Source organism: Shimazuella kribbensis DSM 45090, assembly GCF_000428065.1.
GTDB lineage: Bacteria > Bacillota > Bacilli > Thermoactinomycetales > Thermoactinomycetaceae > Shimazuella > Shimazuella kribbensis.
In genome coordinates, this window is sequence record NZ_ATZF01000013.1 from 115,344 (window position 1) to 166,479 (window position 51,136).

Here is a 51,136-nt window from a genome sequence, read left to right on the forward strand (position 1 = left end):
TTGTGGTGGGGAATGTAAAAAAACGTAAAGGTGAATTAGCGGTATAAAACAGATCCGTTTCGGATAATAAGTAATATAGATAATGTGTGGCGTCTTTGCCATTCTCCAATAAAACTCCCACTAGCTAAAACTAGTGGGAGTTTTTGTTTTTCCTTATGTTTATTGACAGTCAATGAATAATTCATTTGGAGAATTTGCTAGAGAAAATATTACATGTAAAGAATTAGGCAGGAGATTAAAGGACAGCGGGGTGCCCGCACAACTAGCTAACCGGTTGTGTGGGCGTACTAGGCACAGGCCCGGTACTAGTCTTCGATTGCCTGGTAGACAGTGGTCCAGAAGTCGTGGATAAGCCGCGCTGAATCCGGGGTGGACATCCCGACCTGAGTGAGTAGGACTCCGGTGAGCTGTTTGTCCGGGTCCGCGTACGCCGATGTGCCAGTTCCACCGTCCCAGCCGAACTGGCCGATGGACGCGTAGTCACCGAGGTAGGTGCGCACCGCCATCCCGAAACCCCAGCCGCCGTGCTGTCCTTGACCGTGCGATATATGGACGTTGTTTTTGGCCAGTGCGACTCGAGCGGCTGTTTGTTCGAGCGTGAGGCAGTTGGTGGTCATCAGCTGGACGGCAGACCGGGAAAGGATCCTTTTGGTCCCGTGCATCCCTTGGTTCAGCAGCATTCGGAAGTACACGTGATAGTCGTCGACGGTTGAGACCAGATCGGCTCCCCGGAACGCCACAGGTTGGCTGTACTGTCCGCCTGCGGCCTTGTCCCACACGATGAACTCTCCAGTCTGCGGATCAGGAGCGTAGCTGGGCGGCAGCCGGTCGATTTTGTCGGCGGGTACGTGAAGGCCGGTATCCTTCATTCCCAGCGGATCGAGGATGCGTTCGCGCAGGAACGTCTCGAACGGCTGACCCGTGACCCTGGCAACTAGCACAGTGAGCAAGTCATGGCTGATGTGGTACTGCCACCGCTCTCCGGGCTGGTACATCAGCGGGAGTTGGCCCAGGCGGCGCATCCACTCGTCTGTTCCAGGCACCTCCACCAGGCCTGGGAAGATCCCCTGCTCGAAGATCGCGTTTTGGATCGGAGATCCCAGCGCCGTCTGATCGATGCCGAGTCCGAACGTGGAGGTCAACAGGTCCCGTACGGTGATCGGCCGCCGCGCTGGCACGGTGTCGTCCAGCGGACCATCGATCCGTTTCAGCACCTGCCGGTTGGCGAGTTCAGGCAGCCACGTCTCTACCAAGTCGTCCAGCCGCAGCCTGCACTCGTCGAGCAGGATCATCACCGGCGCGATCGCGACCGGCTTGGAAGTGGACGCCATTCGGAAGATCGTGTCCCGACGCATCAGAGAGCCGCCATTATGGCGCATCGTACCGATCGCTTCGACGTGCGTCTCACCGTTCCGGCTGACTAGGGCGACAAACCCAGGAATCTTCCCGGAATCGACATGCCGTGCCAGCACATTGCGCATTTTGCGCAGCCCTGTTTCGGAGAAGCCGTTGTTGTTTTGTCCCATTATGAATCTCTCCTTTCTTTCCTATTTTCTGACAAACTATAATATTCTGTTGTAATCTTTTTCATTTGGTTCCCCTCTCTTTAGCAGTCCTAATGAAGTGTGGATGATCGTCACGCAATGGACATATATTCATCCTTATTTAGTATAAAGGATGAATATTTCAATAGATAGATATAATTTTATTTATATAAATAATATTTTTATACATATTAGTGATGCTTTTTATTAATTTCCTTTGAACGCTATCCATTATCAGAAGTCTATGTTTTGTTAAGATTTTGCTTCTTATTTCATCCCACATCCTCAGTACATCTATTTAGTAATACTAGGTAGTTGAGTAGTGTCAATAGTCTGATTTATTTTTTCTCGAAGGGCTGTGTATGCTTTGGTGTGCCATTGTTATTTTCCTTTACCGAGCTTTTTACGAATGTTTTCGCTCAATTGTTCTTTTCTTTTTCCGATCCAGGTTTGCCCTTGAAGCTCATGTAATAGGTCATCGCAAAAACCACCGACATCCTGACCCACTACATCCAGCACATCCATTCCCTCTTGTGCGTTGGATTCAAAAAATTCCAGCACATCTTGCAGCATTTTAAACATGATCATGGCAGAGTCATGGTTGGATGCGGAATTCCATAAGAAATTCTCAATCTCATTCATTACGATCTGATAATCCTTTGGTAGAGCATCAATCCGTTTTTTGTACGCTTTATATTCCGCTTTTTCTTGTTTCCATCTTTTTAAAATCGAAAAAATATTATATTCCATTCTAATTCTCCTTTAATTCACTTATTTTTGATGCAATAAAATCCCATTTACGCCAAAAGGTTTGGAGTTGATTTCGACCGTCAGTGTTTAGTGTGTAGAACTTTCTGGGCGGTCCGATTTCCGAAGGCTTCTTCTGGATGTCGACTAATTTCTTCTTTTCTAGCCTTAGTAAAATCGTGTATACCGTTCCTTCAACAACATCTTCAAAGCCAAGGGAATTGAGTCTTCTAACGATCTCATAGCCATACGTTTCTTTGCGGCTGATGATTCAAGGACACAACCCTCCAGAACCCCCTTTAGCATCTCAGTCAAATTTTCCAAAACTAGCACCCTTTCTACTCCGTATGACTTAGTACTCCTACATAATAATACTAAGTAGATGGGAGTGTCAATAGTCTAATTTATTTCTTTTCTTGAAATGGGTTGAGTAGAAGACAATTCTTGAAGAAATATAGGAATTACGCCATTTGTGGACAATGTTGTGTAATAGACAGAAACCGGAACATCAATGATAGGTAGCTAGCTTATGAGGCAGGGAACACTTATATTCATTTTGCATTCAACCAAACATTGGCGTTAAGTCGACAGAAAAGAGATTAAGACTTCGCTTTCCTTGTCCAAGATGCAAATACACAAAAAAATCGGCAGAAAGTTTGCAAATGGAGTTTTAGGAGAAGAAGAGGTTCAGTTAAGCAATCAATGTTTTGTATTGGTAATAAAGCATACCAAGAATTTAATAAATGAGGATTAATTAATATTACTATTTAGAAGATGACTATGGTTGGGAAGCATATCACAAACTGTGGTTTGAAATAAGTCATGGGGGAAAGATACTCGAAGATTTTTTCCAGACTACTCTGCGGAGTGGATCTAATATTGTTGAAATAATCAGAAATATATCTGTAAAAGAGATGAGGTTTAAACAAAAAGACTCCAAGGTAACTTGGTTTTTATCCTATTTTTCAAGTCAAAGTGGTGTTCAAGTGATGGTTTTAAATTCTAAAAAGGGCTTACGAGTCAGCCCTTAGTTTTGACTATTGCCTAGTTAAGTGTACCTGGGTTCCCTTTGCCACTACAAATAGTCGTTTATATGATGTTCCCTTAATTGCAGTTGTTGGGCGGCGATAATTCATACCGCCCAACATCCGGCCCTGAGGGCATCAGCCGTCAGTCACGATCGATCCATACCCACAGGCCCGGCAGGGATCGGGTGATGACTCGGAAGACCGTGACGTTGACGGCCCCATGGTTCGCCTTGGTGGCGTACGCCATCTGGGTGAGGAACGCCTCGCCGTGGTCGTAGTTGGCCACGAACATCAGGTCGTCCATGAGACCGGAGAACCAGTCGATGTCCCCGGCCGTGACGCAGGCGGCGTCGCTGACACCGAGATCGACCTGCTCGCAGCGCGTCAGCAGGCTGCTGTACAGGACACGGAAGTCGTTGGTCCAGAGTCCAGCCTTCGGGGCCAGCTCGACCAGGAGTTGTGCGACCAGTTCTGCCGCTCGGACATCGACGTTGTCATTGTCGTTGCCCCGCTGCATCGCCGAGTTCAGCTTCTCGATTTCCTCGATGGTGACGACGGTCATGACTTTCTCCTCAGGTCCGGTGTGGAGAGACACGTATGTGTCTCATTACCTATAATTTATCATGGATTGCTAGATATGGAAAGCAATAAAAAATGGCCATATAGCGAATCTATGGCCATTTTTTATTTATTGGTCACAGTACTCGGATAGAAAATGATACGAAAGGACTTAATGGGGATTTTTTTATGCCTTGAGAACCTAGAAAAAGCCTCCAAACATCTCGCCATGTTTGGAGGCTTTTTGTATATGAATCAATAAGAGAGTTTCTTCTCTAGTTTTCTACTTACGATCGATAGAGAATAGTTCACAATGAAGTACATAACAGCAATCGTCAAAAGCAAAGGAATGGTAGCATTGAAGTTTTTGTTGTAGATGATCTGTGCATTGTGAGTCAGTTCAGGAAGACTGATCGCCACAGCAAGGGAAGTATCTTTGATCAACGATACAAATTGGCTGACCATCGGTGGGATGGTTCGTTTAAATCCTTGTGGCATGATGACATGCCATAACGTTTGGATATAACTGAGTCCTTGTGCACGTGCTGCTTCGGTCTGACCGCGATCAACAGAGTTTAGACCACTTCTCACGATTTCTGCTATCAAGGAAGAAGTAAAGATGGTCATACTGACGATGACTGATGTGGTGATGGGTAGATCAATATCTAATTGTTTTAATCCAAAATACCCAAAGAAGATGACAAGTAAGAATGGGATATTACGAATGGTTTCGATATAAAGAATAGCGAGATGAGATAGTACAGGTATTTTGGTATAACGCAAGATACCAAGAATCGTTCCAAATACAAAACTAAAAACAATAGCAAGAAATGCAACTTCTAATGTAACGAGCAAACCATCCAATAAAAAGAGTAAATGTGGTTTGGTAAAGACAGCTTGGAAATCCATACTACTCACCTCCTATCGGGAACCTTGTTTGGCCCAGCGTCTCTCTATAAAGTTCACTGCTAAGCTAAGCGGAATGGTAAGCAAGAGATAAAGACCAGCAACGAAAATATAGATTGGGATAACATCATAATCAACTGCTGCTTCATCTGCTGCATACATAATATCTCCACCAGCAATCAGTGCAAGAATCGAAGAGTTCTTCACTAGATTGATAAATTGATTTCCTAGTGGCGGGACAATGATTTTGAACGCTTGAGGGAGAATAACATGCCACATGGTCTGGATATAATTAAGTCCAGATGAACGAGCTGCCTCCATTTGACCTTTGTTAACAGATTGAATTCCAGCACGTACTGCTTCTGCTATAAAGGAGCTAGTGTAGATCGCTAGACCCAAGGAAGCGACCATAAACTTGGATAAATCTATTCCCAAACTAGGTAAACCAAAGTAAAAGAAGAAGATTTGGATGACTAAAGGAGTATTACGGAAAAATTCGACATATGCAGTCCCAAACCACTCCAATGGTTTCACTCTGGAGATACGGAAAATAGCGATGATAACGCCTAGTATCAAGCTTAATATCAAGGCTACGACACTAACTTCAATCGTGGTCACAAATCCATGAATGAAACTATCTTTGTATACATCCAAGAAGCTAAAATCCATCAGACCACTCCTTTCTTTTCGAAAAGTAAAAGGAAAATTGCTTGTTATTCGCTGATTTAGCGTTTATCTCATGTCGATGAAAAAAGATGGGCTTCGAACACCCATCTTTATGCGACATCCAGATTAGTTGGTTTGCAAGACGGAATCAGTAGGTAACTCTTTTGCTGGCTCTTTTTTAAACCATTTTTTATAAAGGGTTGCATATTGTCCGTTGTCCCAAATTTCTTTAATGAATGCATTGAGTTCTTTTTGTAATTCGGAGTTTCCTTTTTTCACTGCGATACCATATGGTTCTTTCGTGAATTGTCCGCCAACAAGTTTTAAGTCTGGATTTTGTTGTTGCATACCCATCAAGATACTATCATCTGTGGTAACAGCTTCTACTTTTCCAGATTTGAGGGCAGTCAAGGAATCTGCATAGTTTTCATATTCTTCCAAGATAGCTTCTGGAGCCATTTTTTTCATGTTTTTCGCACTGGTAGAACCTTTGGAAGTAGATACTTTTCTTCCTTTTAGATCTTTGATTGATTGGATTGTGCTATCATTTTTTACAAGCAGAGATTGTCCAGCTAAGAAGTAGATGTTGGAGAAATCTACTTGCTTTTTACGTTCTTCTGATACGGTCATAGTAGCTGCGATTAAGTCAATGTCACCAGCATCCAAAAGTTTGATTCTTGTTTTGGAAGTTACTTCCTTGAATTCCACTTTATTTTCATCACCAAGTAGTTTCTTGGCAAATGCTTTCATCAAATCTACTTCGAACCCTTTAATTTGTTGATCTGCTGGGTCTTTGTATCCAAATAAATAAGTATCGAATTTTACACCAGCAACTAATTTGCCGCGTTTTTTTATATTTTCGATGGAGCTACCATCAGTTGAATTTTCGCTATTGGACGTACAAGCAGTGATAACCATCACCATCATAATTAAGAGAAGACTTACAACCCATTTATTAAAACGCATGTGTATCCTCCTTAGATGTGAAAAACAGAATGAATGCAATAGAGTAAGCGCTTACTATATGGATGAACAATATAGATACTAGTGCTTTAAGATACGACTTAAGAATTGTTTGGTACGTTCGTTTTTTGGATTTTCAAAGAAGTCACTTGGTTTTGTCATTTCCAATATTTTGCCTTCGTCCATGAAAATAACTCGGTCTGCTACTTCTCGTGCGAAGCCCATTTCATGCGTCACAACAACCATCGTCATTCCCTCTTTGGCTAAATCACGCATGACATCAAGTACTTCACCAATCATTTCTGGATCTAATGCTGATGTTGGTTCGTCAAACAACATGATTTTGGGCTTCATCGCAAGTCCTCTTGCAATAGCTACACGTTGTTGTTGCCCGCCAGATAATTGTGAAGGATAGGATGTTGCCTTTTCGGGAATCCCTACTTTGGTTAAGTACTGCATCGCAGTTTTTTCGGCTTCCTTTTTCCCTATTTGACGTACACGGGTAGGAGCTAGTGTAATATTATCTAGCACAGTTTTGTGAGGATAGAGATTGAAATGTTGGAATACCATCCCAATTTCTTGTCGTAGTTTATTAAGGTCGGTTTTTTTATCGTTCACTTTGAATCCGTTGACAGATAATTCACCATCTGAAATCGCTTCCAAATGATTAATACAACGGAGCAAAGTACTTTTACCAGATCCACTAGGCCCGAGAATGACCACTACTTCGCCAGTGTTAATTTCCAGATTAATGTCTTTTAATACTTGGAAATCTCCATACCATTTGTTTACTTCAGAGAATTGTATGATTTTGCCTTCACCTCCAAAAACAGCTTAAAAACACCGACAAAAAATATAATATTATTTATCGGATACATAAAATATACATTTTATGAGAATGTCAGTCAAGTGAAACGAGATACAAAAGACGATGAATATAATAAAATTATACATATATATTTATATTTTATAGTTTTTATGTATAGAAAAAATCCAAAAGAATCCCGGAAATAATGGTGAAATGGAGGGATGGAAAGTGAACTTGGTAAGGAAATAAATACTAGGAACATTTTTAAAAACGATGAGCGGGAGAATGATTGTAAATGGAAGTGGAAAGAAGCGAAGCGATAGATTTACCAAACAAAGAGTGTTATGAAGAAGCACAGGCTATTTGATTCGACTGACCCGAAATAAGTGTCGACCTATAAAAGAATACTCCCTGTAAATTATTCACTATTCAGATAAATTACGCAAAAGTTGATATTGATTTCTTGCTTAAAATGTATAAAAGGGGGGCAATGATGGCCCCTTATTTAGATATCGTATTGGCCGAAACGATCGCTAAACCTTGAGCAATTGTTCGATGCGAATTGGCACCAGTAAGGTATCGTTGTTTTAGTTCATAAGAAGAAGCATTTTGAATGTTTTCAAATCCTCGATCTTTTAGAAATAACTCGATCTTCCCTTCTTCCACTCCAAAAAGATAATTTTCTCCTGTAATTTTTGCCGTTCGGTGCATGTTTCTAACGTCTGTTCTATTTGTATCTTCTAGTGTTTCTTTGTAGTAGTAATCGAAAATAACAGCACTTCCTGGTGGAGCATGTTTGGTCATGAAAGATAATGTATTTTCGATACCTTCAGGTTTTAAATAAACCGTTACTCCTTGCCATATAAAGAGAGTCTTTGATTCTTTTTGATAGCCATTGCGAAATAATTGTTCAGCCAGAATTTGGGTATCAAAATCAACAGGCACAAAGGTGACATGATCTGGTAGAGGATGAATGACTTTCCTAAGTTTTTTTCGTTTCATCATTTGGGTAGCTGGATGATCTACTTCGAATACTTTTGTTTTTTCTATTCCTTTTATCCGATAAGCACGAGTATCGTATCCAGCACCTAAAATAACGATTTGCTCCAATCCTTCTTTGAGACAATGGATAAGATAATCATCGATATATCTTTCCCGAGCAGTGATAAAAGCAAAAGCTCCTTTTCCTATTTTTTCATATAGTCCAGTAGAAACAATCCATTTGCTTATAAAGTAGGAAAGAGGATGAACAAAAGAACGCGCAAAAGGATCATAGGAAATGCGTTGTGCTTCAGGTTTGCTTGCTTCAATGGCTCTTATTAAAGCTATTCCTTCAGCTGTTTTACTCGGTTTTCCCTTTTTCATATCGATCACTCCTCTTTTCTGAATCCACCAAAGAGATTTGTTGGAACGGAGTGTGATTGACTTAGTGGTCAATGATTGGATATGTTTATTTTATCTGAATTTGACCATGCGGTCAATAGATCCGCAAAATAAAAAGAACCACCTTATGAGGCTGGTTCTCTTATTTCTTGCTTGTTGTGATTTTCTCCCCAAGCACACATTACTTCTGCTACTGGCAAGAGTGTTTTTCCATAGTCACTTAACGAATATTCTACTTTTGGTGGAACAGTTGGGTAGATCTTTCTTTCGATGATCCCTTCTTGTTCCAAGTTTCGTAGATGTTGCGTGAGCATTTTTTGAGAGGCATTGGGGATAAGTTTCTCCAAGTCACTAAAGCGTTTGGTTGAATCGATGAGATGCCATAAAATTTGCGGTTTCCATTTACCACCCAATACATGAATAATGGTTTCAATCGGGCATTGGCGTTGATGAATCATTGCTATATCAATCCCTTACTTTTAAGTTCGTACCTTACTTAAAAGTGCGTTCTTATCAGAATATTATTATCAATGTACAATAAAGTCAATCAAAAAGAAAAGGGAAAAAGGAGATGTACAAATGAATAATACGTATTGGGGACCGAAGTCATTGTCGTTTTGATTGGTAGGTTTGATAACACTCATGATGCTTTTTATAGGGGTAAGAAGTTTTATTCAACCAGAGGCTGCAATCGAAGGTTTTGGGATACCAAGGGAGCAGTCGAACAGGAAACTGGAATAAGCGTTACTGGCAATAAAAAAGGAACATTGATAGTAAAATCACTGTTCTAGTGCTGTATCAGACTGCGTAGTTTTCTTTTCGCAACCTCATCAGGCAAAGTAAAAGAGTATCTGTCTGGGCGACATCATCCAACTCAGACGGGTATGAACCCATTTAGTTTTAAGAGGCTGGTTCTTCCGGTTTTCGCTCAATATGATTTTGTCCCCAAATAGACATCACTTCTAAGACAGGTATGAATGTTTTTCCATAATCACTAAGAGCGTATTCCACTTTCGGGGGAACAACAGGGTGTATGGTTCGTTCAATCACACCTTCTCTTTCCAAATCACGTAAGTGTTGTGTGAGCATTTTTTGGGAGACAGCTGGAATGAGCTTTTCCAAATCACTAAATCGTTTGGTTGATTCGATCAGGTGCCGGCAGATCCTTGGTTTCCATTTGCCACCTAGCACATGAATCACTGTTTCTATTGGACATTCAGAAGTATTAATCATTAGGTTCATCAACCCCTTACTTTTAAGTTAGTGCATTACTAAAAAGTGCGTTCTTAACAGAATTCTATGATTGGTTTAGTATGAAGTCAATCAAAGAAAATAGAAAAAGGAGATCAATAAAATGAGTCCATCCTATTGGGGGCCAAAGTCTGTAACGTTTTGGCTGGTAGGTGTTGTTACAATATTGATGTTGTATGTAGGAGTAAACGGGTTTCTGAATCCAGAAGCCGCAATACAAGGTTTTGGTCTACCATTGAAAGATGTTGCTGACAAACCGATTGTTTGGGTTAAAGCAGATCGGGATTTATTCATCGGAGTATTTATGCTAGCTTTAATGGTGCTTCGGATGAGAAAAGCATCCTTGGTATTTTTATTGGCTACAACAGGTTCGCCTATATTCGATGCGATTATAGTATTGCAAAATGCAGTAGATAAAACGCCAGCATGGATTCATATCGTAACAGTAGTATACATGTTGATCGTGAGTTGGATGTTGTACCAACAAGAGAAAAAAGCAAATATTTCATAACTCTACTTGAGAGACTAAAACCTCCGACTTTAGTTGGAAAGCTTCCAGCACGTTGAAAATCGAATGGATAAAAACGGAATGGATTACCCGTATAGAGCAAGAAAAAACACTATTAAAAATTTTAAGTAAAGAAAGGATCTGATTTAATTGTCAAAAACGTCTATGAAAGCTATCCGTGTGCATGAATTCGGCAATCCAAGTGTGCTGAAATTGGAGGATGTTGAACGTTCAAAGCCGCAATCTGGTGAAGTTCTTGTCCGTGTTGTATATGCGGCAGTGATTCCACTCGATTGGAAAATCCGCAGTGGAGCGGGTATATTTCCTCAGCCGCTGCCGTATACTCCGGGAGCAGTTTTTTCCGGCATTATTGAAACCGTGGGTGACAACGTAACGAAATTTAAAGTAGGCGACTTCGTTTTCGGTAAGATGGAAGGATCTTATTCCGAATTTGGGATCGTTCCAGTTTCAGAACCATATTTAAACGGGATGTTCCATGTGCCCGAAAATCTAACGCTTGAAGATGCAGCGACGATTGGAGCAGGAGCTGAATCAGCTTGGAAAGTTTTGTTTACAGCAGGAAACTTGGAATCCGGTCAGACCGTTCTGATTCATGCCGCGGCTGGCGGGGTAGGACAATTCGCTGTTCAACTTGCTAAATGGAAGGGCGCCAAAGTGATCGGCACTGCTTCGAGCGCTAATCTCGATTATGTAAAATCATTGGGAGCGGATCAAGTGATTGATTATTCGACGATTCCATTTGAAGAAGTCGTAAAGGATGTTGATCTGGTAGTAGATTTGGTTGGGGGAAGTACGCAAGATCGATCATATTCGGTATTGAAACCGGGTGGACGCCTCGTCTCGTTGGTGCAACCTCCCTCCGAAGAGAAAGCAAGCAAATTTGGAGTTACAGCTAAACTTAGCAGCGAGTTTCCTACGCCCGATGACAATAAGGCGGTAGCGCAACTGCTTGCAGATGGCACCATCAAAGCGGAAATTGACAGGATATACCCGCTGAGCGAGGCAAAGGAGGCCCACATACGAAGCGAGAGCAGGCATAGTCGCGGAAGAATTCTATTAAGTGTTAATCCCGTTTGATTCCATTGTGTTGGGGGCATTATTTGGCAAATGAACAGGATAGGCGACACTTTATGAAATCAATCAAAGAAAATAGAAAAAGGAGATCAACAAAATGAGTCCATCCTATTGGGGGCCAAAGTCTGTAACGTTTTGGCTGGTAGGTGTTGTTACACTATTGATGTTGTATATAGGAGTAATGGGATTTCTTCAACCAGAAGCCGCAATACAAGGTTTTGGTCTACCATTGAAAGATGTTGCTGACAAATCTATTGTTTGGGTTAAAGCAGATCGGGATTTATTCATCGGAGTATTTATGCTAGCTTTGATGGTTCTTCGGATGAGAAAAGCATCCTTGGTATTTTTATTGGCTACAACAGGTTCGCCTATATTCGATGCGATTATAGTATTGCAAAATGCAGTAGATAAAACGCCAGCATGGATTCATATCGTAACAGTAGTATACATGTTGATCGTGAGTTGGATGTTGTACCAACAAGAGAAAAAAGCAAATATTTCATAACTCTACTTGAGTAAAAACGCTTCTATGCGCCAGATCTAAAACCAGTTTAGATCAAATAAAAAAGAAGCTTCAAAGGGTTCATACCTTGTAGCTTCTTTTTTGCACCAGAACCGACGGGAGGGCTTGTCCATGTATAATTACTTGTTGTTCATCCATATTATCTCCGCTGTTACGGCGATCGTCGCCGTAATTGGCTATCCAGTGATCATGAGCTGCGTCCGGACGGTGGAGCAGGCCAAATTCGGATTAAGGCTGTTAGAGAAGATGGCGATCTTGCCAAAAATCGGGGGCATTCTGCTGCTTCTTACCGGTCTATCGTTCGGATACCAACAAACATATCTGTTCCGAGAGCTATGGTATTTGCTTGCTGTGGCCATCTTCTGTGTTATTTTAGTCATCTTTGCCGTATTACTTCCATCCGGCATGAAGCAACAACTGGCATTGCTTGAGCAAACTCAGGGCGAAACCTTGCCGGAAGTATACCGTCGAAGCCGCAGACGTTCCTTGCGACTAGAGGTAATAGCGAATTTCTGCGTTGTGATCTCTATTCTGTTGATGGTGTTCAAGCCTTTTTAATGTCCACCGAGGGTAATCCCAAAAAAGAGTTTCATTTAGACATCTTTATTATCAAGAAACAGGGGTATGGAACCGATTCGAGAGTGCGACTTGAAAAGTCGCTTTTAGGCCCAGAACCAGCATCCGAACGACGAATCGTAATTTGACCAATAAATGGAAAACAGACCGATATCGATTTGGCTATTTTTGCCCAACCCCTGATAAAGTTCATTAAGGAACACCTCCTGAATCATTTCAATTTGGAGGTGTTCCTTAATGTTACTCGGATAGATTGGTAGATGTTGTTTCTAGTATAGCCTTAAATTTGAGCTAGTTCTTGAATGATCTCATCCATAGGATTGGTGGTAAATGCGATTGTCGTTTGGAACACCCGTTATATAGAGGCCGCATATTTTCTTCCTCTCTGAAGAGCGGTCTACTATATTGGGTGTTTTTCGATACAAATTTACGACCTCGGTTATTCCCATATGGTCAATGTTCTAGTTTTTTAGTATGAATGAATAATAGCATATGCCCGAAAGGCAAGTCGACCATTATATTAAATTTCTAGTTTTTTGGTACGTTAATAATTTGAGTCGCTTGATTATATGTGGTATGCTCTATTTATGAGAAAACCATATGTAGTTTCTATCAACGATATCAGATTGACGTCTGTCCTCCATGCATTGAGTGATCCTCGTCGTTTGCAAATTGTTATGAGTCTGAAGGGAAATGCGGAGCAAAATTGTGCGATTTATCATGACATGATGCCTAAGTCGACCTTAACGCATCATTTAAAAGTTCTTCGGGAAGCAGGTGTAGCAAAAGTAAGAATTGAAGGTACACAACATTTTTACTCCTTGCGTACGGAAGACTTAGAACAATTGTTTCCAGGATTACTCACTGCTATTTTGAATGTTCAATCAGAATTAATTTCCCATTGATTAGTCAAATAAAAGACCTTCTTAATAGAAAAAGGTCTTTTATTTTTTATGTTAGAGGTGTTCTTATACATTGGTAAACAGCATAATGGATGTATAATCTTTTAATATCTACCTACTCTTGATTGCACTTGGCAATCGTCTTCGTGTTGTGAAAGACACCGTTACGAATTAGAGATTAATTTTTCTTTCCATTGTGGGGTGTTTTTTAGGATGAAGAAATCAAACTGGTTACCGAGAAACAAGGAAAATATAAGAGCGTTTTCCTACGAGATAGATGGTCCCGTACTGGTAGCAGAAAGAATATATTCTAGGCTTCTAGAGATACAATCAAACCAATATGTATGGTCTGATCAGACCTTAGATTCAGTTATTCGAACCTATTCATCACAATTGCAAGCCCTCTTGCAATACAAAACCCAATTAAATAGATGGCAAAATAAGAAGAAAAAGCGTTTAAAATCAACCCAGTACAAGGAAATTAGACGATTGCAAAGGCAGGTTGATCATTGGGACACTGTACTGATCAAAATGTTAGTTTTAGCGGAACAGTTGAAAAAGGAGCGTTTGAAAAACAGGAGGAAGGGATTGCGATGGGGAAAATATAGGTTTTCCTTATGATGATAAGGTATTTAAAAGTGGCATTCTCTTGTTGTTTCAATTGGATAGATTTACATAACTACTCTTAAGAGTGGTTTTTTTGTGATTTTTGGGAAGTTCTCATTCTCTTTTATCTATGAATTCCATTATCTAATAAAAAAAATTATGTTATAAATCTAAGAATTGTTATATTATAATGATAATATTTTTCGTATTTTATTTTATCATACAAACCAATGGAAAGGGTATAAAAGTATGATTAGATCAAAGTCGACTGTACGAAACTTACCAGTTTACCGACCAGGAAAACCAATCGAAGAAGTGGAAAGGGAGTATGGATGGAAGAATGCTGTTAAACTCGTTTCCAATGAGAATCCATTTGGCTGTTCTCCAAAGGTAATAGAAGCTTTACAAGGTTTACAGTTGTTTCACCAATATCCCGAACCGATGGCACCTCTCTTAAGAGGGAAACTTGCAAAACATTTTGATGTGGAGCCTGAAAAATTTATATTTGGTAATGGTTCTAGTGAGATCATTCAGATGATCTGTCGTACATTTTTAGAGCATGGTGATGAATCCATTCTTGTAGATTTTACGTATTCCATCTATCAATCAGAGATTAAAATTGAAGGTGCTATTCCCATTTTTGTTCCTCTCTTAAACGGTTCCTATGATCTAGATGCAATGTTAGGTGCTATTACAGATAAAACGAAGATCATATGGATATGTAATCCAAACAATCCAACAGGAGCGCTTATTGATCAAGACACATTGATTTCCTTTTTACAGAAAATTCCCGATAATATATTGGTTGTTTTGGACGAAGCCTATATGGAATATGTGGTAGATGAGAATGCGCCCAACTCAGCTTCTTTGGTCTCTCTTTTTCCGCAATTAATTGTGTTACGTACTTTCTCCAAAATATACGGATTGGCTGCGATGAGAATGGGTTATGCAATGGCTGATGTGACGATCATTGCTGAATTGCATCGGGTTAGACCATCTTTTAATACTAGTCGATATGCTCAAATGGCAGCAATTGCTGCATTAGAAGATCAAGAATTTGTGGCTTATTGGAGAAAGATGAACGATCAAGAACGAATTCGGATAGGGGATCAATTGGAGAATTGGGGGATTTCGTATTATCCATCACAAGGGAATTTTATTTTGTTTGATAGTGGATCACCTTCACAAGAAGTGTTTCAATATATGCTTGAACGAGGTGTTATAGTAAGAGATCGATTGCGATATCCAACTTATATTCGTGTGACGATTGGTACATCAGAACAAAATGACCGCTTTTTAGAGGTGTTTGCTGAGTTTTTAGCTTGTCGATAAGGAGATGTCTGATCGACAAGCTTTTCTATTTGTTTCATATCAAAAATCTGAATCTTTCGTTGGCCATTGAAATTTCGTCTGTCTGGTCAATTTTTTGCCTACCATCCATGAAGATGTGCGGTTATGAATTTGACGGACAACATGATTTAAGGTCATCTTCTTGTTGATGATAGGAAGCTCCTGTTCTTCGGGTTGAGTGATGTTTGGTAGCTGCAATCCAAAATGAGGTCGTAATTGGTTGTAGCATTTCTTTTTGATATCCATCGGGATTTCTTTACGGTCGAGAAATTTCAAAGCTTCTTCCATGTTATTTTGCTGCATAAGACTTTGAAAATGAAGAATGATGACGGAGGATAAAGGTAGTTGAAAAGTGAGATGGGATTGATTCCCTCTTCCTTTTCCAGACTGCCAATCGATATATCCTTCTTTGTGCATTTTTTTCAATAATATTCTAGCATTACGCATGGTGCAGTGGAGTATTTCTGAAATTTCGGTTGTTGTGACTGGAAAGGAAGTTCGATCTGTGATTGTATGGAAAGCAAAACGAAGCTCGATATAATATTCGATTGTATTCATTGTGACTAACACCTCCTCTATGTTGAAAACTGTGCATAAATCTCCATTGCTTTTTTCCATTCTCCTTGTTTCATTAAAAGTTGAGCTTTCTTGGTTAATAAACGATTTTGCTGAGAAGTGGATATTTCGGATAGTGCTAATGCCTTCTCGATGTAGTGTAGTGCTGTCTTATTTTGGTTTTTGGCTTGTTCCATGTCACTTAATAATTCATATGCAAGGAAGTGAAGGGAATGATTTTTGCTATCTTCTAATAAGATACTTTTGCAATAAGAGGCAGCATCTTCCCATTCCCCATCTTGATACAAATAAGAAGCTAACTTGATTTTACACTGAAGTTTTGCTGGGATCTGGCCAAGCTCATGATAGATATCAATCGCTTTTTGAAGATGAATCGCAGCTTGGTCAAAGATTTGATGATAACCATAAAGAATTCCTAAATTCATATAAGTCCCAGCTAGATTTTCTGTGTCTTTCGATAATTGGAAAGCCAGAACTGCATTATCCAAGCTCTTTTTCGACTCTTCAAATCGGTCTAATTGCATGTAACAAATACCTAAAGACATATAAATTTGACCAGGTTTATATTGGATACCAAGTTCTTCGCTATACTTCAGCGCTTGGTTTAAGAAGTAGATTGCAGAGTGTATTTCTCCTAGTTTTCCATGATGAACGCCAAGTTGAAAGAGTATCGTTATTTGTGTATAGGTTGGAACGTTTTCATAGATGGCTATTTCATAAGCATTTTTTAAAAGATGTAGAGCTTTTTCATCTTCTCCCGTTTTGGAAAACGTTTTACTCAAAGCAATCATGCTACGGATGAGTAAATTTTTATCGGAATCAGATTGGAGTGCATCTACGCTTTTGATATAGCAGGAAATAGCTTCCTTTGAATGATGGTTGTAGTCTTCCGATCTTCCACATATCCAGAAATAAATACCTTGCTCAGTGGAAGACCATTCATTTATAACAGAATCCGAAAAATCCTGAATAGATTCAAAAGCTTCTTGGAATTTGTTGCGTTCCATTTTCTTTTCAGCGGCTAGGAGGATACGAAGTACTTCTTTATTCGATTGTATGAGGTTCAATTTTTCACCCTTTCCTTTATAATAAGTGTGAAAGAGCAGGAGTAAGACTACTTTTATCATATCACCTGCTACCAAATTTCGCATTCATTAATGAATTTTAAAGGAGTAAGAAAACGGTGCTAAATGGTGGACAAAGACTAATCGGCCGATATGACCTGATCAAGCAATTAGGTCAAGGTGGAATGGCTACTGTATATTTAGCTTGGGATACAAAGCTAGAAAGAAATGTAGCAATAAAAGTAATCCATGATAAACAGATGGAAGCAGATGAAGGAGTAGATCGTTTTATACGTGAAGCAAAAATCGTCAGCAGTCTCAATCATCCCAATATCGTACATATTCATGATATTGTACATCAAGATGATACGCATTTTATTGTGATGGAATATGTGGATGGTCCATCGCTTGATCAAATCTTGAAGGAAAATCCACAACTAACTGAAGAACAAGTGATTACGATTACTACTCAAATATGTGATGGATTGGCTCATGCACACGATAACGGTGTTATTCATCGAGATATCAAGCCACACAATATTTTATGTACCGCTTCTGGAGTGTACAAAATTGTAGATTTTGGAATCTCGAAATTTGTAGATGGTACACAAATGACAGTAACAGGTATGGTGATGGGGTCTGTTCATTATTTTTCACCAGAACAAGCCTCTGCTCAAAAGGTTCAACCTTCTTCCGATATTTATTCACTAGGCATTGTTATGTATGAAATGGTTAGTGGAAAGGTTCCTTTTGATGAAGAAAGTTTTGTAGCTATCGCCATCAAACATATGAATGCACCAGTACCGAAATTGAACAATCATCATAGCAAAATAAGCTCCGCTTTACAGCGGGTTATTTTCAAAGCGTTGGAAAAAGACCCCACTCAACGATTTCAAACTGCAAGAGAGATGAAATTATCTTTGGAACAGATCATAAAAAGGGGGAGCCCCAAAAAAATTACTACTATGTTGCAGAAACCGCAACGTAACTTTTTTGTTCATCCAAAGGTATATGTTCCTTTTGTGATTGCATGTTTGGTTGGTATGTTAGTGATTTATTACAGTGTGACTAAAGAAAATCCAATCGATCAACCAACAAACAATCCTATACCAAAAGACCTAGTGATAAACAAAAAAGAGCAAAACGGCAACTATAAATGGTGGAGGGAATTACCGAAAAAGAACAAGAAAAGCCGTATTTTTCACAATCGTAAAGTAACAGGGCAAGATGGTGAATATGAGGTGAGTTTAGATGCAGGGGATTTGCCTTCTGCGAAATTTTACTACAATATTTATATAGTAGATACGTTTAACTCTCGCCGTGTTATTTCCAAACAAACGGTGACGTACAAGCGCTCAACGGAAAAAACACTCACTCCTGTCCGTTTTCGCGTATCGATTCCAGAAGAAATGATTCCACTCAAAGGGATTGCAAAAATCGAGATTTATTGGAAAAATGATTCGGATAAATCCGAATCATATATGATTGCAGAAGAAAGTTTGTTGCAACAATGGGGAACTGCACCACCATCTTCTTCATAAAAGATAACTTTGGATGATTTGGGCTTTTACCAAATGATCCTTTTTTATGTAAAAGAGGAAAAATTGCAATAATAGTTTACCTTTTCTCATACAAGAAAACCATTTAAAATGGAATATGATAACAAAATATTAAAAATAGGGAGTGTGAATAGTGAAAAAATCGATCTTATCCATATTTTTTATTCTCATTTTTGGGGCCATTGCAACAGGATGTACTGTCCATATTAATGGAATATCAAAAGAGTCAAATGATGTTGCGATTGCAAAGCCTGTTAGTATTAAAGTATCTATTTATAAACAATACGAAGATGGAGTAGAGTTAAAAATGCAACTGGATCATGTCCCAAATGCAAAGGGGACTTGGACAATCCGAATGTGTGATCAAGAAGAAGTCCAAGCTAGCAAAGGGCCAATCGTCATTTACGGGATACCAGATTGTATTACACCAGATGAAAATGATCAAAGTGATGATACAATGTATATCAACTTTACAGGTTCAGAAAATGGGAAAAAGGTAACAGTAGATAAGGTGTATGTGTGGGATGATAAGCTGTTAGAAAATATACCATTGGAGCGTCAAAATCCAGATTCACCTTGGATCATGCTGCAAACTTTTATCAGAACCGGATATTTATATGGAGCATCTGTTCATATAGGTTCATCCAAACAAGATATTATTGATTTTTTTGGGGAACCAGAAAAAGCTGAAAACCCAGATTTTTTTGGTTACGATGATGTGGAATTTCTATTCAGCCAAAATAAAGTAGAGCAAATTACAATGAAAAGCACAAAAGACAATCCAATCAAAACACCTAATAATGACAAAGATGATATTATCCGAGTATTTGGCAATCCAATCCAAACTGATGGTGATGGTGAATTTTATGATAGTGTGTATGAATTATCGGATCGGAGAGTTACATTTACATGGAGCAATAAACAATCTCAGTTGGTTCGAGTAAATGTGGAAAAAAAGTAGTCTTTTTAAACCTCAGTCATGATAGATTGAGGTTTTTTTGTGGTAAGAAAAGCGGAAATTTAATCGGATTCGTTTACCCTTTTTCTTTTTTTAAAACGCCTTATACTAAAAGTATGAAATGAAGGAAAACGTTATGGACTTTATTCAACATTATCGATTAAGGAGTGTTTCACAGATGAGAAAAATTATAGTTTCTTTTCTAACTTTGATTATTTTTGCTGTAGTAATGACAGGATGTACCATTAATTTGGACGGGAAAGAATTAACGTTAACTCAAGGTTCAGATTCAAACTCAGAGAAAAAAGCAGAAAAAATAGAAGTAACCATTGATAAACATTATGAAGATGGTTTTGATTTAAAGGTTCAATTGTCACATGCGGACTCCGCAAAGGGAACATGGACTGTGAAATATTGTGGATTAGAAGACATACAAAAGGATAAAGGAAACACGATTATTACTGGATTTGGATATAGTGACTGTACAGAAGATGCAAATTATGAAGATGTTTATATTAACTTTACAGGAGAAGCAAATGGGAAAAAAATCACAGTAGACAAAGTGTATGTATTGACAGAAGAAGAGCTGGATAAAGTTCCTCTAGAAAGAGAACAGCCTACGGTTTGGGATGACATACGAAACTTTTCTCAATCCGGTGAGCTAAATAATGCTGTAACTTTTGGTGCTACCAAGGAAGAAGTTATTAAATTTTGGGGAGAACCAACTTCCACATCCGATGACGGGACAGCACTCGATTATGAACATATTACTTTTAGCTTTGATGCGAATGGGACATTAGTGAATGTTACATTCCGCAATACTAAAGATTCTCCTATTGATGTCAGCATGGAGGAGATAGAGAAGGCATTTGGTCAACCAGTAGAGTCAGATGGGGCAGCTGGTACGTATTATAGTAAATACCAGTTAGAAAAAAGTACAGTTGTCGTTGCTTGGAGCAATGTAGAATCGAGAATTAGCAGAATAGAGGTAAGTGCAAAATAAAGATCAAAGATCCAGCCTATCAAAGCTGGGTTTTATTTTTTAGTCCATTTAAAGTTGTTAAAGTAAATTGGGATGATTTTGAAGTGTAATCTATAGGAAGATTTCTGTTTTCTCCAAATTTTAAAAAAGGGGAAAATTAGAACCTATTGTTTTCCCTTTTTTTTGTATTTCTTACTTTTTATAATAGGGATATCGATAAAAGGGAGTGTTAACCATGAAGAAAGTATTATTTTTTCTATTTGCAATTATATTATTGATAGGGATGACAACAGGATGTACGAGTAATGGAACATCATCAGAAAATACGAGTGGGCAACAAATTCAAGCAAAGATTGATAAAAAGTATGAAGATGGTATTGATTTTAAAGTTCAACTCTCAAATGTAAAAACGGCAAAGGGTACATGGACAGTAAAATATTACGACAAGGTACAAGTGTTAAAAGATAAAGGTGCTTCAACTATTGTTGGATACGGTTTTGGAGACTTGGGTGGAACAGATAAACCAAATAAAGAAAATGATATTGATTTAAATGTGAACTTTACTGGGATTGCAGATGGAAAGAAAGTTACGGTCGATAAAGTTTACGTTGTGACCAAAGAAGAGTTTAATAAAATGAAAGTAGAAAGATAATATTTTTATCTAAAAATTAAAAATAATCGAAAAATATGAACACTAGCGTAAGTATTCCGCGATCGAATGGAAATTTCTCCAAGTGAATAGCACTATGAAGAATCCAGTTAGCTTGTACTGGATTCTTTTTTTTGATTGGGAAAAGGGGAAAACAAGTATATTCTGTTTACTCTTTATGTTTTTCTGGTACATTTTATAATAAGAATAAGCAGTTTGAAAAAGGGAGTATGAAACAATGAAAAAAAGAATTTATATTTTACTACTATTAGTTTTATTTGCTTTTATGATGAGTGGATGTACGATCAATTTATTTGCAGATAAGAAACAACCTAACTTAACTACTTCTACAACCTCAAATAATCAAGAAAATAAAGAGGGAGATCCAATTCAAATGAAAGTAGATATCTACAAGCATTATGAAGATGGTTTTGAATTACAAATGTATTTGGCAAATGCAAAATCAGGCAAAGGAACATGGACGACAACAACATGTGGAAAAGAGTATGTACACAAGAATAAAGGTCCTTCTATCCTTGTTGGTTCCGATGAAGTAGAATGCGATGGCGGTAAATATAATATATATACAAGTTTTACAGGTATTGTCAATGGTCAATCCATTACGTTGGACAAAGTATATGAAATGGATTATAAGGCGTTGGATAATGTACCGTTAGAGGGATATGAAGAAAAGTCTAAAAAGATGAATTGGGAGACTTTAAAAGTAAATGCTCAAGGTGGGTTTTTGTTCAATTCCATAGCTTATTTGGGAGCTGCGAAAGAAGATATCCTGACATACTTGGGGGACCCTGACCCATCTAGTGGAGAAGGTATTCTAGAGTATAAAAGTAAAAATCTTTGGATTGAGTCACATGACAACAAAACAGTAGGTTTTCTCTCTGTTCAAAATCTTGACCAATTGTCTAGTAACTTAGATGAGATTCAAAAAGTCTTTGGTGATTCGAAGAAGCAGGGTAATCCAGAAGCAAGTTTTCTGGAATATAACCTAGGTATACATACACTCACAATATGGTTTGATGACAAATCTAAAATAGATGAAATTAGTCTACATTTTAATATTTATTAGTTCTTTGTAGAAATAATCCAGTCATTCCTAACTGGGTTCTTTTTTATGAGTAAACATGGAAATATTCATTAGATATAAAGAAAATGGATCGAAAACCTATTTGAGTAGACCGATATATATAACTATGTCAAAATGTATAGTATTAATTTAAAAAAATGGGATTTATTAAATAGGAGGCGTTGTGTTGAATAAAAATCTTAAAGTTGTTCTGCTTTTATTTTTTATTATCGTTATTGGTATTATTGCTATCGTATATTACCGTATAAACGCTTCCGTACCTCAACCCAAAGACGATCGAAAAACGGTAAATCAGTTGAAAGATATGGATAGTACATCAGCGAATGTGATTGAAATAAATAGTTTAGACGCTGATTTGTATCTACATAAGAGCAAGAATGATCAAATGCAAGCAAAATTAAGCGGGAAAATACCAAAGCAAGACAATGTAGAATTGAGATGGACGAAGCAAGGGAAAGAGTTGTATTTAGATGTCGTTTATAAAGTGAATGATGCCCTAGAGACTGGGAAAAACGAGGAAGAAGAGGATGACCAGAAGGGGTTACCTGCGAAAATCAGCTTAGATGTTTCTATTCCTAGCAAAGTATATGATTCCATTAAAATAAGTACAAGTGGTGGTGATTTAACGGCAGATATGCCACTGCAAGGGAATGAGATCAAGATAACCACGTGGGCTGGGTCTTCCAAACTTGCCAATTTATCGGCCGATCAAATTCATGTTGATTCACGTGAGGGGAACATCCAGCTCAAAAACGTAAAAGCAGGGTTCATGACACTCACATCATTTAGTGGAAACGTATCTCTTCAAGATTATCAAGGTGGAAATCTGAAAGGGGAAACGCAAGACGGTGACATGAGCCTGAGTGGTATCCATGGCGGGATGATAAATTTGAATACAAAGTCTGGGGATATACATGTAGATCAAACTTCTCCTTTACCTGCGAGCAATGAGATTACAACAAAAGGAGGAAATGTTACATTCCAATTTGGGATGGTTCCAACAGACCTTTATCTTGCTCTAACAAGTGAAAGTGGAAATATGAAAAACAATCTTCCGATTAAAAAAATAACAGATAAAGATGATGATTACTTTGGAAAGCGATATATCAAAGGTACAATCGGCAGAGGACTCGGTGCTAATTTACTTATTGGTACTCAGAAAGGAAATATCAATGTTATCTTAAAAAAATAGAGGAGACTAATATACGATACAAAAGCTTCTTTTCAACGATAGCCGTTTACTCGTATTGTTGCCGGGTTTGACGGCTTGTTCGCAAGAACCAGAAAAAAGTCGTAGTCAAACCATTAACCAAAGGACAGGTCATCGCAAAAGTTTCCCAACAATTAAAGAATCAAACGAAACTACCAGTAACATACTATAGTAGAAAAGAAGCATTGCTGCGTGGATGGAAAGGTATCTAGAAGTTCTCGGTGATATAATCAGGGCAAACTAGCAACATTGAGTTTCAAACTCATCATACAAAGTTAATCATTGATAAAAAAACATTATGAAACAGAAATAAAAAAGTACAGCTCCTAATTGATAGGAGCTGTACTTTTTTACATTTGAACTGCCTTTTTCTTTCTGGATAGAGTTAACGTATTAGAAGCTCTGCGAAATGGCTGGAAAGAGAATCCGCCCTGAAAGTGTTTTGGTTCATAAGCTACCATAAAAGCACTTGGATCTAGTTCAGAGATTTGTTTGGATAGTTTGCTTTGTTGTTTCCGATGGGCAGTAATAGATAAGATTAGTCTTTCTCCTTCCATACCTTCTCCAAACCATGCTGTAACCCCATATCCTGCTTCTCTTAATTGTTGAACAAGATGTACATTTTCTTTTTTTGTGATTACAGAAATACTTAAATACCCTAATGCTAGTTTTTCCTCTAATTTCATTCCTAAAAATAGTCCAACTCCATAACTGACACAGTAAACGATCAAATTAATAGGTTGATCCAAATTGTCCAATACAATTTTAAATCCAATCACATAGACTAATACATCCACAGCGCTGAGCAAGGCTGCCATAAATTGATATCCTTTAATCGTCAAGATTGTTCGTACGGTTAACATGGATACATAAACGAGTTGCAAAACAACAATGAGCAGCAATGTAGTGATCATAGGTCATCCTTCTTTTCTAATAAAATGCTGTCTTGATCCTTTTAGAGGCATATCCGTCCGTATAAGATGATATGAGTGCAAAAAATAACAGATATCTCCTCATTTCGTAAGGAATCATTCATTTAGACGAGAAGATTATATATCTGGTGATTCATGTTTCGCAATAGGTTTTCGCAAAGTTTTTTTGATTTCACTATTGAATTATTTTATGGATAACTGCAATATCATAAACTTTGTTGTTTGGAGAAAACGGATGGGAAAGTGGAGGAGATTTTGTTTATAACAAATGACTTGAGTTAGACCTGAAGTTCTCAAGTCCATTCCTATGGTTACATATTTGTTTTTTCCATTTATATCATGGTACTCATAAGGATTGTTTACCTTACATCAAAGATTCGAATAATTGGTTGAGTCTTCATTTATTCATTTTCTATTTATCGAATGTATGGACAATAAACAAATAATATTACTATTTGTTTGTTATGCAGTGGTCGATTCTACACCAAATGGAGAGTAATCATGAACGATAAAAATATTCAAAATTTAACTGGCAACATCCGGAATACACTACATTTCCAATTTTCAATTTCGTGGCAAATGCTCGAAATTCACCTTACTGATCTTGAAGACAAGGAGTATCTTTGGCGGCCAAGCTCAAAGGGGCTTCATGTTTTTAATGAATCAGAAGTTTGGTGTGCAGATTGGCCAGAATCAGAAGCATACGATATTGGACCAGCGAGTATTGCTTGGTTAACATGGCATATCACTTTTTGGTGGTCCATGGTTCTTGACCATTCTTTTGGAAATAAAACGTTAGCCCGTAAGGATGTTAGTTGTACTGGGAACATAAAAGAAACAAAAGAAAGAATAATTCATTTGCGCAATGAATGGGAAATTGCTTTGTCTGAGTTGTCAGAGAATGAATTTCTTTCTAGTGAACGAACAAGATGGCCTTTTATCGATAAACCGTTTCATGAGCTAGTAGCATGGCTAAATCTTGAACTGATGAAGAATGCTGCGGAAATCGGTTATTGTCGGTTCCTTTATGCCTCTCAACAAAAATGATCAGCACAAAGCACAATCATCTTTGAAAGTACGCTTTTCATTTACTTTTATTATGGGATTTTGGACTTTTCTAATGGGTTACAGGATAAAAAGAAAAATGCTTGGTCCATGAAATATAGGATCAAGCATTTTTTGATGCGATTATTTTATAACAGAGCGAAGTAGGGATAATCGGATAAAGAGCCTGAACAGGCTCTTTAAGTAAGTTAGGAAGGCAAAGTCCAATATTCACGGTGCAACTGTTTTACATGTTCTTCCATTACTTTTTTGTGATTCAATAAAACATTTGTTGGTAAAGATTCTACACCAAGCTGGAAAGGAACTTCGGTTACTTTGCTTTGCAGTTCATTGAGTGCTTCGATAACTCTTAAGGTATAGAAAGGAACATAAGCGGAGCTGTAACCACCTTCATAACAGACAACCAATCACCCGGAAAAGTGTTTATCTGCTATTTGTTTTCCTTTGTTTGCAATTTGATAGAATCCATCAGCATTCATCATCATATGAGTGAGTGGATTAAAACACTAGGGTCTTGTCCAGCAAGTAACAATGTAATTTTTTTGTGACTTTGTTCTGCTAGTACTAGAAATATTGTCCACTAGAAAAAGAAGGATTTATTTTTTTCTCTTTTTTTATTCGGATCAGGGCTAAATTTTAAGTAAGATATTAATGCTCCCATTCCTAGCAGTGAAAATACGATAAAAAGCAACAAGCCTGTCCAATGTACTCCTAACCACTTGTAACTTGGAACATTTTCAAATATCAATTCCAATAAACCACTAAACAATACAGCAGGAAATCCGAAGATAGTAATGAGTACAACCAAGCGGTTTGTTTTTAGATTGGTATGGTTTTCAAAGATTTGTTCGAGTTCGGAAATAGACTCATATAATTCTTGTAGCCTAGATTGTAGGGTCCACCGTTTTTCAAGTGTTTCGCGGAATAGTTGTAAGTGGTAATCAGAAGAAGAAAACATGGTTGTCAAGATGGTGTAACGAATTTTTATCTTATTGGAACTAATCCAATGATTAATTTCTAACAATTTACGATTCGATAATGTTTGTTTGTGAGCGAGCCATTGGAGTACTTTCGACATCATTTGAGTGCAATCTTCATGCACCATTTGAAATAGTTCAACTTGTTCTACGACGTTTTGTACTTCTTTTTGATAGATAGTGAGGTCTAATGGTTCTGTATTCCAATCATCTAATAAAAAAACCCCATGTTCGTGAACAATCGCATAACCAAATGGTGTCTCAAGAAAATCAAAAGAGCTTTCAGGTGGCAATGGATAAATGGGTGGTATGACTCCATCTTGAAACTGGGATGCACAATTGGCTAAATAGCGCTGCATTGTGGGAGACGTGACTAGGACTTGTTGTTGCCCAAGGGAATTCCATTTGGCTGCGGATAGATGTTTTTCCTTGCTCCAGATCGGTTTACATTCATATATTCGACAAGATGCTCCGATTGTACCATCCGATAAAAAGGGGTTCACCATGATGGTTTTTGCTGGATTGTACAGTTCCCAAATGATATCAACCACATCAGACCATTTTACTTTGGTGTGCTCTTTTACATGCTGTTTGCATTTTGGAGCCGTTATGGTTTGAAATTTCCCGTTTTGGTCATGCCATTTACAATCGACAGGTCGTGTACCACCCCAACGTTTGTTTTCTAATGCTTCTAATTTGATCCATAAATCTTTTAGATGAACATTTTGTCCTTGTGCGACTTGGATGACGATATCTCTGCCTGTGCCATTTAACTCTGGACGATAAATAGCAAAGAACTGAAATCCAGATTCGAGCCATGTTCGTTCTTTATCATGAATGAGAAATGATTTGAGTAAACCAATATAGGTATTTTCGGTTGTGATGAAGGCATCTACTAGAATGGTTTTTGTGGAGTTTTTGATAGGAAGTTCTAACTGGGTGATGGTTGCTTGTTTAATACTTAGTTCGTATTTTTGATATTCCTTTTTCAAATATAGCAAGGCACGATTGTATTCTTCAATGTGATTGGAATTCGGTATTTCGTAAGGAAGTACTTGATCCATCATGAGGGAGATTGCTAAATAGATACAAGCCTGAAGACCTTCCGTGACGTGAGATTCGTCTATGATCGTAAACATTTTTCCATCCTCACTGATTTGCTCTTCGAGGAGAAAAAACGAATGTGCTAAAGCGCTGTGCAGGCATCCCCAAGACTCAAATGGTTTTCCTGTTGTTTTTACATCATCGAGTTCCCAACGGATCGTATAGTCAATCCACTCGAATGGAAAATCTTTTCTGTCTACTCCGTGATGTCGGCAATAAAACATAATAAAAGTTAAACAAGCATCTAAAGATAAGTCCTCAAAGAAAAAAGAGTATTCCTGAAAAGGCTTATTGTGTAGTAGATGTAATTCTTCTAAGTGATATAACATCTCTGTTGTAGATTCAAATCCGTCGTTCTGAAAATGACAAATGAGTTTATTTTGATAATAAGAAAATAGTTCGTTGCCAAAGAATACTTCGTTATCATTCTTTGGGATTTTGTTGGGCTTGTATTGAATGGTAACATCCTGCAACTCATTATACAGTTGTTGCAAACAATCGATAAGTTGCAATGGTCCACACCCTTTATATAAAAATTTTTACTTATAAAATAATTGTATCAAAAGGGGATATGTTTTCAAATAACAAAAAAGCCCGGTAAATGATGAATAAATCATCATGATCGGGCATGTTTTCATTCGGTCGAAAGAGCAATGCGGGAAAATAACTCTACTCCAATGGCTATTAAATCTTCATGGAAATCGTAGTTTTTTTGATGTGGAGCAGTAGGGGCAGGAGGTGGTCCAGAGATGCCCATATAGACAGCTTGCCCTCCTTGTTCTTGAACTTTATTTAACATATATATTGCATCTTCTGATCCTGCGCGGATCGTCATTTCTGGAATAAAAGTTACCTTTTGTTTTATTTGATCTACTTTTTCTCCGATTAATGGAATGAGATCGCGACTAGATGTGCCATGATCTCCTTCACCGGCCAATCGCCAATTGCAAGTGACATCATACATTTGAGCGGATGCATGTAAGATGTTCACTGCTTGCTCTCGCATATAATGATTTATTTCTGTTGTCTCTCCTCGTGTCTCCAATTTCATTGTCGCTTCATCTGCAATGACATTTCGACCTGATTCTGCGATAAGGGTACCCACATTGATACGAGATGCTCCACCACTATGGCGAGGGATTGTGTTGAGCTGAACAGTAGCAGTAGCTGCTGCTAGTAGAGCATTTTTACCTAGCTCAGGTGTTGCCCCTGCGTGCGATGCTTTTCCATGAAAGGTTGCATCTATTTTGGTAGTAGCAAGAAAGCCATGAATAGCACCCGCTACTTGAAAGTTATCATTTGGGAAAAGATGCGCGCAAAATAATTGATCCACTTGATCTAACCAACCTGCTTCAACCACCGCTTTTGCTCCTCGACATCCTTCTTCAGCAGGTTGGAAAAGGAGACGAACTTCTCCAGATAGCTCTGTCTGATAGTGAGCGAGTATCTCAGCAACTCCAAGACCAATCGTTGTATGACCATCATGCCCACAACCATGCATCAAGCCGGGATGTGTGGATGCAAAGTTTTCTTGAAATGCCCGATGATCAGAAGAATTACTTTCCGTTAATTCGATACAGTCAATATCAAAGCGCATGGCGATTGTTGGCCCAGGTCTATTTGTTTTTAAAACACCGACTACTCCTGTATAACCGCCAACCATTTTTTCTATCCATCGAGGATTTGCGCCTTCGGTTATGGCCCTTTGTTCGCAAAGGGCTAGTTCTTCTAATGAAGGAACTCCCATACGAGCCGAAGACTTACAAACAGTAGGTCCGACATGAACTTCATAACAACCCAACTGTTGTAAGTAATCTGCAATAATAGCGGAAGTTCGATATTCGGTCCATCCAGCCTCTGGATGACGATGGAGATCACGACGAATAGAAGTCCATTTAGGAGCTAATTGATTGATGTGTTTTTGTAGATGCATAGAGTCACCCTTCTATTCATTCAAAGTATACGTTTTTGCTAAATCTTTTAGTGTTTGGTCTGGTTTGATGAAAAAGCCAAGCGCAGAAGGAAAACTTCCTTCACCAAATCCAAATGATTAAAGACATAAGAGACCATGCCATACCTGTTAATAGAGTAAATAAAGACTACATAATAACAAAGACAATCAAGATGTTACGAGATCAAATTGATCTGCAAATATCCACCAACCAATTGCATAATAGCATAACTTAGAAAAAATGCACTAAGAATCCAACCTGTTTGGATTCAGTAAGTGAAAATTCTTTGCAATTGGGATGACAGCAGTAAGTTAAAGTTCGTGTGAAATTGGAAATGTCCTAAATGCTTCGCACAGAATATGGTTACATCGAGATATGTTGCAATAGATAATAAGAATGAATTTGATTTTCTGAGTGAACAGGGGCATGTTACGGTGGTCCCCTGCTTACATCTAGTAGAGTGTGTGAGTTTTGAAAATTTATTTTAGATAACTTTTACCCTCTATTTTGTTTAAATATGACAGCAGTACCAAGCAACGCGGAAGCTGGCACGAAAATATCTCCCTCCTCCGTTTCTACTACTGGTAACCCATTTCCTTCCATATATTTTCGTGTAGCCAAGATATCATGCACCGCAACTGCATATCCGACAAACCCTGGTAAAGATGGTGCCGTTTCACCTGGCAAAATAATGTTTAGACCAGACTCAGGAACAATTGTTATGTGTGCACCATTAAGATCAAAAATACGTTTGATACCCTTCGTTTGTGCATCTAGACCTAAATAGCGCCGATAGCGTTTGGTGAAATCATCAAGCTCAGCATCTGCGACGCAAAGGACAACTTCCACAAGCTCAATCGCTCCATTCGGATGATTCATATGGGATTGTGACTTCAAAATATGTAATGGTGGATTTTCAGCAATGGCCAATCGACCTTCGGGAACATATTCTCCATCCATTTCTATGTAATGTAAAGGAACCAGCTGCTTTCCGTTCATAGTTTCTACAGGGCGTTGAGTGGAATTCACACCACTATGTTTGACGCCATCTTGATTGAGTTGGGCAGCAGATGCTTCTGCATCAGGTGTACAAAAGCACAGGATATGTGTTCCTTCATAACGTGATAAGCATTTAGAAATTTTGGAAACAGTTCGACGAATATTTTCAAGAATGCGAGGAAGTACAGTTGGTGGAGCGTGGAGAGGTATAAGGTTCGCATGGGGAGGAATTTGTTTTTCCTTATCCACTATCGTTACAATCTCGATAAAATTATGAAGAAATGTAGCATGTGTATTTGCTGCACCAAATGGTTTGGGGATCTCGCCTTCTTTTTCAGCCATTGTTGGATAAGATGGGTTAGGACATATGAAACCAAGTTTGCGATACAACTCTAGAGCAACTCCTATATCAGTAACAACATGACCTACATGATGAATATGGTTGATTTTATCGCTCATTGTGCTCACTCCGCATTTATTTATTTTATTTTTTCGTGATAGTCACAAAAGATTAAAGATGTTTGTTTTAAATAATTACCATCATTGTTGAAAATAAGAAATATGGTATCGAATTAAACTCTACACTTCATCTATCTCGTAAAAGAAAGCCACTCCATGGATAGTAGCTTTCTTTTTTTGTGTTTGTTACTTTTGTAATCCATTCACGATAGTATCAATGTTCCATTTCATCATTTCCAGATAAGTGTCTCCATCTTTACCAGGACCGCCAAGCGAATCAGTGAAAATCGTTCCGACAATAGGAACTTTTGTTTCTTTGGATACGGTTTCCATGCTGCGTCTATCTACGCTTGTTTCTACAAATAGCGCTGGAATACTATTTGTAGCAATCAAATTCACTACGTGCCGGATTTGATCAGGAGTCCCTTGATTTTCGGAGTTGATTTCCCAAATGTATCCTGTTCTGATACCATACGCTTTCCCGAAGTATTTAAAAGCTCCTTCGCTGGATATCAAAAATCGTTTATTTTCCGGCAATTGTTGAATTCGACGATGGGTTCCATCGTGGAGTTTTTGAAGTTCTGCTATATACTTTGTTGCATTCGCGGTATAGATAGCTTTGTTTTTTGGATCTTCTTTGATGAGTGCATTTTTGATGTTCTCCGCATACTTGATGCCATTTGCAATATTCATCCAAGCATGGGGATCAGGTTCTTTCTCTAGGCCCTTTGTTTCCAAATAGATTGGCTGTACACCTTGGCTTACTTTATAAACTGGTGCATCCTTCCCGTCTTTCCCCGCTGTTTGCAATAGTTTTTTAAACCAAGAGTTTCCTTCTTCCAAGTTTAGCCCGTTGTAAAAAATGACATGAGCGTCTGACATTTCCATTACGTCTTTTGGTAAAGGATCATATTCATGCGGATTTGCACCAATGGGAACCATACTGTGAATGGTTACTTTGTCGCCCCCAATTTGTTTTGCTATATCATAAATGATCGAGTAAGTGGTCACTATTTTTAATTTGCCTTGGTTGTTGTCATCTGCAGAATTTGTGCATGCTGTTACGAAAAACAAACATAGCATGAGAAAAGCATATAAGATTTGATTTCGTTTCATTCCGTTCCCTCCTCGTTTAAGTGATACTTGTCTTTCTTTTTAGAGTTCTCCAAAGTAATCCTTGTGATGGAGAGAATAGAAAAGCAAGTGTGAATAAAAATGCTGCTACAATGACAATGGTTGCACCAGAAGCGAGATTGTAAGAAAAACTAAAGTATAGTCCGACTAGAGATGAAAAAGCTCCTATTCCTGCTGATAAGTAGAGCATGATCCACAATCGATTGGTTAACAGATAAGCAGTTGCTGCTGGTGTAATTAACATGGCTACAACCAAAACGATGCCTACTGTTTGCAGGGATGCAACGGTCACCATGGTTAACAAGATCATTAAGCAGTAATGAATCCATTTCACTTGTAATCCATAAGCTTGTGCCATGGTAGGGTCAAAAGTAGAAACGAGTAATTCTTTATAAAACAGATAAACAAGGGCAATGATGATAGCTCCAATGATCATTGTCAGCCACATATCAGAAGTTCTGACAGATAGTACATTTCCAAATAAGATATGATACAAATCCGCACTACTTTTCATAAAAGTAATAAGAATGATTCCAACTGCAAACACAGAAGTAAACATAATGCCAATCGCCATATCATGTTTAATACGGCTGTTTTGACTGATAAATCCAATTCCGATTGCCGTTAGAACCCCTGTTACAACGGCTCCGATAAAGAAATTGATGCCAAGCATATACGAAACAGCTACGCCTGGAAGCACAGCATGAGAGATGGCATCTCCCATTAATGCCATTCCTCGTAGAATGATAAAACATCCGATCACTCCACAAATCACTCCAACCATGATAGAGGTAAACAGTGCTTTTTGTAAAAAATCATAGCGTGTAAGGGCGTTGATGAAATCTAGTAGTTTCATGAGACAGGTACCTCCTTCGGTCTATTCAAGAAAACACGATGATGAACATACGCTTTGGAAAGAATAGAAGGATCAAGAACCTCTGCTGCATGTCCATAGTGAATCACATTTTTATTCAGTAAAAGTAGATCATCAAAATAGGATTCAGCCTTACCGAGGTCATGGTGGACAACAGCAATCGTTTTTCCTTCATAACATAATTCTTTTAGGATTTGAATGATCATTCCTTCGCTTGTTACATCGATTCCTACAAATGGTTCATCTAGAAAGAAAATGTCTGCTCTTTGGGCTAATGCTCTGGCTAAGAAAACTCGCTGTTGTTGTCCTCCAGACAGTTCTCCAATTTGACGATTTTTGTACTCTTCCATTCCTACTTTTGTTAAGCACGTCAGTGCCCAATCACGATGTTTTTTATTTGGTTTTTTTATCAAACCTAAGGAAGGATAAGTACCAATCAATACAACATCTAACACGGTAATAGGAAAATCCCAATCAATATCATTTCGTTGTGGGACATAAGCGATAAATTTTCTTGTACTTTGAATAGAAGAATCGAGTATACGGATCTTTCCACTATCATTTGGTATCAATCCCAAAATAGCTTTTAAAAGAGTTGATTTTCCAGCTCCATTGGGCCCAATAATACCTAACATTCTCCCTTTTTGAAGATCAAAAGAAACGTCCTGTACGACTTGTTTACCTTGAAAAGATACATACAAATTACTTACATCCACAGCGTTTGCCATTTGTTTCGTATCTCCTCTCTTTTTTTCTTTAGTAAAAAAAATTGGACGAGCGCAACTTGATAACAAAAAAATATAATAGTTTGCCAAGGGAAAAATTTTTTCTTCAATCAAATTATATTAATATTTCACGGTTTTGTAAACTAAAACCTGCTCATCGGTTTCAGGAGTTGTATGTTTTCTTAAAGCAATAAACCAACCGTTTTTTGGTTGGTTTATTGGCTTGTTTCGCGAGATGGAGCATGTCGTTATGGGAATTTGATAAATTCAATTGCGAATTATATTCATGTCCATATTAGTTAAGAAAAAAATATACAGGCAGTTGGTTTGTGTTATATCCGCTTTCACAAATATAGATTTAGATCATAGAGTTATGCAATATTCTTATTCCTATTTAAACATTGGTCATTTGGTTTTCATTCCAGAAATGATTTGTTTTAAATGCCTCTACCATGGTTTTGAAAGCATAATAAACATAATTCCAATGGGCAAAACGGTTGCAATGATACCAAAGACCGCCCAAAAGAACGAAACGCGCTTATATTCTGCTTCTACTTGATTATTCTCTATTAATTGTGCACTGATTTGAATCATTTTTCTTTGTAAAGGAATGAGAAGGAAGAGCCATAACGCACCAGTAATACCAAATAAGATAAGAGATAGAGTTAACCAATTGAATCCTGACATGGGTAAGTGAGCTTTTACTGCCATAACTAATCCGGATACTAAGATGAGAATGGTACCAGGGAGGGTGAAAACATAATCTGCAAGCATAACATTTTTAACCGTATTGTGTATGATAGTTGGATTTTTTTTCCTATCGGCTCGTATTTTCCAAAAAGCAGTGACAATAAAATTACCAATGGACAGCAGAGCACCTGTTAAATGAAGGAATAACCATCCTGTCATTTTACTCACATCCTTTTTTTAAAATGTTGTTGGTTTCATTACAAAGGGATGAGTAGGATGAAGATAACTTTATTTTGGTAAGCCGTAACACAATTTGTTCATCCCTTTCTATCTGGTTCTTTATTCAATCTATACGATAAGGAATGAGGGTATATTAAAATTATACATACAGACCATCGGTTTGTAAATGGTTTATTTTTTTCTGGGTATTACTTTGGCTCAATTAGGAATAGAGACAAAAAGTGTAGATAGGTAGAAGGAAAAGAGATATTTAATAGGGCTATATTCATTCAAAACGTTTCTTTTTTTCCTTCGATAATCTAATGATTTATTTGATATAATCATACAGGGATTCAGTTGATTTGTAGGTAATAGATAGTATGAGATATCATGAGGATTGACACGCTATAAAAAGAGATCGTTGTTATATCAGGAGGAAGCTTAATGAAGATATATGTTGTTTATGATAGTGAAGGTGGACATACCGAATCGTTGGCTAAAGCTGTTGCACAAGGTGCGAGTAATGTAGAAGGTGCAGAAGTACATATTCAACATGTAAATGATGCTGATGTTTATCAAATGGTCGATATGGATGCCATTATATGGGGATGCCCGGGTCATTTTGGCACCATCAGTGCAGGTTTAAAAACGTGGATCGATAAATTAGGTTATTTGTGGGCGGAAGGTAAGTTGATTAATAAAATAGGTGGAGTTTTTTGTACTACGGCTACACAGCATGGTGGTTTAGAAGCTACATTGCTTAATCTGATTACTCCCATGTTACATCAAGGTATGATCGTAGTAGGACTTCCTGCTGATGTTCCAGAAAACGCACTCTATGGCTCCTATTATGGTGTGGGCATAACTTGCCCTGTCGAAGATACTCCAGGTGTGGTATCCACTTTAACAGCAAATGATACCGCTTTAGGTCGGGCGCTTGGAAAAAGAATCGCAGAAGTGACAAAACAATTTGTAGAAAATGAGTCTACGGAAGGAAGTATTGGCTCATGATTATATCTATTATCTGTTTTGCTATTGCTGTAATCCTTTTAATTCTTCTTGTTGTAGTCAATGTTCGTGCTCAATCTAGTCGTCGGAAAGAGATTGCATCAGTAAAAGAGCATACAGAAAAACAGGAGTCCATACTGGAAACCATAAAAGAAGAGCAAGATGCTGGTGAATCTACGATACAAAAAGTAGCAGAAGAGGTAGCAGAAGAAGAAAAGATATCAGAAGAACAGAGAATATCAGAAACAAATACTTCTATTGATGAAGAAGTTGATTTAATAGAAAAAGAAGAGTCGGTTGTGAAAGACGATCAGGATACAAAGCCATTTAAGATTGAAGATAGTAGCTATCGTGAGGCACTAAAGAAATTTCAAGCAAAGAAACCTGAATTAGCAAAAAAGAAAACACAAATCTCTGATTCTGATTATCGTAATGCATTAAAAGCGATGCAGAAAAGAGAGAAATAAAAATAAAAGACGTCAAGGTCAGTGCCTCTGGCGTCTTTTTTACAGCATTTTTTCTAAAAATTGTCGTGCGCGTTGTGTTCTTGGATTGGAGAAAAACTCGCTTGGTGGCAGGTTTTCTGTTAATTTGCCTTTATCTAGAAAACAGATCCGGTCAGCTGCTTCTCTGGCGAATCCCATTTCATGGGTCACGATGACCATGGTGATGCCAGTATGCGCTAGGCTGCGTATAACTTCTAGAACCTCTTTTACCATTTCAGGATCAAGAGCAGAAGTTGGTTCGTCAAATAATAGGATGGCTGGTTTCATCGCCAGTGATCTGGCAATTGCTACACGTTGTTGTTGTCCACCAGATAGTCGTGATGGATAAGTATCCGCTTTATCAGCTAGATCTACTCGTTCGAGGAGCTCAAATGCTTTAGAATTTGCTACTTTTTTCGGGATATTTTTTACTTTCACGGGTGCATAAATCATATTTTGCAGCACAGTCATATGTGGAAAAAGATGAAAGTGTTGAAATACCATCCCGATATTTTGTCTTATTTGTAAAATATTTACATTTTCTGAGGTTACTTCTTGGTCTTGAATGTAAATGATACCCGAATCAGGTTTTTCTAATAAATTTAAACACCAGAGGAGAGTAGATTTACCTGATCCAGATGGACCTATAATGGCGCATACTTCTCCAGATGAAATAGTTAGCGAAACATCTGTTAATACTTTTACTTCTCCAAATGACTTGGATACATTTTGTATTTTAATCACTACGTCGCAACCTCCTCTCAAGCTTACGAGCTAACCATGTTAAAGACATGATCATTCCATAATAAATAAGTCCTGCGAATAATAGCGGTTCAAAATAAACATATTTTTCCGATGCTACAATATTTGCTCGGCGGAGTAGATCTGTAGCACCAATAGTAGAAACCAAGGCGGAGTCTTTTAAAAGTGCTATGCTTTCATTCACTAAGGCAGGTAAAATGTTTTTGAAAGCTTGAGGTAAAATGATATCTATCATCATTTTATGATACGGAATTCCCAAAGCCATTGCTGCTTCTCTTTGTCCTCGATCTACTGCTTCAATCCCAGCACGAATGGTTTCTGATATATAGGCTGCACGAATTTAAAGTAAAGGTGATTTGTCTAGTTTGTTTATATCAAAAGGCGATTCCCACAGATGAACGAACCCTTTTGCAAGACAAACGATCCCTTTGCCCAAAGGATCGTTTTACTCACTAAACGTATCATTTTTAAGGTATCCCGTATTGATAACTTCTGCATGAACGCGAACAATAAGAATATCTTGAGCTAGTGGGGTTTTCATTATTTGTTTCCACATTTTTGTATCTTTCTGATAGGTGTGGAATCGCAACCGAAATATATCTACATCTCTCTTTTTTCCGTACTCATAAGTGGAAATCACTTCATCTCTAATTTTTTTTTCAAGCATTCTTTCTATTTTTTCAGCTGGTACAGTTACGTCTGTTTGGACTAATTCAGCTTTTAGATCAATGTCAATAATATGATTTGTTTTTCCGGTTTTTTCGAACGTGGTTTGAATGTTTAATTTTGGCTTTCGAGCCGTTAGCGTCAGGAACTCTTTTTTATTTTTAGACAAATAAATGGGTGTATCTACTGTCTGTTCACTAACCCAACGAAGGCCTTTTAATTGGTCTAAAGAAAAGGAATGGGTAGGTTTTGATTTTTGTAAAGTGTAAGCACCACTTACATAAAGTTGGGGAATATCTTTTTTTTCATTTCTCCATGTTTTTTTCGTTATCGCTAGGGTAGGAATGATGGCCAAATTATCTGGTTCGTTGATTTGGCTAGAGAAGCGATGAATTCGAATAGGTGGAATAAAAGAGTCTTGCTTATAGACTTCCTTTGGTTGATTGTAAATAGAATAGTATGGTGTCTTTGTAAGAAATTGAGAAACAGAAAGCACTTTATCTAACGATTCATTTGTAGCAAACAACCAAGGAGTTAATCTTGTAGAGCGTGAACGGAAAATTTGATCTGTCACCACTTTTTTCTTATCTTTTAAGATCCCAGGTCCAAATATAAATGTATTGAGATGCCCAAAACTCATGGTATCGGATGACGATCGGAGTTTATATAGGGCATTTTCCAATATCGGATCTTTGCTTTTTCCTATCCACAGATTATCCGTTTCTTGTGGGGTCCCGCTTTTGTCTCCTCCAGCTATTGTCGCATAATTCATTATTTGACCATTGACTTCATACTGTCCATCTTTATAATCCACTCCCAACGCATAAATAAAGAGCATATCTTGTATACGACGACCATCGCATGCGCAGCAGAGTAAACATAGACACAAAATGAAACATATGACTTTATTCATTCCTTTGTTCCCTCCTCAGAGGTAGTGTTATCTTTTGTTTTTAACATGGACGGACGTTGATCAATTTTTTTCCATGAAGGTCGAAATACCGTTCGAATAAAGTCTTTTGGATAAAAAGGAGAGACGGGAGCAAGGTAAGGGACTCCAAAGCTCTTTAATTGAGATAAGTAAAGAACTACAACAAATAAAGCCAGTACAAATCCAAAAATCCCAAGAAAAGCAGATAAAAACAACAGAAATAATCGAATTAAACTAATCATGCCTACAACAGATTGATTGATAAGCGTAGAACTTGCTACAAAAGACATAGCAATAACTACGACGGTACTTGGACTGGTGAGACCTGAACGAATAGCAGCATCTCCAACTATCAATCCTCCAACTACAGATAGGGTCTGTCCAACTTGAATGGGTAGTCGCAGTCCAGCTTCTCGGAAAATTTCAAACACCAAGAGCATCAATATGGTTTCGATCGGAATGGGAAATGGAATTCCCTTCCGTGACAACATCAAGGTAGAGAGTAAACTAATTGGTATTTGATTTGGATGGAAATAGGTAATAGCAGTCCAAAAAGCAGGCAATAGAAGAGAGATTAACAACCCACATAGTCTTAAAATATACTGCATGCTATTCACGATCACCATACTATGTATATCTTCGCTACTTTTTAAAAGCGAAGTTAAGCTTGTTGGTGCGACAGGTACAGTAGGATTGCCATCGACAATTAAACAAAACCGTCCATGATTTAAATAGGATGATATAAAATCTGGTCTACTTGTATAATCAAATAACGGTAGAAGTCGAATAGAAGAGGATCTATCCATCAACTCTTGTAGTTGCTGGCTAGTAGTAAGAGTATCAATCTGGATGTTGGATAAGCTCTTAGTTACTTCTTCGAGCATTTCAGGCTGGATCACATCTTCGATGTACATCAATGCTACTTTTGTTTTGGATCTCGTTCCGATTTGATATATTTTACATTTCAAAGAACCAGACTTGATTCGCTTACGGATAAGTGCAACGTTTGTAGTTAGACTTTCAGTAAACCCATCTCTTGATCCACGAATAGCAGTTTCAGAAGGTGTTTCTTCTGGTTGTCGCTGGGGTATTTTTGCGATATCAAAACAAAAAGCATGATCCATTCCGTCGATTAAGCAAATTAAGTAGCCTTCAAATAAGTATTCGATAACTGATATATCATCGTTGCTGATTCTTATCGTTGATAGTGGCAACGAAGAAGGATCAAAATTAGCTGCTCCCACCCATTTATATATCTCATGAAAAATTTCTTGATTCATGCGTTGTGTGTCTATTAAGCCATCACAATAAATGAAAGTAGAAGATCGATCTTGAGATTCGGTTTGTATTCGTTTGGTGACGAATTTTACATCTCCGCAATCTTCCAGTTGTTCTTTTATTGCATTTACATTTTTACTAAGTTGGTTAACAAATGTTTTTGGTGGATGAGTACTTTTCTTGTCCTTTGAACTGTCAGGTTTTTGTGGTGTTTTCTTCATGTTTACCATTCCTAGAATTATTTCGATATTTATTCCAAACACATATCAGCAGCAAAAACAAAAAAATGAAAGATGTCAAAAGCAAGGATAGCGGTAGAAAATAGTTAGCAGTAATACTCCAAAACGGGCTATCCCCAATTGGTATTTTCATCGAACAAAAAATTACCAATACGATGGCACTAAGCACCCATACTCTCGTTTTTTTCTTATTGATCTGCAAAATAGCTAAAATCAAATAGAGTTCAAGGGATATGCGTATAAAAGATCCTACCCACCATTGATAAATGGACAGAAAATCAACATGTTCGACTAATGGGCCTAAGGTGAGCAGCCTCCATTGCTCATATGCAGGATAGCGCAGTTGACTTGAAGTAATAGGGCCAAACTCCGTTATTGAGCCAATGACAGGACCGAGTGTGATCATAATAAGAACACTACCTGTAATCCACAGTGTCTTTCGGTTTATTTTGTTTTTCAGGTTTTGTTGAAAAAAAAGAATCGCAATAAATTCCATCCAGCCTGAGAAAGCATATATGATTCCCTTCCAGATCGGAGGAAATCCATGTTGCATAATAGGGAAAAGCAAACTGTAATCTTTCATTGGAATATTTCCGCTCATCACAAATACTCCTAAAAGGATCACAATGGGTACTAACAAGCCGCTTGCAATCACAAGAGTTTCTAAACCTAAATAAGCACAAAATGCACATACCACAATCGTAAATAGAGCAATAATCCAAGAAGGTGTACCAGGCAGATAGGCCGTATTTGTCCAGCGGATGGTGTCATAAAAACTGATATAAATCCCAATGAGCAGGTTTAACAGAAATAGAATAGTGACTAGCCAGTAAACAACTGGATGTGTGTTCTCTTTTAACCATGTATATAAATTTTCTTGTTTCGTTTGTTTCATGATGAAATATATTCCACTTATGATGAGAGCAAGAAAAATAACACCACCAATGAGAACGGAAACCCATGAGTCACGTTGGGCGACTCCTAGAATAGCTGGAAGGATAATAACATGACAGGTGATTCCTACATAGGCTAAAAAAAGAAAGAATACTTGTAAATCATTGATTACCTTGGTTTTACTCATTTTTTAACCTCGAAAGTAAGACTTTTCTTATGGTTAAGGTTTGTAAAAAATAAGATGTCTATACACTACTTTCCTGATTATGCATAACAATATGTATTTCGGTGAACTTTACCAATGAGTGTTGAAACTGCGTTTCTGATGGAGGTAAGACATAAAAGTGAAAATGCCAAACTATCCTGAACCCTATTGGAGAGATCCCAATCCATTTGAGGAGTTTCCTGCATTAAAGGAAGATATGCAAACAGACGTAGTGGTAGTGGGAGCGGGTATAGCAGGAATAACAACTGCCTACCTACTCTCAAAAGAAGGAAAACAAGTGATTTTACTTGATGCCGGACGAGTGGCAAATGGAACTACTGGTCATACAACAGCAAAAATAACTGCCCAACACGATGTGATTTATGATGAACTGATCAGTCATTTTGGAACATCACAAGCTGAATCTTATTATCAGGCCAACATGGTAGCGAAAAAATTTATCGAAGATACAATCAATGAAAGGAATATAGATTGTGATTTCAAACAAGTGGATGCGTTTTTGTATACGATTGAAGAGAGTGGTATTACAAAGTTAGAAGATGAAGCAGCTGCTTATCAAACTTTGGGCATAAAAGGAGAATTAGTAGATAAATTGCCCCTTGGTTTAGGAGAGAAGGCTGGTTTGATCATGCGAGATCAAGCGCAATTCCACCCGCTTCGGTATCTAAAAAGTTTGTTGGATCAAGTGGTTGCTAATGGTGGACAAGTATTTGAAAATACGACAGCGGTAGATATAGAAGAAGGAGATAAACTGACCGTTATCACGAGAAATCAAAAACAGATACGTTGTCAACAAGTGGTAACATGCTCTCATTTTCCTTTTTATGATAAAGGTTTTTATTTTGCAAGGCTCCATGCTGATCGATCTTATGTACTCGCAATCAAACCAGAAAAATCATATCCAGGTGGAATGTACTTGTCTATTGATAAACCAGCCACTCGTTCATTACGTGAAGTGACGATTGAGGGTCAGAAGTATGTGTTAATCGGAGGGCAATCACATAAGACAGGCAAAGGTATTTGCACAATGCAACACTATGAGGTTCTAGAAAAATTTGCACAAGATACGATTGGTATAAAAGCATATCCTTATCGTTGGTCAGCACAAGATTTAATCACACTGGATAAAGTTCCGTATATCGGGAGACTCACAGACAAACATCCAAATATATTTGTTGCCACAGGATTTCGGAAATGGGGAATGACACAAAGCACGATCGCAGCTCAGCTAATTTCAGACCTCATCATGGAGCGAGACAATCCGTACGAATCTTTGTACACACCATCCCGCTTTCAAGCTGATCCTAGCTTACGAAATGTAATGGTAGAAAATTTAGATGTTGCAGGTACACTGATCGCTGGAAAGGTTGGTATTACATTTAAAGAACCAAAAGATTTACATCCAGATGAAGGTGCAGTTGTTATGGTCGATGGCCAAAGATGTGGAGCTTACCGCGATGAAGATGGTCAGCTGCATGTAGTGGATTCTACCTGTACTCATTTGGGATGTGAAGTAGAATGGAATCATGGAGATCGAACATGGGATTGTCCCTGTCATGGTTCTCGTTTTTCAACAGATGGTGATGTGATGGAAGGCCCAGCGCAAAGACCATTGCCTAGAATTGAAATGAAACATGCTGATAATGAAATAGATAAGTAGGATAAGAAAAAAGAGCCGAAAGGCTCTTTTTTTCTTTTTGTTATCCAATATATGAACCTTTTAACCAGCAGCCCAAACATCTAGTTCAATTTTCAACTCCGGTAAACCTAGATCAAATCTATTGGGGTCAATACGGTGACCCCAATAGATTTGATCTACTATCTATGATTATGTGCATTCCATTAATTTCGTCTTCTATTGTACAAAAGATAAAAAAGAGTATATGTAACCAAAAAAGCTACTATAAATGGTAGCTTTTCATCTATATTTCTTCCTATTATATGCGTTCCCGGGATGAAGCACTCACGCTAGTTGCGAGGGCTTCGTCCCGGTAGGACCTGATCAGACGCCTGCCGGCTTCATCAGTGTCCCGGACTCCGTGTAGGCAGCCTCCTTCGAGTCGAGTTCGGCGCGCTTCTGCTGGATGCGGTTCAGCGCTGCGGTCCTCAGTTCCTCGGTGATGTTCTTGTTCTTGATGTCCCGCTCCTTCGAGTCCAGCTCGTGGCGCCGAGCATTCAGAACGTCACGGTTCGTGGCGATGGCGGCGATGTACATATCAGGTCCTTTCACTCACAAAAGTGAGAGAAGTAGAAGTGATATTGTAATTATATTCTATGAATTGATTTTATTAAAGACCTAAATAGGACGATAGTTAATCAGATTTATTCAATTCATACATATCAAGGAATATCTCTTATTTGGACAAAGACACGAATGACTTATGTACATATGATTTTATTGACATAACGTCTCCATGTTTGAATAGTTCAAAATCCCTTTCGACTCTGTAGAGAATGGGCAGTGGCATCTACCGAATCACTAACAAATTTAATGGCGGAATATACATTGGTCAAAGCATGGATATAGAAAAGCATCTAAAAGCTCCTTTTCAACACTTGGATAATGGCGATTATATGAGGAATAATACCAGAGTAGCTGTCACTAGGCAGGAACGTAGGTCTTGTAGTTGTGCTGCTGTTGAGGTGCTCCTCGTACTCTTCCTCACTCAAGTTATCCTCAATAATGTAGAAGAATACTGGTGTTTCTATAGTAAAAGTACCTTTTCCTATGATCATATGAGTGTTTTCTGAGCAAGTATTCTGTGTGCTCCCATGTTTTTAGTCGCGTTCAACCGATAGTCACAAAATGAGGAACCATATGGATTGCCTTTTCCGGAATATTATATAGGGTTTGCGAATTAATGCGCTTACAAGTACGATATAATTACGGCCCCTTAAAGGGAAGGTAGAGCATGACGTTCTGTTCAACTAAACCACGCAAGGTGGCGAAAGTAGTCATTATCGATACCAGTTCCCTCGAGTGGAAAGTGCTTATTCTACAAAGAGTAGCAAGAGATATACGTCCAATATCTCCACATGGACATGATTTTCCTGGAGGCCATGTACGATTGGGGGAGATGAAGAACCCCCGTCTAGGCGCTATTCGGGAGGTCAGAGAAGAAACGGATCTTGTTGTCGCGATGAATGCACTGATGACACTGTCGATTGAGCCGCTGTCAGATGGATCAGGTAACATATACTGGTATCTAGCAGAGTTCCCAGGTGGAGAAGTGAGAATTCAACCTCGTGAACATGACTTTTTTTTCTGGAAAGAGATAGGTTCCCTAACCCCGAACGAACTTACTCCTAGCGGATGGATGGAAAATCTGATTCGTATGGGAGTTGAAAAGCTTGAGAAACGATTTACTTCCTAACGAATCAACTGGGCAGAGGAAAATTTTCTTCTGTCCAGATTGGACTATATATCATTTATTTACTATCGTTTTGGAGCAGGGTTACCTGCTCTTTTTTCATTTCCATTTACAAATATCCAATTCTAGGGATAAATTCGATCATAGAAGCAAGAATAAAAAGTATCATGATAAATTTTCCTAGAAAGAAAAAACAAAAATGCAGCTTTTGTTCCTCTGTCCTCTTTGTTATTGGTCTTTGGTTTGGGATTTGGTTTCATGGAACTGTTTATGCAGATGAAATGATGAAGTTGGGACCTCAAGTTTATGATCTTACCCTATATAAATCTGCTTTTGGAAAAGATCAGAAGGGAAGGCCAGTTGTATACGCGCCAATCGTTGGAAACCCTTGTAAACTGATTATTGCCGATTTGAAAACAAGAGAAATTCTAAAGGTCATTCCTGTTCCAGATGCCAAAGGAGTATGGAGTGTTACCATTTCAACCGATGGGAAAGTGTGGCTAGGTTCTTACAGCAATGGCCACGTTTACCGCTATGATCCGATTACAGAGATACTGACAGATATGGGTGGTTCTCCTAGCGGAAGTAATGTTTTATATGGTTTAACTCCAGGTAAAAGTGGAGCCATTTACGGCGGTTCTTATGGTTCAGCAAAAGTTTTTGCTTACAATGTGACTGGCAAATCATATGATCTTGGATCGATTTTTCCAGATGTGTATGCCAGAGACATTGCATTAGATGCAGATAATGCGATCTTATACGCAGGTATCGGTGCAGTGCGAGCAAATGTAGTAAGATACGATCTTCAAACAGGAGAGAAGGTACCTATTTTACCAATGGAGTATCAAACCGACTCTTTTGCTTATGATCTTGATTTTATTGCCAATCGATTATTCGTTAAATTGGAACCATCTTTTCGTGAGTTAGTATTAGATCCAGTGACAGGAAAACCAGAGACGGTAACAGATGGTTTGACAAAAAAGCAGCAAGACTATTTTCCTATTGGCTCTAAAGGGGTATCATCCCTTGCACCAGATGGAAAATCTGTCTATTTTTCTTATAAATATCAGCTTTATCGCTTTGATACAACAAACAATACCTATAAACCAGTTCCTGGGGCGTCCCTTGCAAATAACGTAATTAGCTGGGGTTGGGAAGAGTTTGATGAGCCGAATTACCCCGGAAAAACATTAGTAGGTATGATCGGCAACTATGATGGTAGAGCGTTCCGTTACAATCCAGTCACGGGTGCTCATGAAGAATTTACCCTTCCTTTTCCTCCGCAGCCTCTTGATCTTTATCATGTCATTGCCGGTCGAGATGGGAAACTTTATTCCAGTGCTTACATTAATGGATCACTAGGTATTTATGACACGGAATCAGGAAAACATCAACAATATCCAGGGTTGGGACAAGTAGAAGGTTGGACATGGTCGCAAGGAAAAATGTATGTAGGTACCTATCCGGAAGGCAAGATTCTGGAGTACAATCCAACTCAGCCTTGGAAAGTCAAACAAAACCCAGCCATGCTCTTTAGTCTAAAAGAACAAGAGCAAATTCGACCTCTATCTCTTCTTGTAGCGGATCAAAAACTATATGTAGGTAGCCGATCCGAATATGGTACTTGGGGTGGTGCGCTTTCCATCTATGACTTAATAAAAAGAGGGAAGCCTACTGTATTACGCAATATTGTCCCCGATCAAACAATAACAACCATTACCGCAAAAGATAAACGTATTTGGGTAGGAACGAGTATCGAAGGTGGGGATGCTACTACTCCCAAAGCTTCAGAAGCTGTTTTATTTGAGTTTGATCCTAAGACCACTAAAAAAGTAGCGGAATACTCTCCTTTGGTTAAAGGGATTCCACTTCGAATTAATGGCTTAACAGTGGGACCAGATGGGATGATATGGGGAATATCTGATGGCATACTGTTTCAGTTTGATCCCAAACAAAAGCAAGCGTTAAGACAGACTACACTAGTCAAAGGAGGGGGTACCACCGGGACTTCGTTGGTCTTCCATCCCAATGGATATCTTTATATCACTACAGATGGGAATTTCTTTAAAGTGGACCCGAAAACGTGGAAAACTTGGCGAATTCCTTATAAAACCAACTTGTACCGCCTAGTACGAATAGGACGAGATTTGTATATGAAAGAAGGTCCACATGTGAATATTGGAGTCAATCTAGTAAAATACACTCCACAATAAGAGTGAAACCCAAGTTTCGTTTTGAACTTGGGTTTCTGGTTTTACTAGCAATGAAGAGAATAAAAAAAATAATGTTGAGAATGATGCTTTCCACATTATAATGACTATATGTTCAGTCATTCGGAGATGATGAGGTGAAAATGTGAGCAAACAACAAGAACGTTTTGAAGCAATGAGAAGTGAGACAACAGAGAAAATATTGTTTTCTGCAACAAAATTATTTGCAAAGAAGACTTTTTTTAAGACTACCATACAAGATATAGCTGATGACGCTGGCATTAGCAAAGGATTAGCCTACCGATATTTTTCATCCAAAGAAGAAATCATGAATAAGCTGATCGACTTATCTGTACCTAGTCTGAATGCGATCGCGGATTTATTTTTGCAAAAAGGGAATGAAAAAGAGATTTTGATAACAGTTACAAAAGGGTTACTAAGCAATCTCATAGAAGATCCATCTGCAACAGAAGGTTTTCTTTTATTGAGTCAAATAGATAGTTTTTCAAAAAATGAGCTCGATCCAGATCTAAAAAAACAATATGAAACATCATTGAAAAAGCTGATTGATAGTTTATCGAGTCTCATTGCATCAGGACAGGAAAATGGTTATTTCAGCCAAGGAGAACCTAGGGAACTTGCTTTCTTTTATTATAGTGTGTATCAAGGAATAGCTTTTACTAGTCGTACTTTCAAAGCTGAATATATCTATCCTTCAGTAGATCAGTTTTTAAGTTTCTTGATCAAAGAATAGATAAGTGATAAATTTTTTTACCATAATAAATGACTGACCATTTATTCACTTAAGGAGAGAAAAATAATGACGAAGACAAGTAATTGGAAAGCTTCCGCATATTTGTTTGTGATTGGACAATTTTTTTCCCTATTTGGGTCTGCTATCGTCACCTATGGGATTATATGGTGTATTTCATTGAAAACAGGGTCAGGTTTTTGGTTAATGTTAGGCATGATTGCTGCCATTTTACCATTAACATTGTTTGCGCCAATCGCAGGAACGCTTGTAGATAAGTACAATCGAAAAACGTTGATTATGATATCAGATGGGACAATCGCGTTTCTTATGCTTGTAACAGCAGTCTTATTTCACTTCGGGTTTGAAAATATTATCTTGCTGTTAGTGATATCGATGCTTCGTTCGATTGGACGAGCAATTCAACAGTCCGCAGGTAACGCTTTGGTACAACAAATAGTTCCTCAAGCAGAACTAACAAAAATCAATGGTGCTTTTCAAGGATCACAAGCGCTTATCCTGATACTAGGTCCTGCATTAGGAGGATTTGTATTTGGAAAGTTTGGATTAGGAGTAACTTTTTATATGGATGTTATTACTGCTCTGATTGAAATCTTTTTATTGGCATTCATTATTGTTCCAACCCTACCAAAAGTGAAGGAGATATCGGGTTCTGTTTTGCAACAATTTAAAGACAGTATTCACTATTTGACACTCCACCTGGCTGAAGCCATGGGATTCTTGGGACGGTAGTCTAATGACTACTTCCTTACCAAGCTAGCTCCGTGAGCCCCACGATTAAAAAAAGTTTTTGTTGCTACGTCATAGAATAGACTTACTGCTTGGTTTTCGCATTTCAGTTTAGCCATTTTTTGGTACACATAGCATTTTACGTGCAAAACGATTGGTTTGCTGGGCCCTATATCCTATCCAGTTTTGAAAGAGCAACTAACAGATAGTTTAACAGGGGAATATATGTTTGTAAATATGTTTTCTGAAAAATTTGTCAGAATTGTGGGAGGAAAAAACCCCCCTCGTCTAACGCTCGCTATCATCCCACGATTAAAACCGTGGGTTTTCCCACTCGCAAGACTATAAAGTCTCATTCTCTCTCATGACATTTGTTTCCTATTCAAGCACGATGTTTGTGCGCCCGTAAGGGCATCTAATGAATCTGCCTTTGGCAAGGCAGTAGGCAAAGGACGTAACTAAAGCCTATCGTCAACCAGCTTATCCTAATGGGAAACCTGAGGGGGAGTGTAGCATGCTGGTAAAGTCACAAGTCACCAAGCTATCACGGTGCGACTGAGTGGCAAGACGAAACGGTTGCAGACAAGGATGAAGGCTATACTGCTTGAAGGACAGCCTGAGAGGTTGTAGCGTAAACTATGGCGAAAGGTAGCTAGAAACGCCATATAACCGGTGGAGAACCGTATAAAAACATTACGGTTTCTCGAACAGCGAGAGGGTCAGATGTTCTAACTACTCTCGTAACGTCCCACGGTTGCTCGCGCCCAATAAGGGAAGAAAAGGCGAACGTCCCATCCGAAACTGCAACATAGCTTGTCATTAGATGTCTAAACGGGGATCACCTAAGTTGGAATGTCAGCGAAACTGGCTATGATGCAAAAGGCATCTGAATATCCAATATGGTGACGGAGCCCTCGTAGTAGTCCGAGCTAGGGAGAGCCTAGTACATGGCGAAGGAGGGCAGCTTACCTCGTTTAATACGAATTGGGAAGGAGCGAGAGGCTCTATGAGAAATCCCGTGATGGTATTGAACAGTCTAGCTTCAAAGTCAAAAGATGAGGGATATACAATCCAGAGATTGTATCGGAATCTATACAATGAAGAATTCTTTCTGCTAGCTTACAGCAAGCTGGCACCTAATGAAGGGAATATGACTGAAGGTGTAGATGGAAGAACAATTGACGGAATGAGTATAAAGAGAATAAATACCCTTATCGAGAAGCTCAGGGATCAGTCTTATCAGCCAAAACCCGTTAGAAGAGTTTTTATCCCGAAAGCAAATGGCAAACAGAGACCCCTTGGAATACCTTCATTCGAGGACAAACTTGTCCAAGAAGTTTGCCGCATGTTGTTGGAAGCCATCTATGAAGGAAGTTTTTCGGACAATTCCCATGGGTTCAGACCCAACAGAAGTTGTCACACAGCTCTTATGCAAGTTCAAAGAAACTTCACGGGGGTTAGATGGTTCATAGAAGGAGATATTGAATGCTTCTTCGACAGCATCGACCATCACAAACTGGTGGGAATTCTCAGAATGAGAATTGAGGATGAAAAGTTTATTAATCTAATCTGGAAATTCCTTCGAGCTGGATATATGGAGAACTGGAGATTTCACTCCACATACAGCGGAACCCCACAAGGGGGGATCATCAGCCCTATTTTAGCGAACATCTACTTAGATCAGCTAGATAAATACACTCTTGGTATCAAATCTAGATTTGACAAAGGGGCTAGAAGGAAAACCAATCCGGAATACAAAAGACTGGAATATCAGATTGGAAAACTTCAGAAACAAATGAGAGAACATATACCCGAGGAGACGAAAAAGTCTATTTCGGAGCGAATAGCTAAACTGAAAGATGAGATAAGAAAGGTATCCTATGTTGATCCGCTTGATGAAAACTTTAAGAAACTCTTCTATGTAAGATACGCCGATGACTTCATCATTGGGGTTATAGGAAGCAAAGAGGAAGCCAAGCAGATCAAAGCCGAGGTTGCTAATTTTACTAGTGAACGTCTGAGTCTCACGCTTTCGGAAGAAAAAACTCTTATTACTCACTCATCCGAACCAGCAAGATTTCTAGGTTATGACATCGTCATAACCAGAGATGAACATATAACAAGGGATAAAAATGGGGTTAAGAAACGTTCTGGTAACATGAAGTGCAAACTTTATGTGCCTAAGGAAAAATGGCTGAATAAGTTACTCCAGTTGAATGTCTTAAAGATTGATGACAAAGGAGAATGGCATTCTTTACACCGCTCCAGACTAGTCACTCTAGAAGACATAGAGATACTCCACATATACAACGCCGAAATAAGAGGCTTATACAATTACTATAAGCTGGCAAACAATGCGAGTGTCCTGAGCAAATTCTTCTACATCATGGAATACAGTATGTACAAAACTTTTGCCAACAAATACAGAACTTCGGTTTCCAAGATCCTTTATAAGTACAAGAAGGATAGAAAGTTTACAGTTGAATACGATGTGAAGAGTGGGAAGAAGTTTGCAACGCTCTATCATAAAGGATTCAAACGAGATCCCAAGGTTCTAATTGGTAAAATAGACATACTGCCCAACGAACTACCATATTCGGGTCGAACGAGCCTATTGCAAACACTCGAAAAAGAGGAATGCGAATGGTGTGGTGCGATTAATGTTCCTCTAGAGGTGCATCACGTCAGAAAGCTCAAAGACCTTAAAGGAAAAGCCCGTTGGGAACAACATATGATTGCGAGAAGAAGGAAGACGATGGTACTGTGTGAAGCCTGTCATGATAGGCTTCATGCAGGGAAGCTAGACTAAGAGGCAAGTGGAGAGCCGTATACGCTGAGAGGTGTATGTACGGTTCGGGGAGGGGTTCTTGGAAACCTGCCGTCGTAAGGCGGTAAGGCGCTGGGTTCCTACTCTACTT

General features: G+C 38.4%; 50 protein-coding genes and 2 pseudogenes (1 of these 52 running past the window's edge). 23 read left to right on the forward strand and 29 right to left on the reverse strand.

The features are described from left to right. On the forward strand, positions 1-47 hold the final stretch of the coding sequence (locus tag A3GQ_RS0116660) for an EamA family transporter (RefSeq protein WP_028778037.1). The gene continues 838 nt to the left of window position 1, outside the view; only the last 47 of its 885 coding nucleotides appear in the window; its start codon lies off the left edge, out of view; its stop codon occupies positions 45-47. Positions 48-305: 258 nt separating this feature from the next. On the opposite strand, the gene A3GQ_RS0116665 is transcribed toward A3GQ_RS0116660, so the two are convergent. The 11 genes and pseudogenes from A3GQ_RS0116665 to A3GQ_RS0116725 all read right to left on the reverse strand — a co-directional run bounded on the left by A3GQ_RS0116665 (position 306) and on the right by A3GQ_RS0116725 (position 9,836). Beyond that, a complete protein-coding gene (locus A3GQ_RS0116665) occupies positions 306-1,526 on the reverse strand; it encodes a serine hydrolase domain-containing protein (protein WP_028778038.1) in 1,221 nt (406 codons plus the stop codon). Between the two features lie 399 nt (positions 1,527-1,925). Then, positions 1,926-2,294 carry a DUF1048 domain-containing protein gene (locus tag A3GQ_RS0116670; RefSeq protein ID WP_051271944.1) on the reverse strand — a complete coding sequence of 123 codons (369 nt, stop codon included), beginning with the start codon at positions 2,292-2,294 and terminating at the stop codon, positions 1,926-1,928. Position 2,295: 1 nt separating this feature from the next. After that, positions 2,296-2,615 (reverse strand): annotated as a pseudogene (locus A3GQ_RS26350) (PadR family transcriptional regulator). Between the two features lie 846 nt (positions 2,616-3,461). After that, complete coding sequence (locus A3GQ_RS0116680) at positions 3,462-3,881, reverse strand: hypothetical protein (RefSeq protein ID WP_028778040.1); 420 nt, start codon at positions 3,879-3,881, stop codon at positions 3,462-3,464. A gap of 251 nt (positions 3,882-4,132) precedes the next feature. Further along, the gene (locus tag A3GQ_RS0116685; protein WP_028778041.1) at positions 4,133-4,786 is read right to left on the reverse strand and encodes an amino acid ABC transporter permease; all 654 of its coding nucleotides are present in this window, start codon (positions 4,784-4,786) and stop codon (positions 4,133-4,135) included. A 12-nt stretch (positions 4,787-4,798) separates the two neighbouring features. Further along, a complete protein-coding gene (locus A3GQ_RS0116690) occupies positions 4,799-5,455 on the reverse strand; it encodes an amino acid ABC transporter permease (RefSeq protein WP_028778042.1) in 657 nt (218 codons plus the stop codon). Positions 5,456-5,575: 120 nt separating this feature from the next. Further along, complete coding sequence (locus A3GQ_RS0116695) at positions 5,576-6,415, reverse strand: glutamate ABC transporter substrate-binding protein (RefSeq protein WP_028778043.1); 840 nt, start codon at positions 6,413-6,415, stop codon at positions 5,576-5,578. 78 nt (positions 6,416-6,493) lie between these two features. After that, complete coding sequence (locus A3GQ_RS0116700; protein ID WP_028778044.1) at positions 6,494-7,222, reverse strand: amino acid ABC transporter ATP-binding protein; 729 nt, start codon at positions 7,220-7,222, stop codon at positions 6,494-6,496. 499 nt (positions 7,223-7,721) lie between these two features. Further along, a complete protein-coding gene (locus tag A3GQ_RS0116710; RefSeq protein ID WP_037465284.1) occupies positions 7,722-8,585 on the reverse strand; it encodes an SAM-dependent methyltransferase in 864 nt (287 codons plus the stop codon). A 143-nt stretch (positions 8,586-8,728) separates the two neighbouring features. After that, entirely contained in the window at positions 8,729-9,061 is a 333-nt protein-coding gene (locus tag A3GQ_RS0116715) for a winged helix-turn-helix transcriptional regulator (protein ID WP_028778046.1), read from the reverse strand. Between the two features lie 442 nt (positions 9,062-9,503). Beyond that, positions 9,504-9,836 carry a winged helix-turn-helix transcriptional regulator gene (locus tag A3GQ_RS0116725; RefSeq protein WP_028778048.1) on the reverse strand — a complete coding sequence of 111 codons (333 nt, stop codon included), beginning with the start codon at positions 9,834-9,836 and terminating at the stop codon, positions 9,504-9,506. Positions 9,837-9,957: 121 nt separating this feature from the next. Between A3GQ_RS0116725 and A3GQ_RS0116730 the strand changes: the two genes are divergently transcribed. The 4 genes from A3GQ_RS0116730 (at position 9,958) to A3GQ_RS0116745 (ending at position 12,538) form a co-directional block, all read left to right on the forward strand. Continuing rightward, positions 9,958-10,365, forward strand: coding sequence for a DUF4267 domain-containing protein (locus A3GQ_RS0116730; RefSeq protein ID WP_028778049.1), 408 nt, complete (start codon positions 9,958-9,960; stop codon positions 10,363-10,365). A gap of 147 nt (positions 10,366-10,512) precedes the next feature. Beyond that, a complete protein-coding gene (locus tag A3GQ_RS0116735) occupies positions 10,513-11,460 on the forward strand; it encodes an NADP-dependent oxidoreductase (RefSeq protein WP_028778050.1) in 948 nt (315 codons plus the stop codon). Positions 11,461-11,554: 94 nt separating this feature from the next. Beyond that, positions 11,555-11,962, forward strand: coding sequence for a DUF4267 domain-containing protein (locus tag A3GQ_RS0116740; protein WP_028778051.1), 408 nt, complete (start codon positions 11,555-11,557; stop codon positions 11,960-11,962). Positions 11,963-12,091: 129 nt separating this feature from the next. After that, a complete protein-coding gene (locus A3GQ_RS0116745; protein WP_028778052.1) occupies positions 12,092-12,538 on the forward strand; it encodes a DUF2269 family protein in 447 nt (148 codons plus the stop codon). 31 nt (positions 12,539-12,569) lie between these two features. Here A3GQ_RS0116745 and A3GQ_RS27250 read toward each other — a convergent pair whose 3' ends face one another. Beyond that, on the reverse strand, positions 12,570-12,749 hold the full coding sequence (locus A3GQ_RS27250) for a hypothetical protein (RefSeq protein WP_156877780.1): 180 nt from the start codon (positions 12,747-12,749) through the stop codon (positions 12,570-12,572). A gap of 394 nt (positions 12,750-13,143) precedes the next feature. Between A3GQ_RS27250 and A3GQ_RS0116755 the strand changes: the two genes are divergently transcribed. From A3GQ_RS0116755 to hisC, 3 genes are all read left to right on the forward strand, one after another. Next, complete coding sequence (locus A3GQ_RS0116755; RefSeq protein WP_028778053.1) at positions 13,144-13,461, forward strand: ArsR/SmtB family transcription factor; 318 nt, start codon at positions 13,144-13,146, stop codon at positions 13,459-13,461. 210 nt (positions 13,462-13,671) lie between these two features. After that, on the forward strand, positions 13,672-14,079 hold the full coding sequence (locus tag A3GQ_RS27765; RefSeq protein WP_051271947.1) for a hypothetical protein: 408 nt from the start codon (positions 13,672-13,674) through the stop codon (positions 14,077-14,079). Positions 14,080-14,313: 234 nt separating this feature from the next. Then, the gene (gene hisC / locus A3GQ_RS0116765) at positions 14,314-15,396 is read left to right on the forward strand and encodes a histidinol-phosphate transaminase (RefSeq protein ID WP_342665010.1); all 1,083 of its coding nucleotides are present in this window, start codon (positions 14,314-14,316) and stop codon (positions 15,394-15,396) included. 39 nt (positions 15,397-15,435) lie between these two features. Here the strand turns inward: hisC and A3GQ_RS0116770 are convergent, their stop codons facing one another. Further along, positions 15,436-15,972, reverse strand: a complete 537-nt coding sequence (locus A3GQ_RS0116770) for an SgrR family transcriptional regulator (protein ID WP_028778055.1) — start codon at positions 15,970-15,972, stop codon at positions 15,436-15,438. A gap of 17 nt (positions 15,973-15,989) precedes the next feature. Then, entirely contained in the window at positions 15,990-17,117 is a 1,128-nt protein-coding gene (locus A3GQ_RS0116775) for a tetratricopeptide repeat protein (protein ID WP_028778056.1), read from the reverse strand. Positions 17,118-17,173: 56 nt separating this feature from the next. Between A3GQ_RS0116775 and A3GQ_RS25790 the strand changes: the two genes are divergently transcribed. From A3GQ_RS25790 to A3GQ_RS0116805, 6 genes are all read left to right on the forward strand, one after another. Further along, on the forward strand, positions 17,174-18,595 hold the full coding sequence (locus A3GQ_RS25790) for a serine/threonine-protein kinase (RefSeq protein WP_051271950.1): 1,422 nt from the start codon (positions 17,174-17,176) through the stop codon (positions 18,593-18,595). 151 nt (positions 18,596-18,746) lie between these two features. Next, on the forward strand, positions 18,747-19,574 hold the full coding sequence (locus A3GQ_RS0116785; protein ID WP_028778057.1) for a hypothetical protein: 828 nt from the start codon (positions 18,747-18,749) through the stop codon (positions 19,572-19,574). A 175-nt stretch (positions 19,575-19,749) separates the two neighbouring features. Then, a complete protein-coding gene (locus A3GQ_RS0116790; RefSeq protein WP_028778058.1) occupies positions 19,750-20,574 on the forward strand; it encodes a DUF4309 domain-containing protein in 825 nt (274 codons plus the stop codon). A gap of 214 nt (positions 20,575-20,788) precedes the next feature. Beyond that, positions 20,789-21,205, forward strand: a complete 417-nt coding sequence (locus tag A3GQ_RS0116795) for a hypothetical protein (protein WP_028778059.1) — start codon at positions 20,789-20,791, stop codon at positions 21,203-21,205. A gap of 235 nt (positions 21,206-21,440) precedes the next feature. Next, positions 21,441-22,289 carry a hypothetical protein gene (locus A3GQ_RS0116800; protein WP_028778060.1) on the forward strand — a complete coding sequence of 283 codons (849 nt, stop codon included), beginning with the start codon at positions 21,441-21,443 and terminating at the stop codon, positions 22,287-22,289. A 184-nt stretch (positions 22,290-22,473) separates the two neighbouring features. Then, positions 22,474-23,499 carry a DUF4097 family beta strand repeat-containing protein gene (locus A3GQ_RS0116805; protein ID WP_028778061.1) on the forward strand — a complete coding sequence of 342 codons (1,026 nt, stop codon included), beginning with the start codon at positions 22,474-22,476 and terminating at the stop codon, positions 23,497-23,499. A gap of 368 nt (positions 23,500-23,867) precedes the next feature. Here A3GQ_RS0116805 and A3GQ_RS24680 read toward each other — a convergent pair whose 3' ends face one another. Then, positions 23,868-24,431: a DUF2179 domain-containing protein gene (locus A3GQ_RS24680; RefSeq protein ID WP_051271952.1), complete on the reverse strand. Its 564-nt coding sequence runs from the start codon at positions 24,429-24,431 to the stop codon at positions 23,868-23,870. 519 nt (positions 24,432-24,950) lie between these two features. Between A3GQ_RS24680 and A3GQ_RS0116815 the strand changes: the two genes are divergently transcribed. Continuing rightward, a complete protein-coding gene (locus A3GQ_RS0116815; RefSeq protein ID WP_028778062.1) occupies positions 24,951-25,496 on the forward strand; it encodes a DinB family protein in 546 nt (181 codons plus the stop codon). 206 nt (positions 25,497-25,702) lie between these two features. Here A3GQ_RS0116815 and A3GQ_RS0116820 read toward each other — a convergent pair whose 3' ends face one another. The 8 genes from A3GQ_RS0116820 to A3GQ_RS0116855 form a co-directional block, all read right to left on the reverse strand. Further along, positions 25,703-25,921 carry a hypothetical protein gene (locus A3GQ_RS0116820; RefSeq protein WP_028778063.1) on the reverse strand — a complete coding sequence of 73 codons (219 nt, stop codon included), beginning with the start codon at positions 25,919-25,921 and terminating at the stop codon, positions 25,703-25,705. A 173-nt stretch (positions 25,922-26,094) separates the two neighbouring features. Then, the gene (locus tag A3GQ_RS0116825) at positions 26,095-28,107 is read right to left on the reverse strand and encodes a magnesium transporter CorA family protein (RefSeq protein WP_028778064.1); all 2,013 of its coding nucleotides are present in this window, start codon (positions 28,105-28,107) and stop codon (positions 26,095-26,097) included. 122 nt (positions 28,108-28,229) lie between these two features. Then, on the reverse strand, positions 28,230-29,528 hold the full coding sequence (locus A3GQ_RS0116830) for an amidohydrolase (RefSeq protein ID WP_028778065.1): 1,299 nt from the start codon (positions 29,526-29,528) through the stop codon (positions 28,230-28,232). Positions 29,529-30,042: 514 nt separating this feature from the next. Further along, positions 30,043-31,005 carry a VOC family protein gene (locus A3GQ_RS0116835; protein WP_028778066.1) on the reverse strand — a complete coding sequence of 321 codons (963 nt, stop codon included), beginning with the start codon at positions 31,003-31,005 and terminating at the stop codon, positions 30,043-30,045. 186 nt (positions 31,006-31,191) lie between these two features. Further along, positions 31,192-32,088, reverse strand: coding sequence for a metal ABC transporter substrate-binding protein (locus tag A3GQ_RS0116840; RefSeq protein ID WP_425423387.1), 897 nt, complete (start codon positions 32,086-32,088; stop codon positions 31,192-31,194). Positions 32,089-32,137: 49 nt separating this feature from the next. Then, on the reverse strand, positions 32,138-32,995 hold the full coding sequence (locus A3GQ_RS0116845) for a metal ABC transporter permease (RefSeq protein ID WP_028778068.1): 858 nt from the start codon (positions 32,993-32,995) through the stop codon (positions 32,138-32,140). Further along, positions 32,992-33,741, reverse strand: coding sequence for a metal ABC transporter ATP-binding protein (locus A3GQ_RS0116850; RefSeq protein ID WP_028778069.1), 750 nt, complete (start codon positions 33,739-33,741; stop codon positions 32,992-32,994). Before A3GQ_RS0116850 ends, A3GQ_RS0116845 begins: the two co-directional genes overlap by 4 nt. 444 nt (positions 33,742-34,185) lie before the next feature. After that, positions 34,186-34,647 carry a DUF2269 family protein gene (locus tag A3GQ_RS0116855; RefSeq protein WP_028778070.1) on the reverse strand — a complete coding sequence of 154 codons (462 nt, stop codon included), beginning with the start codon at positions 34,645-34,647 and terminating at the stop codon, positions 34,186-34,188. 444 nt (positions 34,648-35,091) lie between these two features. Here A3GQ_RS0116855 and A3GQ_RS0116860 point away from each other — a divergent pair, with 444 nt between their 5' ends. Further along, positions 35,092-35,658, forward strand: a complete 567-nt coding sequence (locus A3GQ_RS0116860) for an NAD(P)H-dependent oxidoreductase (RefSeq protein ID WP_028778071.1) — start codon at positions 35,092-35,094, stop codon at positions 35,656-35,658. Then, positions 35,655-36,122 carry a hypothetical protein gene (locus A3GQ_RS24685; protein ID WP_037465290.1) on the forward strand — a complete coding sequence of 156 codons (468 nt, stop codon included), beginning with the start codon at positions 35,655-35,657 and terminating at the stop codon, positions 36,120-36,122. Before A3GQ_RS0116860 ends, A3GQ_RS24685 begins: the two co-directional genes overlap by 4 nt. Positions 36,123-36,161: 39 nt before the next feature. On the opposite strand, the gene A3GQ_RS0116870 is transcribed toward A3GQ_RS24685, so the two are convergent. The 5 genes and pseudogenes from A3GQ_RS0116870 to A3GQ_RS24700 all read right to left on the reverse strand — a co-directional run bounded on the left by A3GQ_RS0116870 (position 36,162) and on the right by A3GQ_RS24700 (position 41,097). Continuing rightward, positions 36,162-36,884 carry an amino acid ABC transporter ATP-binding protein gene (locus A3GQ_RS0116870; protein ID WP_028778072.1) on the reverse strand — a complete coding sequence of 241 codons (723 nt, stop codon included), beginning with the start codon at positions 36,882-36,884 and terminating at the stop codon, positions 36,162-36,164. After that, a pseudogene (locus tag A3GQ_RS24690) lies at positions 36,877-37,258 on the reverse strand (amino acid ABC transporter permease); the annotation flags it as partial. The gene A3GQ_RS0116870 and the pseudogene A3GQ_RS24690, both read right to left, overlap by 8 nt. 89 nt (positions 37,259-37,347) lie before the next feature. After that, the gene (locus A3GQ_RS0116880; protein WP_028778073.1) at positions 37,348-38,481 is read right to left on the reverse strand and encodes a Ger(x)C family spore germination protein; all 1,134 of its coding nucleotides are present in this window, start codon (positions 38,479-38,481) and stop codon (positions 37,348-37,350) included. Beyond that, a complete protein-coding gene (locus A3GQ_RS24695) occupies positions 38,478-39,998 on the reverse strand; it encodes a spore germination protein (RefSeq protein WP_051271955.1) in 1,521 nt (506 codons plus the stop codon). The genes A3GQ_RS0116880 and A3GQ_RS24695 overlap by 4 nt, the downstream gene beginning before the upstream one ends. After that, positions 39,973-41,097: a GerAB/ArcD/ProY family transporter gene (locus A3GQ_RS24700; protein WP_051271958.1), complete on the reverse strand. Its 1,125-nt coding sequence runs from the start codon at positions 41,095-41,097 to the stop codon at positions 39,973-39,975. The genes A3GQ_RS24695 and A3GQ_RS24700 overlap by 26 nt, the downstream gene beginning before the upstream one ends. A gap of 163 nt (positions 41,098-41,260) precedes the next feature. Here A3GQ_RS24700 and A3GQ_RS0116895 point away from each other — a divergent pair, with 163 nt between their 5' ends. After that, positions 41,261-42,796, forward strand: a complete 1,536-nt coding sequence (locus tag A3GQ_RS0116895) for an FAD-dependent oxidoreductase (protein WP_028778074.1) — start codon at positions 41,261-41,263, stop codon at positions 42,794-42,796. 342 nt (positions 42,797-43,138) lie between these two features. Here the strand turns inward: A3GQ_RS0116895 and A3GQ_RS0116900 are convergent, their stop codons facing one another. Next, entirely contained in the window at positions 43,139-43,351 is a 213-nt protein-coding gene (locus A3GQ_RS0116900) for a hypothetical protein (protein ID WP_028778075.1), read from the reverse strand. A gap of 697 nt (positions 43,352-44,048) precedes the next feature. Here A3GQ_RS0116900 and A3GQ_RS0116910 point away from each other — a divergent pair. The 5 genes from A3GQ_RS0116910 (at position 44,049) to A3GQ_RS0116930 (ending at position 51,027) form a co-directional block, all read left to right on the forward strand. Next, positions 44,049-44,510 (forward strand): NUDIX hydrolase, encoded by a 462-nt coding sequence (locus tag A3GQ_RS0116910; RefSeq protein WP_028778077.1) that lies wholly within the window; start codon positions 44,049-44,051, stop codon positions 44,508-44,510. 164 nt (positions 44,511-44,674) lie between these two features. Then, positions 44,675-46,720, forward strand: a complete 2,046-nt coding sequence (locus A3GQ_RS0116915; RefSeq protein ID WP_028778078.1) for a ligand-binding sensor domain-containing protein — start codon at positions 44,675-44,677, stop codon at positions 46,718-46,720. 142 nt (positions 46,721-46,862) lie between these two features. Beyond that, positions 46,863-47,471: a TetR/AcrR family transcriptional regulator gene (locus A3GQ_RS0116920; protein ID WP_028778079.1), complete on the forward strand. Its 609-nt coding sequence runs from the start codon at positions 46,863-46,865 to the stop codon at positions 47,469-47,471. 66 nt (positions 47,472-47,537) lie between these two features. Then, positions 47,538-48,221 (forward strand): MFS transporter, encoded by a 684-nt coding sequence (locus A3GQ_RS24705; RefSeq protein ID WP_051271961.1) that lies wholly within the window; start codon positions 47,538-47,540, stop codon positions 48,219-48,221. Between the two features lie 1,003 nt (positions 48,222-49,224). Continuing rightward, on the forward strand, positions 49,225-51,027 hold the full coding sequence (locus A3GQ_RS0116930) for a reverse transcriptase/maturase family protein (protein WP_028775848.1): 1,803 nt from the start codon (positions 49,225-49,227) through the stop codon (positions 51,025-51,027). Positions 51,028-51,136: the final 109 nt, after the last annotated feature.

Excerpts from the sequence above, each read along its gene's own strand:
- A3GQ_RS0116665 (WP_028778038.1), bottom strand. The coding sequence starts at position 1,526 with ATGGGACAAAACAACAACGGCTTCTCCGAAACAGGGCTGCGCAAAATG.
- A3GQ_RS0116670 (WP_051271944.1), bottom strand. The coding sequence starts at position 2,294 with ATGGAATATAATATTTTTTCGATTTTAAAAAGATGGAAACAAGAAAAA.
- A3GQ_RS0116680 (WP_028778040.1), bottom strand. The coding sequence starts at position 3,881 with ATGACCGTCGTCACCATCGAGGAAATCGAGAAGCTGAACTCGGCGATG.
- A3GQ_RS0116685 (WP_028778041.1), bottom strand. The coding sequence starts at position 4,786 with ATGGATTTCCAAGCTGTCTTTACCAAACCACATTTACTCTTTTTATTG.
- A3GQ_RS0116695 (WP_028778043.1), bottom strand. The coding sequence starts at position 6,415 with ATGCGTTTTAATAAATGGGTTGTAAGTCTTCTCTTAATTATGATGGTG.
- A3GQ_RS0116710 (WP_037465284.1), bottom strand. The coding sequence starts at position 8,585 with ATGAAAAAGGGAAAACCGAGTAAAACAGCTGAAGGAATAGCTTTAATA.
- A3GQ_RS0116715 (WP_028778046.1), bottom strand. The coding sequence starts at position 9,061 with ATGATTCATCAACGCCAATGCCCGATTGAAACCATTATTCATGTATTG.
- A3GQ_RS0116725 (WP_028778048.1), bottom strand. The coding sequence starts at position 9,836 with ATGATTAATACTTCTGAATGTCCAATAGAAACAGTGATTCATGTGCTA.
- A3GQ_RS0116730 (WP_028778049.1), top strand. The coding sequence starts at position 9,958 with ATGAGTCCATCCTATTGGGGGCCAAAGTCTGTAACGTTTTGGCTGGTA.
- A3GQ_RS0116740 (WP_028778051.1), top strand. The coding sequence starts at position 11,555 with ATGAGTCCATCCTATTGGGGGCCAAAGTCTGTAACGTTTTGGCTGGTA.
- A3GQ_RS0116745 (WP_028778052.1), top strand. The coding sequence starts at position 12,092 with ATGTATAATTACTTGTTGTTCATCCATATTATCTCCGCTGTTACGGCG.
- A3GQ_RS27250 (WP_156877780.1), bottom strand. The coding sequence starts at position 12,749 with ATGAACTTTATCAGGGGTTGGGCAAAAATAGCCAAATCGATATCGGTC.
- A3GQ_RS0116755 (WP_028778053.1), top strand. The coding sequence starts at position 13,144 with ATGAGAAAACCATATGTAGTTTCTATCAACGATATCAGATTGACGTCT.
- A3GQ_RS27765 (WP_051271947.1), top strand. The coding sequence starts at position 13,672 with ATGAAGAAATCAAACTGGTTACCGAGAAACAAGGAAAATATAAGAGCG.
- hisC (WP_342665010.1), top strand. The coding sequence starts at position 14,314 with ATGATTAGATCAAAGTCGACTGTACGAAACTTACCAGTTTACCGACCA.
- A3GQ_RS0116770 (WP_028778055.1), bottom strand. The coding sequence starts at position 15,972 with ATGAATACAATCGAATATTATATCGAGCTTCGTTTTGCTTTCCATACA.
- A3GQ_RS0116775 (WP_028778056.1), bottom strand. The coding sequence starts at position 17,117 with ATGATAAAAGTAGTCTTACTCCTGCTCTTTCACACTTATTATAAAGGA.
- A3GQ_RS0116790 (WP_028778058.1), top strand. The coding sequence starts at position 19,750 with ATGAGAAAAATTATAGTTTCTTTTCTAACTTTGATTATTTTTGCTGTA.
- A3GQ_RS0116795 (WP_028778059.1), top strand. The coding sequence starts at position 20,789 with ATGAAGAAAGTATTATTTTTTCTATTTGCAATTATATTATTGATAGGG.
- A3GQ_RS0116800 (WP_028778060.1), top strand. The coding sequence starts at position 21,441 with ATGAAAAAAAGAATTTATATTTTACTACTATTAGTTTTATTTGCTTTT.
- A3GQ_RS24680 (WP_051271952.1), bottom strand. The coding sequence starts at position 24,431 with ATGATCACTACATTGCTGCTCATTGTTGTTTTGCAACTCGTTTATGTA.
- A3GQ_RS0116815 (WP_028778062.1), top strand. The coding sequence starts at position 24,951 with ATGAACGATAAAAATATTCAAAATTTAACTGGCAACATCCGGAATACA.
- A3GQ_RS0116830 (WP_028778065.1), bottom strand. The coding sequence starts at position 29,528 with ATGCATCTACAAAAACACATCAATCAATTAGCTCCTAAATGGACTTCT.
- A3GQ_RS0116835 (WP_028778066.1), bottom strand. The coding sequence starts at position 31,005 with ATGAGCGATAAAATCAACCATATTCATCATGTAGGTCATGTTGTTACT.
- A3GQ_RS0116840 (WP_425423387.1), bottom strand. The coding sequence starts at position 32,088 with ATGCTATGTTTGTTTTTCGTAACAGCATGCACAAATTCTGCAGATGAC.
- A3GQ_RS0116845 (WP_028778068.1), bottom strand. The coding sequence starts at position 32,995 with ATGAAACTACTAGATTTCATCAACGCCCTTACACGCTATGATTTTTTA.
- A3GQ_RS0116850 (WP_028778069.1), bottom strand. The coding sequence starts at position 33,741 with ATGGCAAACGCTGTGGATGTAAGTAATTTGTATGTATCTTTTCAAGGT.
- A3GQ_RS0116855 (WP_028778070.1), bottom strand. The coding sequence starts at position 34,647 with ATGACAGGATGGTTATTCCTTCATTTAACAGGTGCTCTGCTGTCCATT.
- A3GQ_RS0116860 (WP_028778071.1), top strand. The coding sequence starts at position 35,092 with ATGAAGATATATGTTGTTTATGATAGTGAAGGTGGACATACCGAATCG.
- A3GQ_RS24685 (WP_037465290.1), top strand. The coding sequence starts at position 35,655 with ATGATTATATCTATTATCTGTTTTGCTATTGCTGTAATCCTTTTAATT.
- A3GQ_RS0116880 (WP_028778073.1), bottom strand. The coding sequence starts at position 38,481 with ATGAATAAAGTCATATGTTTCATTTTGTGTCTATGTTTACTCTGCTGC.
- A3GQ_RS24695 (WP_051271955.1), bottom strand. The coding sequence starts at position 39,998 with ATGAAGAAAACACCACAAAAACCTGACAGTTCAAAGGACAAGAAAAGT.
- A3GQ_RS24700 (WP_051271958.1), bottom strand. The coding sequence starts at position 41,097 with ATGAGTAAAACCAAGGTAATCAATGATTTACAAGTATTCTTTCTTTTT.
- A3GQ_RS0116895 (WP_028778074.1), top strand. The coding sequence starts at position 41,261 with ATGCCAAACTATCCTGAACCCTATTGGAGAGATCCCAATCCATTTGAG.
- A3GQ_RS0116900 (WP_028778075.1), bottom strand. The coding sequence starts at position 43,351 with ATGTACATCGCCGCCATCGCCACGAACCGTGACGTTCTGAATGCTCGG.
- A3GQ_RS0116910 (WP_028778077.1), top strand. The coding sequence starts at position 44,049 with ATGACGTTCTGTTCAACTAAACCACGCAAGGTGGCGAAAGTAGTCATT.
- A3GQ_RS0116915 (WP_028778078.1), top strand. The coding sequence starts at position 44,675 with ATGATAAATTTTCCTAGAAAGAAAAAACAAAAATGCAGCTTTTGTTCC.
- A3GQ_RS24705 (WP_051271961.1), top strand. The coding sequence starts at position 47,538 with ATGACGAAGACAAGTAATTGGAAAGCTTCCGCATATTTGTTTGTGATT.
- A3GQ_RS0116930 (WP_028775848.1), top strand. The coding sequence starts at position 49,225 with ATGAGAAATCCCGTGATGGTATTGAACAGTCTAGCTTCAAAGTCAAAA.